This window comes from Gordonia hydrophobica NBRC 16057, from assembly GCF_001592365.1.
Lineage (GTDB): Bacteria > Actinomycetota > Actinomycetes > Mycobacteriales > Mycobacteriaceae > Gordonia > Gordonia hydrophobica.
The window spans coordinates 115,344-157,190 of the sequence record NZ_BCWU01000011.1 but is presented as its reverse complement, the minus strand read 5'-3'; the positions used below and the strand labels follow the sequence as shown (position 1 = coordinate 157,190).

Here is a 41,847-nt window from a genome sequence, read left to right as displayed (position 1 = left end):
ACGTGTCGGGGCGACGGGGCGACCTAAGCGGGGGCGTGCGGGGTCGGGGAACGGGATCGCGTCCACCAGGGTTCGGGTGTAGTCCGTGGCTGGCTGGATGAAGATCCGCGTCGCACTTCCGGACTCCACGACTCGGCCGGCTTTGAGCACGGTCACGCGGTCGGAGACCTGGCGTACGACGGCCAGATCGTGACTGATGAACAGTGCGGCGAAGCCGATGTCGGCCTGCAGTTGAGCGAACAGGTCGAGGACGCGGGCCTGAACAGAGACGTCGAGCGCACTCGTCGGCTCATCGGCGATGAGAAGCTCTGGGTCAGTCGACAATGCACGCGCGAGCGCGACTCGTTGACGTTGCCCACCGGAGAGCTCATGCGGAAGTCGGGCCGCGAACGACGTCGGAAGCTGAACTGCGGTCAGCAGTTCGGCGACGCGAGTGGCGCGCGAACGTCGATCACCAATGCCCTGGATCTCCAACGGCTCCCGGATCGATTCGGCAACCGTGAATCGGGGATCGAGCGACGCCGTCGGGTCCTGCGGCACAAAGGCGATGCGGCGTCGAGCGGCGCGCAGTTCCTTTCCTGACAACTTGGCGAAGTCTTGGCCGTCGACCAGGATGCGGCCGGACGAGAGCGGAAGAGGACCTCCGATGGCACGACCCAATGTCGTCTTGCCCGACCCGGACTCACCGACCACGCCGACGACCTGCCCCGGTTGAACCACCAGCGAGACCTCCGACAACGCGACATGGGACTTGGAGCCGAACGATCCCGGATGCTCGACGGTCACCCGCTCGACGGCGACCACCGGCTTCGGGGCAGTCCGGTCTCCGGTGTCGGTTCGCTGTGTACGGTCCGCAGCGTCCAATCGAGGCACGGACGCGAGAAGCTGCCGGGTGTACGAGTCGGTGGGACGCGCGAAGATCTGCTGGACCTCGCCGGTTTCGACGGTCTCGCCCAACTGCACGACGACCACCCGGTCGGCGATCTCGGCGACCACGCCGAGGTTGTGCGTGATCAGCAGAATGCCCGCGTGCGTGCGGTCGCGGAGACGGACCAGCAGATCGAGGATCTCGCGCTGCACGGAGACGTCGAGCGCCGTCGTCGGTTCGTCAGCGAGGAGCAGCGCTGGATCGCCGGCAAGGGCCAACGCGATCACGATTCGTTGCTTCTGGCCGCCAGACAGCTGGTGAGGGTAGTACGCGATACGCTTCTCCGGATCGGGTATCTCGACGAGGCGGAGCAGTTCTACGGCGCGCTCACGTGTTTGCGACCGCGACAGCTTCTGATGGCGGGTGAGCGCTTGTCGCACCTGCCAGCCAATCGTCTGCACCGGGTTGAGAGCAGTCTGCGGTTCTTGGAAGACCATCGCCACGCGATTGCCGCGAATCTCCGTGAGCTCCCGCTCCGACAGACCGAGCACCTCCTGGCCGTCGACCTGCACGGAACCGGTGGCGGTAGCCCCGGCAGGGAGCAACCCGATGGCGGCTTTGGCGGTCATCGTCTTTCCCGAACCCGACTCGCCGACCAGCGCGACGATCTCGCCGCGGTCGACGTGCAGGCTGATTCCTGCGACCGCGGGGCGCGGGTAATCGAAGGTCACGTGGAGGTCGGTGACTTCGAGGGCGGGCACGTCGGTGTCGATGGCGGTCATCGGAGGTTCCTTCGGTCGTTCGAGATCGACTGCGCGATCAGATAGAGGCCCAAGACGAGGGCGGAGATGACGATCAGCGGCCCCAGCGAGAACCACGGATTGGTCTCGAGGTAGCTGTTTCCGGCGGCGATGAGGCCACCGAGAGACGGTGTCGGTGGGACGACGCCGACGCCGAGGTAGCCGAGCGCGCCTTCGATGAACACGCCGAGCGAAAGGGAGAGGGCGAACTGAACGCCCAGTGCCTCAACCGAATTGGGCAACACGTGCCGCAACAGCACACGGCCGGTGCCAGCCCCGCTGACGCGTGCGGCTTCGACGTACGGCTGCTCGCGAACCCGCAGCACCGCGGTCCGGACCAGGCGTCCGTAGATCGGGATCTCGGCGACGGCGATAACGATGCCGACGGTGACCGCGCCCGGACCGAGCAACGCCGCGAGGGCGATGCCGAGGATCAGAGCGGGGAAGGCGAGGATCACATCGAAGGCCCGCTGCGCGACGCTGTCGGCGAGCGGTACGGACACGGCGACGAGCCCGATGAGAGTGCCGATCGCGGCACCGACCGGCACTGCGATCGCGATGATGGCGAGATCGACCCGGATACCGATGAGCGTGCGGACGAGCACGTCACGATTGACGTCGTCGGTTCCGAACCAGTGGTCGCTGCTGGGAGACAGCAGATAGGCGCCGTCGATCTGCTGGTCGGCGCCGTAGGAGAGGAACAGCGGCCCGATCAGTCCCGCCACGATGACGGCGAGGACCAGCACGCTGCCGACCAGTCCGGATCCGTGCACCAGGCTCCGGTACAGGGGCGTCCGGGCACGCACCCCGTCGCGGTCGGCGGGAGACTCGGGAACCAGACCCGGAGCTACGTCTCGAGGGTCGGAGACCAGGGCGGACTCCGCCGCCTCGTGGTGATCGTCGGGGACGACGGCCCGCGACGGAAGGGTGTTGGGGGAGGAGGTCATCGGGCACCTGCCAATCGGATTCGGGGGTCGAGCCAGGCATGGAGAACATCGGCGGCGAGTTGGATCAGCACGAATGCCGTCACCGACAGGAGGATCAGGACCTGGACGAGGGGATAGTCACGGGCGGAGATGCCCTCTTCGGTGAGGAGTCCCAGTCCGGGCCAGCCGAAGATCGCCTCGACGAGCACGGCGCCGCCGAGCAGCGTCCCCAGAAGCAGGCCGAACGCGGTGATCGTGGACGGCAGCGCGTTGCGGAGGGCGTGCCCCAACACCACGTCGCGGCGGCTGGCCCCGGTCGCGATCGCCGTGGTGGCGTACGGCTGTGCGAGTTCGGTACGGAGCGATTCGGTGAGGAATCGGGCGAGCATCGCGCCCGCAGGCAACCCGAGAGTGAGTGCGGGCAGCAGCAGGTATTGCACCGTGATCCAGATGTCGTCGAAGAGCCCGGCAGGTGGTGTGCCGCCGGCAGGCAGGACGCGCCACCGGATGCCGAATACGGCGATGAGGACGGTACCGACGACGAAGGTGGGGAGTGCGATCGCCAGCGCATTGATGCCGGTGAGCAGGGCGTTGACAACTCGACTTCGCCAGAGGACGGCGCTCAGGCTGAGTCCGAGTCCCAGCAGCACCGCGATCACCGCGGCGGCAGCGGTCAGAACCAGGGCGTTGGTGATCCCGAACGAGATGAGATCACCGATATCGCCGCCGACCTGGTAGCTGGTACCGAAGTCGAGCGTCAGCAGGCCTGCGATCCATGCGCCGTATTGAACGAAGAACCCGCGGTCCAGCCCGAGATCGTGGCGGATCGCGGCGAGCTGGTCGGGGCCGGCGTCAGGTCCGGCGAGGGCGGCTTCGGGGCCACCGGGAATCAAACGCAGGACCGCGAAGACGAGCAGGGATGCGGCGATCAGCACGATGATCGCCGTCGGGATTCTGCGGAGCAGGTAACCGGTCATCAGGATCTCCGATCGGCGGTGGTGAGGTTGGTCCGGCTGAAGTGGAACTGGTCGCGTCGGTCCCAATCGATGTCTCGGACGGTCGGTGCCGCGGTGGCCCGCGGAATCACCACGCCGATCTCGATCAGGAACAGATCCTCGAGCCACACCCGGTCGAGGCGGCGGTAGGCGGCGAGCGCTTCCGGCGACTCCGGGTCGGCGGTCTTCCACGCGGCTTCGGAGGCCGCGGTGTACTCGGGGTTGGTGTAGTTGGACGAGTTCTTCGCGGCATTGAACGGGTACGCGGACACCGCGAGTGTCGACGGCGTGTACTGCGCGAAGGCGTGGCGGAGGATCCACAGGCCGGAGAATCCGCCGCCGATGAGCTTCGTCGACTGAATCGTGCGGTCGTTGGGAACGAGGTTGACAGTGATGCCGATCTCGCGCAGATTCGACTGCACGATCTCGGCGACGATCCGATCGGATCCGCCGATCGTGTAGTCGAGATCGATCGGCGGCACCGAACCGACCTCGCGGAGGATGGCGCGGGCGCGGTTCACGTCGTGGCGGTACGTGCGGTTGCCTGCCTCGTCGAAGGCGGGCGACGTCCGCGGCCAGGGCAGATTCACCGCGTATCCCGATCCACGGTAGACGTCCTTGATGATCCGTTCACGGTCGACGGCGAAGGCGATCGCACGACGGACGCGACGATCGGCGAGGGCCGGGTTCGCGACGTTGACGCCGACGTAGACCTGGGTTTCGCCGCTGGTCAGAGCGATGTCGCGGAACCCGTAGCGCCGGGTGGCGATCTCGTGATCGTTGTCGGTGAGGCCGTTGGCGACGTCGAGCTGGCCGGTCCGGAGCCGCGTGTACAACGACTTCGGGTCGCGTGCCTCGACGAAGGTGATGGCGGTGAGCGGTGCGGGACCGCCCCAGTAGTCCGGGTTACGAGTGAGGCGCACCGAGGTGTTCGGTGTCCACGAGTCGAAGCGGAACGGACCGGTCCCGTTGAACGCCTTCCCCGCTTTGAGTTCGTCGATACTCGAGGCATCGAGGATTGGCGCGGAGTCCAGCAGGTCGAAGATGTTGCCGACCGGGTGCGCGAGGGTGAGGACGACTCGGTGCGGGTCGCTGACGTCGTAGTCGGTGATCGCTGCTGCGGTCCGGGTGAACTGCGGTGTCCACGGACCGGCGAGATACGCGAGCAGGGAGGCACGCACATCGGCGGAGGTGAACGGCCGACCGTTGTGGAACTTGACCCCGTCGCGCAGGGTCAGCGTCAACGACCGTCCGTCCGCGGAGGTGGTCCACGAGGTGGCCAGGGACGGATGCGGAGTGAGCGTCTCGTGGTCGTAGGTGACGAGCGTGTCGAACACGTTGGACAGGACGTGCCCGTTGACGTTCCCGGTGCCGATCTGGAGGAAGGTCTTCGGCTGCAGATCGCCGATGACACCGACGCGGAGTTCACCGCCGGCAGTCACCGGGCCGGACTCGGTGGCGGTGCTCTGCTGTGCCTCGACCGCGCTGCGGCAGCCGCCGAGGCCGAGTACGACGACGACGGTCAGGAGGATGGCCCACGGTTTTCGCGAGCGCGGATATCGGAACATTGCAGGGACTGCTTTCTGATCGGGAGGGAATGAGAGCCGGGGGATTACTCGGCTTGCAGGAGATCTTTCGTCCCGAAAGGCGGAATGTATGCGTTTGCAGTCATCCCGAATCTAATCTTTGACCCCGTCTTGCGTCCTGCGGCATTCTCGCGCAGTGCCGAATAGCCCTTTCGGTGACGCGTAAGAGAAGAGGCAAGAATGTCACGCACCGATGATTCATCGATCCCGGCTCATGCTCGCGGATACGACGGCTTCGGAGGAACAGTCGGACGCACGACGTCCCAGTCGACGCCGTGGTGGCCCGACGAGCCCTCGACCCCGGAGAGGGCGCCGAACATCGTCGTCGTCCTGGTGGACGACCTCGGCTACTCGGACATCGGCCCGTTCGGCGCCGAGATCCCGACACCCCACATCGACCGGCTCGCCGACGCCGGGTTCAGATTGAGCAACTACCACACCACGCCGGTCTGCTCACCGGCCCGCGCCGCACTGCTGACCGGCGTGAACCCACACCGTGCGGGGTACGGCAGCGTCGCGAACTCCGACCCGGGATTCCCCGGCCTGCGGTTGGAACTGGCCGACGACGTCCTGACACTTCCCGAAATCCTGCGTGAGTCCGGCTATGCGACGTTCGCAGTGGGCAAGTGGCATCTGGTGCGCGACGCGGACATGAGTCCCGGCCGCTCCCGGAAGTCGTGGCCCCTGCAGCGCGGGTTCGACAGCTATTACGGATCGCTGGAGGGGCTGAACTCGTTCTTCAACCCGAACCAGTTGATCGCCGATAACTCGGTGGTGGACGTCGACGAGTACCCCGAGGGCTACTACGTGACGGACGACCTCACCGACCGCGCGATAGACCAGGTCAAGGCGTTGCGCGCACACGATGCGGACAAGCCCTTCTTTCTCTACTTCGCGCACATCGCGATGCACGGCCCGCACCAGGTGAAGGACGACGACCTCGCGCGTCACCGCGGCCGCTACCGCGAGGGGTGGGACGAGGTACGGCGCAAGCGGTTCGCCAAACAGGTGGCCGACGGCCTGTTCGATCCCGGAACGCCGATCGCCGAACGCAACACCGAACCCGGCTACGACGCGGCACCGTGGGCCGACCTCAGCGACGAACAGAAGCGTCGGTACCAGCGCTATCAGGAGGTGTACGCGGCGCTGGTCGACAGCGTGGACCAGAGCGTGGGGCGGCTGCTCGACCTCCTCGACGACTTGGAGGAACTCGACAACACCATCATCGTCTTCACCTCCGACAACGGCGGTACCGCCGAGGGCGGCGCCACCGGAACACGGTCGTACTTCAGCCAGTTCGTTCACGGCCCGGTGCCGCACGACTGGGAACGCGACGTGCCGCACGACGAAGACCTGATCGGCTCGGCCGACCTCGGCGTTCACTATCCGCGGGGCTGGGGCCAGGCATCCAACACCCCGTTCCGGTTCTACAAGGGGCAGACGTACGCGGGCGGCGTGCGCGTGCCGTTCATCGTCTCCTGGCCACGCGGGCTGCCCCGCGACGAATCCGACGACGGCGTCCGGCGACAGTTCTCCTACGTCACCGACCTGACGCCAACGCTGCTGGACCTGGCTGGTGTGCCGAGCCCGCAGACCAGGCAGGGCGTCCCGGCCGCAGACCGCGACGGCGTCAGCATCACCCCGGTTCTCCGCGATCCGGATGCGACGTCGCCGCACACCGAGCAGTACGCCGAGTTCGGCGGTCATCGCGGCTACTACCGCGACGGCTGGAAACTCCTGTCACTGCACGACCACGATCCGGCGACCGTCGACAGCCCCCGCTGGGAGTTGTACGACGTTCGCACCGACCCCGCCGAGACGACCGACGTCGCCGCTCGCCACCCCGACATCGTCGCAGAACTGGCCGCGGCCTGGGACGATGCGGCGTGGCGCAACACGGTGTTCCCGTTGTTCGACACCCCCGGCGCCGCGCAACGTCGTCGACCGGCCGAGGACGCGCGGTTCGCGTCGCCCGTCAGGATTCTCGCGGGCACACCGACGTTGGAGCGATATCGCTCCAGCAGGCTGATTGCGTACCGCGACTTCGAGATCGATGTGGAGTTGCGCGGCTGGTCGGCAGCCGACGAGGGCGTGCTGGTGGCGCACGGCGACCAGCAGGGCGGATACCTGCTGGTGGTGGAGGACGGGGCGCTGACGTTCGTCTACAACGCCTACGGTCGCATCACCCGCGTGTCCGGCGCGTTGCCCTCGGGGACCGAGTCGGTGACGCTGCGCGCGGACGCGACCCCGCACGTGCGGTGGAATTTCGAGATCCGGGCGTCCACCAGGAGCGGGGAGGTGTCGGTGGTGAGGCTGCCCGACGCCGTCCAACTCGTGGGCATGGCGCCCTGGACCGGCATCTCGGTGGGGCTCGACGCGCGGGGCGCCGTGGATCCCGAGCTCCGGCGCCGGCGCGGCGTGTTCCGGGCCGGACCGGGGCTCGTCGCCGTCACGTATCGCCCGGGTGCGGTGCGCGTGTCCGCGCAGGTCCGCCACGAGATCGACGACCACGCCGCCGACAATGCGGATTGATGCGGCTACTTTCACTCAGGCTGAATCAATACCTTTCTGGGATATCGGATCTCCTGTTTGATGAATGGACCGACCTCGGTATTCACATCCCTATTCATTTCCGGCCGACACCGCGTTTGTCGTCCGTTCCCTATTCATGGGCGAACCCTGCCTTCACCCGAGAGGAAATCATGACTGTCACTGCCATCACCAACAGCGTCGACCGAGAAGAAGCGGCGCAGCGCATCTATTCCGACGCCGAGATCAGCGTCGATAAGCTCGGCGAGAACATCGGAGCCAAGATCAGTGGCGTCCGGTTGGGCGGCGACCTGCCCGCGGAGCAGGTGGAGGCCATCCGCCTGGCCCTCGCCGTGAACAAGGTGGTCGTGTTCGGAGACCAGCAGCACCTCGACGACGACAGCCAGTACGCGTTCGCGGAGCTGCTCGGCGATCCGACGCTGCCGCACCCGACGGTCACCTCGCGCGGATCCCAGCTGCTGACGATCGAGGGCGCCGCGAACAGTTGGCACACCGATGTCTCGTTCGTTGATCGGGTCCCGAAGGCCTCGATCCTCCGCGCCGTGACCCTGCCGTCGTGGGGCGGTGCGACCACGTGGGCGTCGACCGTCGCAGCCTACGAGCAGCTGCCCGCACCCCTGCGCGCGCTGGTGGACGGACTGTGGGCCAAGCACTCGAACCTGTACGACTACGTGACCGCCGTCCACGGAGCCGACGAGGACGAGACGCAGCGTCGCGCCGAGCACTACCGAGAGTTCACCAGCGCGGAGTACGAGACCCTGCACCCGGTGGTGCGCGTTCACCCGGAGACCGGCGAGCGCAGCCTGTTGCTCGGTCACTTCGTGAAGGAGTTCCCGGCCTTGAAGCCCGCCGAGTTCGGTCCGCTCTATCAGCTGCTGCAGAACCGAGTCACGCAGCTCGAGAACACGTTCCGGTGGAACTGGAGCCTCGGCGACGTCGCGATCTGGGACAACCGCGCCACCCAGCACTACGGCATCGCCGACTTCGGCGGCCAGAAGCGCGAGCTGCACAGGATCACCCTGGCCGGCGATGTCCCGGTCAGCATCGACGGTGAGCAGAGCCGGATCCTGAAGGGCGACGCATCGCACTACTCGGTGGTCGAGGAGGCTCGTCGACTGGGGGTGTACGCAGCCTGACCACGTCCGGGTGACCGTCGCTGACCGGCTCGTCTTACGGGCCGGTCAGCGGTGTCTGGTCGCCCCGAGTGTGAAACGGAACTCTTTCGCGATTATTTGCTAACGCTTTGCTGCGTCGCGACGACACAATAGGTAGGCAGAGAGCCTGGGGGGTCGGGCTTCAGTTGGGGAAAGGGACAGGAAATGCCAACCAGTCGTCAACGACGCAAGCCTTCGCGGATCACGATCGCGCGTGTCTTCAACGGGTGGCGACGTGCTCCGCGCGCACTGTCTGAGCAGCGCGAACGTCTTGTCACTCAGCAGGAGCTCACTGAGCTGCGACTCGCACGCTGATCCCGCCGAGCTCGACGACGTCGCCGGCACGCAGTTGACGTCCGCGGCGCGTCTCGACCTCGCCGTTGACCGACACGAGTTCGTCGGCGATCACTGCTTTGGCGTCTGCGCCTGACTCGATCAGGTTGGCCAACTTCAAGAACTGCCCCAGCCGGATGCTCTCATCCCGGATCTCTATCTCGTCCACGGCCTCATTGTGCCGCTGTGTCCAGTGCTGTCCACCGTCGGGAGCGCTATTTTTGGGGGATGACAGTACCGCAGGGCGACGCTCGCGATCTGGGGGCGACGACGTCGACCCGTGAGGCCCGGCGGCACACCACCGCCAATCGGCGGTCGACGGCGACGATCGGCCGGATCTCGCACCCTCGTGGCTTCGGTCGACGCGTTCCGCAGATCGCGGGAACCGTCGCCGGGCTGTTCGCGATGGTCTCCCTGCTCTCGAGCCTCATCCCGGCGTTTCGGCATCTCATTCGGGTGCCGCGGATGTTCGTCGACGACTATCTGTTTCCGCTGCCGAGCACCAGCCTGGCCTGGACGGTGGTCCTCGGCCTGCTCGCCGTCTCGCTGACGATGCGCAAACGCATCGCGTGGTGGATCACCGTCGCCTATCTGCTGCTGTACCTGCTGCTCAATCTGCTGGTGGTGCTGGTCGCCGCCTCCGACCCGATGTGGGTGGGCGACTGGTGGGCCTCGGTCGTCGGCCTCGCGGTGGACGTCGTCCTCCTGGTGGTGCTCATCGCGAGCTACCGGCAGTTCCACACCCGGGTCCGACGCGGCGCGCTGCTGTCGTCGTTGGCGGTCCTGCTGGGCGGGTTGGCCGCCGGCGTTCTCGCCGGGTGGGGACTGGTGACGTTGGTGCCGGGCTCGCTGCACACGCGCGAACGGTTGCCGTACGCGTTCAATCACGTCGTCGCGTTCGCGATCATCGATGCGAAGCCGTTCGCAGGCCACCATGCGCCGTGGGTGATCAGCTGGCTGCTCGGCCTGTTCGGAGCGTTGGCGCTGATCGCAGCGGCCATGGTGCTGCTGCGGTCGCAGCGGCTCGACTCGCTGATGACGGCCGACGACGAACGCGTGGTCCGGGCGCTCCTTGAGGCGTACGGCGACGACGACTCGCTCGGCTACTTCTCGACCCGCCGGGACAAAGCGGTGGTCTTCGCCCCCGACGCCCGCGCGGCGATCACGTACCGCGTCGAGATGTCGACCGCGGTGGCCGGCGGCGATCCGATCGGCGACCCCGACGCCTGGTCGGAGGCGATCGCGGAGTTCGTGGCCGTGTGTGAGACCTACGGCTGGCATCCCGCGGTCCTCGGCGCCAGCACCCGCGGCGCCGAAGCACTGGCGGCAGCGGGCTTCAAAGCCATCAACCTCGGCGATGAGGCGATCCTTGACGCGGCGGGTTTCAGCCTGTCCGGCGCGTCGATGAAGGGGGTGCGTGGTTCGGTCTCACGAGTGAAACGTCTCGGGGTCTCGGTGCGCATGCGGCGGATGAAGGAACTGTCGTGGGAGGAGACCGGAGGCGTCGTGACCCGTGCCGACGCCTGGCGCGACACCAAGGAGGAACGGGGCTTCGCCATGGCGCTCGGACGCGTCGGCGATCGGTTCGACGGCGACTGCCTGCTGGTGGAGGCGGTGGAGGACGAAGGCACCGGCGACGAGAAGGTCATCGGCATGCTGTCCTTCGTCCCCTGGGGACGCAGCGGAGTGTCGCTGGACCTGATGCGACGGGACCGCAAGGGACCGAACGGGGTGGTGGAGACGATGGTCTCGGAACTCGCGCGTGAGGCGCCGAGCGTCGGGGTCACGCGGATCTCACTGAACTTCGCGACGTTTCGCGACGTCTTCGAGCAGGGCCCGCAGGTGGGGGCGCGTCCGGTCATGCGCCTGGTGTACCGGGCGCTGACCTTCCTCTCGAAGTTCTTCCAGATGGAGTCGCTGTACAAGTCGAACGCCAAGTATCAGCCGTCATGGACGCCGCGCTACATCTGTTATGAAGACGCGGGTGTGATTCCGCGGGTGGCCCTGGCCGCGATGATCGCCGAGGGATTCGTGCAGTTGCCCGGGAAGCGGCGACGCGACAAGCACTACCGGTCGGGCGTGTCCTCGATTCCAGAGGGCGTCGACGTCGACGATGTGATCGCGGAATTGCGCGCCGTGGTGCAGGAACGAACCCGCCCGATCGCGCGGCGGCCCGAGCAGGTCCGGGTGCGGCTGGACAAACTGGACCGGCTCCGGGCCGACGGCGTCGACGCCTACCCGGTCGCCCGCCCGCCGACGCACACGATCGCGCAGGCCAGGGCCGCGGAACCGGAACAGCAGGTGCGGATCGCCGGCCGGGTGACCCGGGAACGCGACTTCGGCAGGGTGACGTTCGTCGACCTGCACGATCAGAGCTGCGCGATTCAGGTGCTGGTGGAGCGCGACGCCGTCGCCGGGCAACCGCTCGATTTCGCGAGCACCGTCGACCTCGGCGACCTCCTCGAGGTCACCGGCACGGTCGGAACCAGTCGAAACGGCGAACTCTCGATCCTGGCGACCGACTGGCGACTCAACGGGAAATGCCTGCACCCCCTCCCCGACAAATGGAGCGGTCTCACCGATCCCGAGGCGCGCGTCCGCCAGCGGTACGTGGACCTCGCGGTCAACGAGCAGAGCCGACGGCTGCTGGTGACGCGCAGCGTGGTGGTGCGCGCGCTTCGGGAGCACCTCGCCGCGCAGGGCTTCCTCGAAGTGGAGACGCCGATCCTGCAGCAGGTGCACGGCGGTGCCAACGCGACGCCGTTCCGGACGCACATCAACGCCTACAACCTCGACCTCTACCTCCGGATCGCACCCGAGCTGTATCTCAAGCGGCTCTGCGTCGGCGGCATCGAGAAGGTCTTCGAAATGGGACGCAACTTCCGCAACGAGGGCGTCGACTTCTCCCACAATCCAGAATTCACCAGTCTGGAGGCGTATGCGGCGCACCACGACTACGAGTCGATGATGGTGCTCACGCGCGAGCTGATCATCGCCGCCGCGACCGCCGCGAACGGGCGCGGCGTGATCGAAAGGACCGGGGACGACGGCGTCGTCCGGACCGTCGACATCTCCGGTGAGTGGCCGGTGAAGTCTGTGCACGACGCGGTCTCGCAGGCTGCGGGGACACCCGTGACGCCGACGTCGACGGCCGACGAACTCCGCGACGTCTGTCGCGGCCTCGGGATCGCCTACCGACCTGACTGGGACGCCGGACATCTGGTGCTGGAACTCTACGAGCACCTGGTGGAGGCCCAGACCACGGTTCCGACCTTCTACAAGGATTTCCCGACGTCGACGTCACCGCTGACCCGCGGTCACCGCAGCGTCGACGGCGTCGCCGAGCGGTGGGATCTGGTCGCGTGGGGCGTCGAACTCGGCACCGCGTACTCCGAACTGACCGATCCGGTGGAACAGCGCAGACGTCTCACCGAGCAGTCGATCCTGGCCGCGGGTGGAGATCCGGAGGCCATGGAACTCGACGACGACTTCCTCACCGCACTCGAGTACGCGATGCCGCCGACCGGCGGGCTGGGTCTCGGCGTCGACCGGATCGTCATGCTGATCACCGGCCAGTCGATCCGGGAGTCGTTGGCGTTTCCGCTCGCGAAGCCGCAGACCTGAGCGAACGCCGCAGAACCTCCTGTGACGTAACCGAGCGTTACAGCAATAGCGACATCGGCCTAGACTCGGTACCCATGAGTACGCTGAACTTCACGCCCACCGCTGACCTCGTCGACGAGATCGGCCCCGACGTCCGCAGCTGTGACACCCAGTTCACCCAGTACGGCGGGAACCGCGAGTTCGCCGGCACGGTTACGACCGTTCGCTGCTTCCAGGACAACGCACTCCTCAAATCGATCCTCGGTGAGGACAACCCGGGCGGCGTACTCGTGATCGACGGCGACGCGTCGGTGCACACCGCGCTGGTCGGAGACCTCATCGCTGAACTCGCCCGCTCGCACGGGTGGGTCGGCATCATCGCCAACGGCGCCATCCGCGACGCCAAGACCATCGGCGGCATGGCCATCGGCGTGAAGGCGCTCGGCACCAACCCCCGCAAGTCCACCAAGACCGGAGCGGGTGAGCGCGATGTCCCCGTCGAACTCGGCGGAGTCACGTTCACGCCCGGCGACACCGTCTACTCCGACGACGACGGCATCGTCCTCGTCGCGCCCACCGACTGACCGGCACGCGCCGTCTGCCGACCGAGAACCACATAGGAGCACCCATGCCGAAGCCCGCACCCGCGTACTTCCAGCGTCTCGCGGCGCTGGCCGCCATCGACAACGTGGCCGACCGCCCGACCAAGCCGGTTCTCGAAGCCTTCAGCGGCGCCGAGATGGCGACCATCCCGGTGGCGACCGCCGAGGATCTCGAGCTGGCCGTCGCGCGCAGCCGCGCTGCTCAGCCCGCATGGGGTGATCGATCTGCCGCCGACCGCGCCAAGGTGATCAACCGGTTCTCCGAACTGGTGCACGAGAACGCGGAAGCGCTCATGGACATCGCGCAGGCCGAGACCGGTAAAGCGCGCATCTACGCGCAGGAAGAGGTCATCGACGTCGCCATGACCGCGCGGTACTACGCGCAGGCGGGGCCCAAGATGCTGGCCGACCGGAAGACACAGGGGATGCTCCCCGGCGCCACCGACGTCCGGATCCGGTACCAGCCGAAGGGCGTCGTCGGCGTCATCAGCCCGTGGAACTACCCGCTCACGCTCGCCGTGTCCGACGCCGTCGCGGCTCTGATCGCGGGGAACGGCGTGGTCATCAAGCCGGACAGCAACACCCCGTACTGTTGCCTCGCTCTCGCTGAACTGCTCTACCAGGCCGGTCTCCCGCGCGAGCTCTACGCCGTTGTTCCGGGGCCCGGCTCGGTGGTCGGTCAGGCGATCGTCGCCACCACCGATTACGTCATGTTCACCGGCTCGTCGGCCACCGGCGCCGCACTCGCGGCGCAGGCGGGCCAGCGGCTGATCGGGTTCTCCGCAGAGCTCGGTGGCAAGAACCCGCTGATCATCACCCGTCACGCCGACGTCGACCGCGCCGTCTCCGGCGCCGCACGCGCCTGCTTCTCGAACTCCGGTCAGCTCTGCATCTCGATCGAGCGGATCTACGTCGACCGCGCGATCGCCGACGAGTTCACCGAGAAGTTCGCCGAGCACGTCAAGAACATGACGCTGGCGGGGACCTACGACTTCACCGCCGACATGGGGTCGCTCGCCTCGGCGCAGCAGGTCGACACCGTCGAGGCCCACGTCAACGACGCCGTCGGCAAGGGCGCGAAGGTGCTGGCCGGCGGTCGTCGCCGCGCTGACCTCGGGCCGTTCTTCTTCGAGCCCACGGTCGTCGCCGACGTCACCGAGCAGATGAGGTGCTACCGCGACGAGACCTTCGGCCCGCTGGTCGCGATCTATCCCGTCGACTCCACCGACGAGGCCGTCAAGCTCGCCAACGACACCGACTACGGGCTCAATGCCAGCGTCTTCGCGGGCAGCAACGACGAGGCCCAGAAGATCGCCGAGCAGATCCATGCGGGCACCGTGAACATCAACGAGGGTTACGCGGCAGCGTGGGGCTCGACGGCGGCGCCGATGGGCGGCATGGGGATCTCCGGCATGGGTCGACGCCACGGTGAAGAAGGCCTGCTGAAGTACACCGAACCGCAGACCATCGCGACTCAGCGTTTCATCGGGCTCGACGGCATCAAGGGCATCCCGCAGAGTCTGTACCTGAAGCTGACGCCGCAGCTCATCAAGACGTTGAAGTACCTGCCGGGACGGTAGGTCCGTTACGCGGCGAGCGCCGCCCGACCTGCCGAGAGCAGGGCCGTCGACAGCCCCATGTCGGTCAGGTCGGTCGGGAGCTCGCCGTGCACCATCAGGCCCGCGCCCGCTCGAGCCAGCGCGGGGGCCATCTGGATCCCGTAGCCGCCCTGGCCTGCGAACCAACTGAAGCCGTCGACAGTGGGGTCGGGGCCGATCACCGGCGTCCGGTCCGCGGTGAAGCTGCGGAGTCCCGCCCACGACGTCGCGACGCTGCGGATCTCCAGCAGGCTCGCCTCGTTGAGTCTGTCGATGGCTCGGGCGATCTCGAGGTCGTCGGGCTTGGCGTCGGCGGGCTCCTGCAGCGTCTCGTCGGCGGGCGAGCACAGGAAGCTCGCTCCGTCGGGTTTGAAGTAGAAGTCCTCACTGGCCGACATGGTCATCGTTCGCCGCGACCCCGAGAAGCCGACGGGCAGCTCGCGCGGCCCCGCCACCATGAAGGCGGTACGACGCAGCGGCCGGATGCCGATCGGGGCGGCGCCGAAGATCTCGGCGACCTCATCGCACCAGGCGCCGGCCGCGTTCACGACGTTCCGGGTGCGCAGTTCATTGCCCTTGGCATCGCTCAGGACCCACACCGATCGTTCGCGGCGCGCGCCGACGATGCCCGCCGACTTGAGCACGTCACCGCCGCGGCGCCGGAGCCCCCGCAGAAAACCCTGGTGCAGACCGTGGACGTCGAGTTCCAACGAGCCGAAATCGACCATCGCCAATTCGGTGTATCCGGGTCGAAGCATCGGGTTCAGACGTTCGGCCGCCTCGCCGTCGAGCAACTCGATGGTCCCGCTGCGCACCGGCCCGCCGTTCACCGCCTCATGCAGGGACCGCAGACTCTGGACCTCTGCCTTCTCGGCGACGATCACGAGCGGCAGGTCGGCGACCAGCGGCCCGTCGACGAACTCGGGTGGGGCGACGAAGAAGTCGCGGCTGGCCCGGGTGAGCATGCGGACGGTTGCGTTCCCGTAGCTCTCGAGAAAGGTTGCGGCCGAGCGACCGGTGGTGTGATAGGCGAGCGTCGACTCGCGTTCGACGACGGCGACCGACTGCTGTTCGGCCAGTTCGTACGCGATGGAGACGCCTGCGATGCCGCCGCCGATGACGATTGTGTCGTAGTCGGTGGCAGCGATCGGAGCGGTGTTGTCCATGAAAGTTCCCTTCGGCAGGTCGAAGAGGCGAGATGTGTCCTCACCTCGAGCGTAGGCACGAAGTGCGAACCGTGTCGTCGTGATCGTCAGGAATCATGGCCTGCTGATTCGTGGCGATCCGAACCTGTCAGTCCGCCTGTGGTCGGCCCGCCAACCGTTCGATCAGCGGCAGCGTCCGATACGGAATCGCCTCGTGCATCACCACCGACACGGTGGTGCGGGTGACCCCGGGGACCGCGAGGACGTGACCCGCGATGCGGTACAGGTCGTCGGCGTCCGCCGCGGCGACGAGAAGTTGGAGGTCGGCGATGCCGGAGATGCCGACCACCTCGAGGACTTCGGGGATGGTGCCGAGCGAGGCGACGACCTCCTCCAGTCGATGCTGGTCGACGACCACGGCGATGTAGGCGCGGAGCGGGAACCCGAGGTCGCGCGGGTTCACCCGACGATCGAAGGGGGCGAGCAGATCCTCGGTGTCCCAACGACCCAGCCGGGTCTGGACGGTGTTGCGCGCCATGTTGACCAGGCCTGCGAGCTGAACTCCGGTGGCGCGGGGGAATGCGCAGAGGGCTTGGAGGAGGCGGGCGTCGGTGCGGTCGATTCTGGCCATAAAGACCAGTCGTACCCGAAAGTCGCCGCTAATATTGGTCAGTCTGCTCAATTGATTTGAGGTACCTTGCGCACACTGAACGCAATTGAGACCGTTACCACAGGAGCCAAGCGTGTGCGATCCACACCGACTTCCCTGAGGAGGCTGACATGTCTGACATCGACGAAATCGTCCAGCTCGTCACCATCGCCGGCGAGCGGCACATCCACCCCGACTTCTCGACCTATGTCGACGACATCGGCATGGCCGACCTGCGGAAGCTCTATGAGGACATGGTGGTGGTGCGTCGCCTCGACGCCGAGGCCACCGCGCTGCAGCGCCAGGGCCAGCTCGGACTCTGGGCCCCGCTGCTGGGGCAGGAGGCCGCCCAGATCGGTTCCGCTCGCGCGCTCGAAGCCGATGACTTCGTCTTCCCCAGCTACCGTGAGCACGGCGTCGCGTACTGTCGCGGCGTGCCGCTCAAGGAGCTGATGCCGTTCTGGCGCGGGACGTCGCTGTCCGGCTGGGATCCGCACAAATACAACATGGCCACGCCGGCCATCATCATCGGCGCACAGACGCTGCACGCGGCGGGCTACGGCATGGGGGTCAACTTCGACGGCGCCAACAGCGCGGTCATCACCTATTTCGGCGACGGCGCGACCAGCCAGGGCGACGTCGCGGAGGCCATGGGATTCGCTGCCAGCTTTGCCGCACCGGTCGTCTTCTTCTGCCAGAACAACCAATGGGCCATCTCCGAGCCGGTCACCCTGCAGACCAAAGCACAGATCTCGCATCGCGGCCGCGGCTACGGCATGCCGACTGTGCGGGTCGACGGCAACGACGTCCTCGCCGTGCTGGCCGTGACGCGTGCAGCATTGGAACTCGCTCGTGAAGGCGGCGGCCCGACCTTTATCGAAGCCGTGACCTATCGACGCGGTCCGCACACCACGTCTGACGACCCCACGCGCTACCGCACCGCGGACGACGACGCCGAATGGATCCGGCGCGACCCGATCGAGCGCATCCGGCTGCTTCTCGAGTCGGCGGGCGCGCTCTCGGAGCAGGACGTGAAGGCCATCGGCGAGCACGCCGACGCGGCCGCCGCCGAACTGCGCCGCGGCTGCCTGGAACTGGCGGACCCGCCGGCGCTGTCGATCTTCGACGACGCCTACGCGGAGCCCCACCCGCTGATCGACGCCGAGCGCAGAGAGTACGCGGCGTACCTCGACACGCTGGAAGCCTGATGTCCGCCGCGGCGCCCACGCGAGTCCCGCTGGGAAAGGCCGTCACTGCCGGGCTCCGCAAGGCGCTCGCCGACGACGACAAGGTGATCCTCATGGGTGAGGACATCGGCAAACTCGGCGGCGTCTTCCGGATCACCGACGGTCTGCAGGCCGAGTTCGGTGACAAACGCGTGATCGACACGCCGCTCGCCGAATCGGGAATCATCGGCACCGCAGTGGGACTGGCGTTCCGCGGTTACCGACCGGTGTGCGAGATCCAGTTCGACGGATTCATCTACCCGGCGTTCGACCAGATCGTCTCGCAGGTCGCCAAGCTCCACCACCGCACCGCGGGCGCAGTGACGATGCCACTCACCATTCGCGTGCCGTTCGGCGGCGGGATCGGCGCCGTCGAACATCATTCGGAGTCGCCCGAGGGCTACTTCGCCGCCACCGCCGGTTTGCGCGTCGTGACGTGCAGCAACGCCGCCGACGCCTACACGATGATTCAGCAGGCCATCGCCTCCGACGACCCCGTCCTGTTCTTCGAGCCCAAGCGGCGCTACTGGGAGAAGAGCGACGCGGATTTCACCGCACTGGACGCGGGCGACGCCTACCCACTGCATCAGGCGCGCATCGTCCATCCGGGCACCGATGTGACCCTGCTGGTCTACGGTCCGCTGGTCACCACCGGCCTGCAGGCGGCGACCATCGCCGCCGAGGAGGGACGCTCGATCGAGGTCGTCGACCTGCGGACCATCTCGCCGCTCGACATGGACACCATCGCCGACTCCGTCCGTCGCACCGGCCGCCTGGTGATCGCGCACGAGGCGCCGGTGTTCATGGGCGTCGGCGCGGAGATCGCCGCGCGGGTCTCGACCGAGTGCTTCTATCACCTCGAGGCACCGATCCGGCGTGTCGGGGGATTCGCGATCCCGTACCCGCCGGCCAAGCTCGAGCAGCATTTCCTCCCCGACGTCGACCGCATTCTCGAGGCCGTCGACGCCACGTTCACCGACTGAATCTGCGGAAGGCTCCTCCCATGCCCGTCATCGAGACCTTCAACCTCCCCGATCTCGGCGAGGGCCTGACCGACGCCGAACTGGTCACCTGGATGGTCGCCGTCGGCGACGTGATCGAGTTGAATCAGGAGATAGCCGAGGTCGAGACGGCGAAGGCGTCCGTCGAGCTGCCGTCGCCGTTCGCGGGCACCGTCGTCAAGCTGCATGCCGCCGAGGGCGACACCGTCGACGTCGGCAGCCCCTTCATCGACATCGAGATCGCCGCTCAGAAGGATGGAGACCATCCCGAAACCCCTACCCGCACCCCGGTTCTCGTCGGATACGGCGTCGCTGAGGAGGGCACCAGTCGACGGCGCCGCAAGACTGCAGTGGCCGCGGAGGAAGCAGACGCTGCGGCCGCACCCACGAAGCCGCTCGCCGCGCCCCCGGTCCGAAAACTCGCACGCGACCGCGGCATCGACCTCGCCGACGTGCCGCCGACCGGCTCGTCGGGGCAGGTGACTCGCGCCGACCTCGAGCGATACGACGATCAGGCAGCCGATCCGACCGCCGCCGAACCGGACCCCCTCGTCGTCTCCGGCAGTGAGGAGCGTACGCCGATCCGCGGGGTGCGGCGTCGGACCGCCGACGCGATGGTGCGCAGCGCGTTCACCGCCCCGCACGTCACCGAGTTCGTCGACGTCGACGTGACGGCCATGATGGACCTCGTCGCGCAGCTTGCCGACCACAAACGGTTCGACGGGGTGCGGATCACCCCGCTCGCCCTGGTTGCGAAGGCACTGCTCGTCGCGCTGCGCGGGAATCCGTCACTCAACTCCAGCTGGGACGAGGACGCGCAGGAGATCGTCACCAAGCACTACGTGAACCTCGGGATCGCGGCCGCGACACCCCGCGGACTCATGGTCCCGAACATCAAGAACGCACAGACGCTGAGCCTGCGGGAGCTGGCCGAGCGTCTCCGCGATCTGACCGCCGTCGCGAAGTCCGGAAAGACGCCGCCGGCCGACCTGGTGGGTGGAACCATCTCGATCACCAACGTCGGCGTGTTCGGCGTCGACTCTGGAACTCCGATCATCAATCCCGGCGAGGCCGCGATCCTGTGCTTCGGCGCCGTCCGCCGTCGCCCGTGGGAGTGGCAGGGCGAGGTCGTGCTGCGGCAGGTGACCACCCTGAGCCTGTCGTTCGATCACCGCCTGGTCGACGGCGAGCAGGGCTCGATCTTCCTGGCCACGATCGCCGACGTCCTCGCCGACCCGCTGTCGTTGATCGCGTTGAGCTAGCGTCCCGGTGACGGCCGCCCAGGTTGGTCGAGTGCTGCCTGCGAGCGGAGCGAGCACGCAGTCTCTCGAGACCTCGTGCAACCGGCACTGACTGCAGCGACTTTCGCCGCCATCACGCGAGCCAGACGTCCTCGTACCCGCGATCATCGATGATGAACTTCGATCCGTGGGGAAGTCCGAGGTAGGGGACTGCCAGCGGGAGTATCTCGGAGAGCTTGGTGAGGTGCAAAGCCTGGTAGAAGTCCTCGGCGTCGGAGTATTCGCCGCAATGGATGAACCAACTCGTCGTATACCCCTCGAGCAGAACGATCCGCGTCCCATACACCGGCATGGCCCCGATCGTCGACAATGCGACGGCGACCATCGGTTCGGGCGCCACCGCGGAGTAGCCGAATCGGCGACAGACGTCCTGCTGAGCTTGCGTGACGTCGCCAGCACGCGCCGACATCAGACCCGGTCCGCTACGTAGTTCGCTGCCTGCTCCATCATGCCGTTGACGGGGTAGAGGAGGTGTAGCGCGTTGGGGCCGCCGAGCGGAGCGCCGTTGCAGATGGTGTCGCCCTGGGCGCAGTAGCGCGCGGTCTTGCCGCGGTAGGCGGCCTGCGGGGTGATGGCCGGCGCACCGGCCTCGCGGATGAAGCGCTTGGACGGCGGACCGAACTCGACGACCGCGGCGACGTGCTTCGCGATCTCGGCGGGCAGCGGCTTCGGGACGTACGAGTCGAACTCGGAGTACTTCGCCGGGATCTTGATCGACGAGCTGATCGTGTACCCGGCCAGCGCCGCGCCCTGCGAGTAGCCGCCGAGAACGATCTTCGTGTCCGGGCAGGTCGCCGCGATCGACATCATCCGACGCTGCGCGTACTCGACGCCCTTGACGAACGACTCCGCGAACTTGAGCTTCTCGGTGAAGTCGGAGCTGGCCGCGTACTGCACTGCCTCCACGCGGACCGACTTGCCGTGCAGACGGTCGCGAACGGCATTTCCGAATGCGATCCCGGTGACGCCGAGCGGCGGAGCGGTCTCGGCGGTGCCGCGGGCGAAGAGGACGTGGACGTCGACGCAGTGGGGTGCGGCGACGGCAGGCGAACTACCCGTCGACGCGCCGCCGACGGCCAGGCCGCTCGCCGCCAACGTCACGCACGACAGAAGAACGAGGATTCGGCGAAGTATCACGCGATCAGCGTACAGCGGTGGGGTTCACGTTCAACCGGGCGAGGAGGTCGTTGTCGATGGCGGTGAGCTCGTTGTCGATCGCACGCTGCGCGTTCTTCCGCTGTTGCGGCGGCATCGTGTCGGCCGCGTCGGCCGCCACCTTCAAGTTGTTCAGGCGTGCGTTCATCGCCGCGACGAACTCCTGGCCTTCCGGGGTCGTCTCGAGTTCAGCGACCTGGCCAGCGGTCTCCTGGCAGGCGGCGATCCGCGCGCGCAGCGTGGCGCTCGGTCCTCCGTACTGGGTCAACAGGGCGGGCGCGACGCCGGCGCGGTGCGCCTGCACCGCGGTCACCTGGCTGCGGGCACTGACCGCTGCACGATAGGCGATCGGGACGACGATGGGCGCCACCATCCGCCCGACAGCCAGGTATCGCTTCATCTTGGCGGGGGTGAAGAAGGCCGCGGCAGCGTCGGCCTTGGCCTGTTCCGCAATCGCCTTCGCCTCGGCGGCCGCAGTCTTCTGCTGGACCTTGCCGGAGGTCTTGATCGTCTTGCGATCCTGCTTGTGGGCGCGCTTGGCGTATTTGTGCTCGTCCTTCAACTGTCGCTTCGCTTGTTTGCGGCTCTCGTGGGATTCCGCCTCGGCCTGCACCTTCGCGCGAGTGCGGATCATCTTCTCTTCCGCTTTGCGAATCTTGGCGTCGGCCTTGCGCTGGGTCCTCTTCGAGCCCATGGATGAGAACAGTCCCATGATGACCTTTCCCGTCGGATACCCGACTCCTGCGATCAGTTGTCTCCAGCTTTGCATAGTCTCAGTGGGTAATGAACAACTCGGCCCGCCGCGGCCGTGTTGCCTGCGACAGCGAAAGTAGAGGCCGATCACGTGGGATCTGCGATTCTTGGCGCGCGGAACCTCACGGGCTGTGAACACCGACTGGCACTCGATTTCGCCCCCGCAGAGGATGCGTCGCGCACACCGGAGAGCGCCGAAGCCAACCGGCGGATCGAAGCAGCGCAGGCCCACCGTCGACAGGTGATCGATCTGCTGCGCGGATTCCAGAGCGACCGCGAGACGGGCGCCGCGGTGCTCGTCGACGACCCGGATCACCGTGGACGTGTCGGCGCGACCCGCGCCGCAATGGACGCGGGCGCCGAATGGATCCTGCAGGCGACGCTCCCGACCGATACGGAGCGCGGTCGACGCGGCCACGCCGAAGCGCTGGTCCGGCAGGGCGGCGGCTACGTCCCGATCATCATCGTCAACCACCGGGTCACGACGGTCATCGCCGAACCGCGGTTGGACGAGACCCCGGCGCTGCAGACGAGCCCGCTGTTCGGCTGGCATCCGGAGCCAGACCCGACCCGCTCGTTCCGCAGCCAGCGGCGCGACGTGATGCGCCTGGCCCAACTCGCAGCGATGCTCGACGACCTGGGACGGCTGCATGCGCCGCGAACCGAGGCGGTCGGTGGTCTCATCGGCCTCGATGCGGACTGCGTGGTGGTCGTGCCGCTCGGCGAGATCGCCGATGAGTACGACGAGAGCTTCGCCCGCCGCCGGGCCATCGCCGAGGGAACCGTCGCGACCGCACCGCGCAAGGTCAGCGAATGCCGCAGCTGCCACTGGTGGCCGCAGTGCGAGGCGCGACTGATCCAGCAGCGCGATGTGAGTTTGGTCGTCGGCGGCAACCAGGGCCGCATCCTGCGTGACGCAGGCATCGTGACGATCGACAAACTGGCCGATTACCGCGGCCGTGAGCCCGACGAGTGGGTCGGGTCGACGAAGTTCGCGGACACCGTCGTGTCCGCGAAGTCGTGGGTGCGCGGCATTCCGCTGGTCCGGCGTCGCGACCGCCCACGAGTGCACCGCGCCGACATCGAGGTGGATGTCGACATGGAGAGCTTCTCCGAACGCGGAGCCTATCTGTGGGGCACGCTCCTGACCGACAACACCGATCCAGAGCGCCCCGTCGTCTACCGTCCGTTCGTCACCTGGGATCCGTTGCCGACGCGCGACGAGGGGCGGTCGTTCGCCGCGTTCTGGGCGTGGTTGATGACTGAACGGAACGCGGCGCACGAGGCGGACAAGACGTTCGCCGCCTACTGCTACTCGCAGCACGCAGAGAATCGATGGCTCCGCGGAAGCGCCGACCGATTCGGCGACCTGCCGGGCGTCCCGTCACGGAAGACCGTCGACGCGTTCATCGCGTCGACCGAGTGGGTGGACGTCTTCGAAGCGGTCGGAGACAACTTCGTGTGCCCGAAGGGCAAGGGGCTCAAGCGGATCGCGCCGGTCGCCGGCTTCAATTGGCGGGACGACGAGGCCGGCGGCGAAGCGTCGATGGAGTGGTACGCCGCCGCCGTCGCGCTCGACGGCGCGGACCTCGACCTCACCCAACGCGACCGGCTGCTGGAGTACAACGAAGACGATGTGCGCGCGACGAAAGTCCTGCGCGAGTGGATCGCGGGCGACGATGTGCTGGTGTTGCCGCTGGCGGACGATCTGCTGGCGGAGAATTTCCGAAGCGTAGCGGAGGAGGTCGAGTGGCGCTGAGTGAGCCTGCGAGCCCAGGGGTGTACCGAGACATGGGTGAGGTGCGCTGGGTTGAGGCCCGAGTGAGGTGCGCTGGGTTCCAGCGCACCTCACTAGGTCTCGACCGATTCTCGGCTAACGCCTCGCGAATCGGCTCGACCCGCGACTCCGTCGCGCGACTCCGTCGCGCTACCTCGGGGCCATGCGCAGGGCGCCGTCCATGCGGATGGTCTCACCGTTCAGGTAGTCGTGCGAGACGATGAAGGCGGCGAGGTCGGCGTACTCGGTGGGCTCGCCGAGACGCTGCGGGAACGGGATTCCGGCCTCGAGGGTCTTCTTGAACTCGTCGGTGACGCCGGCGAGCATCGGGGTGTTGATGGTGCCGGGGGCGATGGTGCAGACACGGACGCCGGCGCGGGCGAGGTCACGCGCGGCAGAGATGGTCATCGCGTGAACGGCGCCCTTGGACGCGGTGTACGCGATCTGGCCGATCTGCCCCTCGAAGGCTGCGACGGACGCGGTGTTGATGACGACGCCGCGGGCGCCGTCATCGGTCAGCGCGGACTCGTGCTGCATGCGGTTCGCGGCCAGTCGCATCACATTGAACGTGCCGACGGTGTTGATCTCGAGGACCTTGCGGAACAAGTCCAGATCGTGCGGACCCTCCTTGCCGAGGATGCGCGACGCCCAACCCACACCGGCGCAGTTCACGGCGACGCGCAGCGGGAGGCCTGCTTCGACGACCTGGTCGATGACGCCCTGAACCTGCTCCTCGCTGGTCACATCGGCGGCGACGAGCTGCACGTTCGGGACGGACTCGGCCTTCTCGATCGAGGGCGCGAGATCGATGCCGAAGACCGTGGCACCCTGCTCGGTGAATCGCTTGGCAGTGGCTGCTCCGAGGCCGGAGGCGGCGCCGGTGACGATGACGGCGGAGCCGGTGACGTCCATGGGTGACTTCCTTTCACAACGATGAGCCCCGAGTTCGGGACCGGACAGGAAGTGACTCTAACGCAAAAATGCGCGCCGACCGAGCGATCGCTCAGGGGAGGGTGGTGGAATCCCGGTTCTCGACGGTCGGCGTGGCGGCTGCCCGTGGAACGGCCGCGGCCTCGGCACGACGGCGTCGATGCGTCGCGCGAATCCACGCGACGCCCGCGACGGCGATGATCACGGCGGCGGGCACGGTGACACCGATCGCCCAGGCGGGTGCGTGGGAAAGGCCCTCGTAGAGGAGCCACGCGGCGAAGCCGAAGAACAGCACGGCGGCGCCGATCGCGATGGACCGCTCGGGCAGGTGCTTGCCGAGCAGACGGCCGACACCGATCGCCAGCGCGTCGGCGGCCACCATGCCGATGGTGGAACCGATCCAGACGCCCAGCCAGTCGTTGTTGGTGGCGAGGGTGATGGTGGCGAGCATCGTCTTGTCGCCGAGTTCGGCGAGGGTGAACGAGCTCATCACCGCCAGGAACACCGACGCGCCGACCCGCTTGGCGCGGGCGGACTCCTCGTCGTCGAGCTCGTCACCGCGGAGCGTCCACAGGCCGAATGCGAGCATCGACAGGCCGGCGAGAATCGACATCAGATCGGTCGGAATCGACACGCCGAGGAAGTGACCGAAGAACACGGACACCGCGTGCACCAGCGTGGTTGCCGTCAGAATGGCGCTCAGCACCACCCACCAGCGGTATCGCAGAGCGTAGGTCATGGCCATGAGCTGGGACTTGTCTCCCAACTCGGCGATGAAGATCACGCCGAAGCTCAAGATCAGGGCTGCGAACATACCGCCACGGTAGGGCGGCCTCGACACCGCATGCAACAGTCGGAACCGGCGCAAAAGCGCAGGTGGGGAAGCCAAATGAGGAGCTTCGGCGAGCCGAACAACCGTCGATGGGGATACCGTCGGCTCCGTGTCGGTCCGCGGCACCCGGCACAATGGGCGGGTGGTCAGGAAAACAATCGACGCTCCGGCGGCGCCGACCGGGAAGTTGCGTCCCCGTGAGTTCGCGGCCATCGCGGTCTTCAGCGGTCTGACGGTGGTTCCGGCGGTCATCGTGTCCGTGATCCCGCTCGCCGCAGCCCTCGGCTTCATGACGCCGGTACCGGTCGCGCTGTTGGCGGCCCGAACCCGGATCCGCGCGGTGATCGCCGCCATCGTCACCACGGTCGCGGTCACGTTCGTGGTCAGCGGACTCGGTCCGGCGTTCGCGGTGCTCGCCTCGGTGGTGATGGGCGGACTGGTCGGCGAGGTGCATCGACGCGGGGGTCGCGGCGTCGCGATGTTCGTGATGTCGCTCGTCGCGGCGCCGATCGTGGCGGGCATGTCGGTCCTGTTGATGTGGGCACTGGTTCCGTTGCGCAAACTCGCGCTGGAGATCCTCGACAACATCCTGACCGGCATCGCGAAGACGGCGCGTGCCGTCAGGTTCGAGGCGGGTGGGACCGCGATCGATTCCCTCAGCCGGCACATCGTCGACAACTGGTGGTTGTGGATGTGGATCCCGGGGACCATCGGCTGCCTGGTGACCCTGTGGATCGCGGCCTGGCTGTTGACCAAGGTGCTCGACCGACTCCGCGAAGTCCCGCTCGAGGACACGTTGGAAGCAGCGAGCGTCGTCGACGGCGATCGACCCGTCGACCCGCTGCCGCTGCGCATGGTCGGCGTGGGGTACACCTACCCCGGATCCAGTCGGCAGGTGCTGTCCGGCATCGACCTCTCGTTGGTGCGCGGCGAGTTCGTGGCGATCGTGGGCGCGAACGGATCGGGGAAGTCGACGCTGTCGAAGTTGCTGTCCGGCGTCGATCCGACCATCGGCATCGTCGACCGGCCGGGAGCTCCGGGCCTGGGCCGCGCGGGCGGCACCGCGCTGGTGCTGCAGCGTCCCGAGGCCCAGATGCTCGGCGCCCGCGTGGCCGACGACCTGGTGTGGGGACTTCCCGCGGGCACCGAGGTCGACGTCGACGGGCTGCTGGCGGAAGTCGGCCTGACCGGACTCGCCGACCGCGAGACCACCGATCTCTCCGGCGGGCAGCAGCAACGTCTCGCCGTCGCCGCCGCGCTGGCGCGAGATCCGCGCCTGCTCATCGCGGACGAGGTGACGTCGATGGTCGACCCCGCAGGTCGTGCCGAACTCATCGCGATCCTGGCGGAGCTCCCGCGCCGCCGCGGCATCACCGTCGTCCTCATCACCCACCGCGACGGTGAGGCACGCGCCGCCGACCGGGTGATCCACCTGCAGGCCGGGCGCGTCGTCGCCCACCACCCCGAGTGGATGCGGCCCGAGGCCATCAGCCCACCGTTGCCGCAGCGGCACGACGAGGCGGGCGACGCCCTGCTGGTCGTGAAAGATCTGCAGCACACGTACCTGATCGGATCACCGTGGGAGGTCACCGCCCTGCGATCAGTGAACCTGCGGGTCAATGCCGGCGACGGCGTGCTGATCGTCGGCGGCAACGGCTCCGGAAAATCGACCCTGGCCTGGATTCTCGCCGGTCTGATCAAACCCACGACCGGGACGGTGATGCTCGGCGACGATCCGACCTACGAACGGGTCGGCGACGTCGGACTCGGTTTCCAGCACGCCCGACTGCAGTTGCAGAAGGCGACGGTGGCCGACGAGATCATGGCGGTCGGCGGCCTGGACGTCGGAACGGCGGAGGTCGGACACGTGCTCGATCTCGTCACCCTCCCTCGGGAGATCGCTGCACGTCGCGTCGACGCCCTGTCCGGAGGCCAGATGCGTCGCGTGGTGCTGGCGTCGTTGATCGCGTCGAAACCCGACCTGCTGGTCCTCGACGAGCCGCTGGCCGGACTCGATCCGCAGGCACGGGAAGAAGTGCTCGCCGTCCTGGCCGGACTGCGTCGACAGGGGGCGACGATCATCATCATCTCGCACGACCTCGAAGCGCTCGACAAGGTGTGCAACCGTCGGATCGAACTGGTCGACGGCGTGTTGGAAGGCGGTCGGTGATGCAGATTCCGATGCTTCGGCAGATTCCCGGAGACTCGCCGGTCCACCGGCTGTGGGCGGGCAGCAAGCTCATCATCATCTTCACGCTCGGTCTGATGACCTGGGTGCTGCCGTCCTGGCCCAGCCTGGGGTTCATCACCGTCTGCCTGATCGTGTTCGTCCTCATCGCCAGGATCCCGATCGGCGCGCTGCCGAAACCGCCGTGGTGGTTCTGGGGGTTGATGGCGGTCTCGGTGGTGTGGTCGTGGATCGCACGCGGCATGGACGGCGGCATCACGACGCTGCGCGGTGTGGTGCTGGGACTGGTGGTCCTCGCGATGTCGGTGCTGGTGATCTGGACGACGCCGATGGCCGACCTGGCTCCGGCGTTGGCCAGGCTGATGTCGCCGCTGCGGATTCTGCGACTGCCGGTCGACGAGTGGGCGGTCACCATCGCCCTCGCCCTGCGGGCGCTTCCGCTGCTGGTCGGGGAGATCCGCCTGCTGTGGGCCGCGCACCGGTTGCGCCCGCGGTCGAGAGCCGACTCGGGGCATCCATCGGCGGAGTTGTCCGTGCTCGACATCGTGGTGGCGGCGATGTCGTCGGCCATGCGGCGCAGCTCGGAGATGGCGGAGGCGATCACCGCGCGCGGCGGCGCCGGGCGGCTCACCGCCTATCCGTCCCGTCCAGGGCGAATCGACGCGGTGGTGCTCGGCGTGTTCTTCGCGGCGTGTGCCGCGGCGATCACGGTCAGCGTCATCTACCTGTAGACGCCCCGCCACGCTCGGGACTTCTCGCCCATGCGCGGTGGTGGTCGGAGGCGAACGGAGCAAGAACGGTCAAGCGGTTGTGGCGGCGGCGCGGGATACTCGGAGGATGCCTGACCCCGATCCCCTGCGCCGCTTGCTCGACGCGGTCCTCGACGATGCGAACGACAGGCTGGACGCGATGGCGGAGGGTACGTTCACCTCGCGGTTCCACTTCGCTCGACAGGTTCGCGATGGCAGCGGTGAATCGCCGATGGCGTTGCGGCGCAGAGTGATCCTGGAACGTGCCGCGTGGCAGCTGCAGCGTGGCGGATCCGTCACCGAGACGGCCTTCGGCAATGGTTATGCGTCGGTCGAAGGCTTCAGTCGCGCGTTCACGCGGGCTTATGGACATCCGCCGACAGCGCTTCCGCCCGCGGACCGAGCCGGGCACTGGTTGCCTGCGCCGAACGGCATCCACTTCCATGCGCCGACCGTGCTGTACGTGGACTCGACTGCGGCACGCCGTGGTTCGACGATGCCGGAGCCGGCCGGTGACGTCACCGCCATCATGGTCCGCCATGACCTCGCGGACATCGACGTCCTGCTCCGGGTGGTCGCCGATCTACCGAAGGACGAATACACCCGAGCCCGGTTGCCGGGCAGCAGGCCGCGCTCGTTCGATGGGCCCAGTGAATCCCTCGCACAGGTGATGTGGCAGCTCGCGACCAGCAAAGAGCCGTGGCTGGCGGCGATCGAAGGCGTCGAGATGCCGGACCTGAAGCCCGACAACGAACGGATCGCACTGCGGGCACGACACCGCCGAACCGCTGCACGATGGCTCTCGGCGGTCCGCGACATCGAGCGGCGAAACGCGTGGTCGGACCGCGTCGTCGACGCCCTGTGCGATCCACCGGAATCGTTTCTGCTGGGGCAGATCGTGGCGCACGAGTTGACCTTCTCGGCGCATCGTCGCTTGCTGGCGCGCTGGATGCTGGCCGACGCCGGCGTCGACGTCGAGGCCGGCGAACTCGACCCCGACCCGATCATCTGGCATCGCCGCCATACCGGAGGAGGCACCCCGTGACCAGCTACATCTATTACACCGCAACCACTCTCGACGGCTTCTTGGCCGATCCGAACGACTCCCTGGACTGGCTGTTGACACAGCCCATCGACGACGACGGCCCGTTCTCGATCGCCGACCTGATGGCGACGACCGGCGTGGTCGTGATGGGGCGGACCACCTACGACTGGGTGCTGGATCACCTCGGCGACGAGCCGTGGCCGTACGCCGACCAGCAGACATTCGTGTTCACTCATCGGGAACTGACATCCGTGCATCCGACCATCACCGCGATCGACGGGGAACCCGCCGAGCATCGTGCACGGTTGGACACCGCCGCCGGGAGCAGGTCCGTGTGGGTGGTGGGCGGGGGAGACCTGGCGGCGCAGTTCGCGTCGGCCGGGATGCTCGACGAGATGGTGGTCTCGTACGCGCCGGTGACACTCGGCGCGGGTCGGCCGCTGTTCACCGGACCATTCGATTTCGAGCTTCTGGAGACCGCGCGGAACAAGGCGTTCCTGATCGGCCGCTACCGAGTGGTGGGACCGCGGCAGTAACGCCACTTCATCACTGATGGTATCGCGTCACGCACATCCGCCGATGCTGCGTGAGACTGCCCGAACTACGGCCTTCCACTCGTCATCGCCTTGCCCGCCGAATTCTCCGGAGGTGCTGAACTGAATCGTATGGGCGAGTCGCACTGCGGTGACGCACTGTTCCGGGACGACAGTTGTGAACTGGCCTTGAAATCCGTTGGCCTGAAACCCCTTCGGTGTTGCTCCTGACCACCACTGAAATCCATAGGCACTGGGCCGCAGATCTCCTGCATCCTGCGCCGGAAGCATACCAGTGGTCGCTTGATGTACCCAGTTGCTGGAAACAATTTGACGGCCATTCGCAGCCAGCCCGCCGTTCCTCATCATTTCGCCGAACCGGACGTAGTCGATGGGCAATGCCTGCAAGGACATCGATCCCAATACATCGCCTTTTCGGTCGGTCATCAGGTCTGCGTGCGCTTGCATACCCAATGGTTTCCACAGCTTCATCGACAGGACCTTGTTGAGAGGGCGCTTGTATATCGATTCGAGAACCCAGCCAAGAACCTGGGTGTTTGCGCTGTTGTAGTTAAATTCCTTCCCCTGGAGGCCGACGCGCGGCATATCACGCAGGTATTCATTACGTGTCCGTCCCATTGAACCGTTCGAATAGTAGTCGAGCGCCATGTCTATCCATTGGAGGAACTGATCGTTCTGGTTGATCTTCTCGGTGTGTTCGTCCCATCTCATCCCTGATCTCATGAGCAGGAGGTTGCGGATGGACGTTCCCTTCCAAGCTGTGTTTGCCAGTTCTGGTATGTAGCGCTGCACTGGATCGTCGAGGGATGCGATTCTGCCTTCATCTTGGGCGATCCCGATCAAGGTTGAGACATAGGATTTGGTCATCGACCATGCGTGATGCGTTTGCGACGCCGAGTATCCGTTTGCGAATGCTTGCGCGACCAGACTTCCGTTACGTGCGACGAGAATCGCGTCCGTGTTGGTGTCACGAAGGAAGTCTCCTACGCTTCGAGTTCTCCCTGCCCATTGATAGGTAATCCTCCGGAAGTTCGTTCGCGGAGTCGCGGTTGGCAATGGGTTGGTTGCACCGTTCTCCACTCGCACGTGCGGTAGGACGACATCAGGCTTGATCACATCAGTGGGCAACGGCAGAAGGACGCGATTGTTCTGCAGAACATCGTGAGTCCAGTTGGCCCAGAAATCCGGCGAGGTCAGCGTCGCGCCAGCACCGGTGACTAGCGCAGGTAGCGGAGGAGTCCCAAGGAGTTCGCCTCCCTGTACGGCCGCCAGCAGTGATCGCGCCTCGACGTGTTGGGACAGTCGGTTCGGCTTGATCAATGGCGCCGCCTGAGAGGGCGCCACCAGAACTGGCAAAGCAAGGGCAAGCGACAACAGAATCGAAGCGCCGACTATCGCGCGACGGGCTGGACGAGTGTGATTCTTCAATTGAGATCCTAGGGATGGTGAGTACGCGACGCGTTTCGTACTGGTGGTAATGCGCTGTCTCAGAGCATCCGAGCGGCAGCCCGCCCCGCCTGACGTCCGCTGAACAGGCACCCGCCCAGGAATGTTCCCTCGAGGGCACGGTAGCCGTGGACACCTCCGCCGCCAAAGCCGGAGGCCTCTCCGACGGCAAGGAGTCCGGGCACGGGGTTGCCGTTGGAACCAATGACGCGCCCCGATAGGTCCGTTTGGAGCCCACCGAGAGTCTTCCGAGTGCAAATGTTCATCTTGATTGCGATGAGAGGGCCGGCCGAGGGGTCAATAATCTTGTGCATCGGCGTCGTGCGGAAAAGGTTGTCACCCATGTAGGCATGTGACCGTCTAATCGCGGCGATTCCATCATCCGATGACCTCGGGTTCATGGACTCGACGTCGCGATGGCGGATCTGGCGGGCTAGAGCGCCTGAATCAAGGATGTCCCTGCCTGCCAGGCCGTTCATCTTCTTTACCAGATCGTCGATGTTTCGTCCCATGACGAAGTCCGCCCCCCGGTCGATGAACTTCTGGACAGGGGCGGGGGTCCCCTTCGTTCGATTCGCCAGGTAGAGCGGCAGGTTCTTCGCGGTCAGTTCGGGGTTCTGCTCGGACCCCGACAGCACGAACTCCTTCTCAATGATCTTCTTGTTCAATACGAACCAGGAGTAGTCGAAGCCCGACTTCTGAATCAACTCAAGGGTGCCCAACGTGTCCATGCTGGGAATCCCCGGCGTGGGGAACCGTCGTCCAGCGGCGTCGAACCACATCGATGACGGTGCCGCGAGCACGCGGATGCCATGGCCGGGCCAGATCGGCGAGTAATTCCGGAGGCCTTCGGTGTAGTGCCACATCCTGTCCCGATTCACCAGTCGCCCACCGGCGCGTTCAGTGATACCCAGCATCCGACCGTCGACGTGTGCAGGCACTCCTGTGACCATGAAATCTGGTGCCGTTCCCAATCGTGATGGCCAGTTCTCACGGACGAGACCTTGGTTTCCGCCGATGCCGCCCGAGGCGACGATGACGAGGGGTGCGTGAAGTTCGAAATCTCCGACGGTTTGTCTTGTGGTGGCGTGTCCTCTAGCAGCGTTGGTGGGCGCCAACACCGCACCGCGGACCCCGGTGACTGCACCGCCAGTGGTGATCAGTTCGTCGACGCGACGGCGCCATGCGAAACGCACCTTCCCAGTGCGCATGAAGTCGCGGATCTTCCGCTCGAACGGCTCAACGACGCCTGGTCCTGTGCCCAGCGTCAGATGAAAGCGGGGCACTGAGTTTCCGGGCCGGTGCACGTCGCCGTTGCCGCGCTCGGCCCACCCAACGACCGGAACCCAGTTGACGCCCATTCCCGCAAGCCATGCGCGCTTCTCGCCTGCAGCGAACTCGAGGTACTTCTCGGCCCACTTATGCGCCCAGTAGTCCTCGCTTCCTGGCTGGTTCGGCGCACGATCGAAGCCCGCGGTGGTCATCCAGTCCCGGCGCGCTCGGTCGAACGAGTCGCGCACTCCCATCAGCCGCTGTTCCGGCGAGTCGATGAAGAAGAGCCCGCCGAGGCTCCAGTGAGCCTGGCCACCCAGGTTTCGCTCGGATTCTTGGTCAACGATCAGGACCTTCTTGCCGGCCGCGGCAAGCTCACATGCGGCCACGAGGCCGGACAGACCATGCCCGACGACGATCGCGTCGGCAGTTCGGCTCGGGCCTGCCGAGGCTGGCCCCGCTCGACCGGCAAGCCAGGCAGCAGTGAGCGCGGCGGCGCTGCCGGCGAGAACCTGTCGGCGACTAAAAGAGGTTGGGGCTGGTTCGGACACGACGGGATTGCCTTTCGACGGAAGGATGTGTCAGTGCCGTGACCCGCGCCGAGATGGCGCCGAGCTATGGCTTGTCGCACACCATAGCGGACCGTCGTTGAGAAGAAAAGCAACTCAATACGAAGTGTACTGAAATTGCACCGTGGTCTGTTACTCCTGGTCAGCGACCGTGTAGGCCCGAACAACGTGCTCAAAGAGGGTTGCTCGACGCTGCCGAACCGCCACGTCGTCTGGCTCCAGCAGCACCTGCTGAGTCGTGCCGTCGTACACCGCTACCAAGGCTTGCATCAGCGCATTCGGGTCCGGTATTTGACGGTTGATTCGCTCAAGTTGGCTGGTGAAAATCGGTAGGAGCGCCTCGCTGATCGCGGCCTCCCGAAGGGCGACGGCTTGACGTAGGTCAGGATCACGGAGTGCATGTGCGGTGACTTCGATCGTGATCGCATACCAACGAGCGTCGACGGGGAGCACTTCGACGATCCCTTGGATCGCTTCTGACAGATCAACGACGTCGTCGGCCGCCAACTGCTCCAGCGCGACTTCGAGGTCTGCGATCATCTGCGTTGATCGCTCGAGCCACATGGCTAGGAAGAGAGCCTCGCGAGAGTCGAAGTTTGAGTAGAACGCCCCGCGCGTGAACCCTGCGCGCTCGACGACCTTTTCGACAGTCGTGCGCCCGAAGCCCACTTCGGAGTAGACCGCGAAAGCGGCGTCCAACAGCCGCCGACGAGTGTTGGATCGCCGCCGTTTGGTCGTGTCCGCTGTTTGACTGGTGTCCGGTGTCACGTACGTGAATGTAAGCCTCGACGGCCTCGCTCTCCAGACGGCGAAAGCAACGAAACTCTCCCGATCACCTTGTTCGTTCGAGCGAACGTCCATGGTATGATGCTTAGTTGATTGGTACGTTGCTGGGGTGGCCTGCCGCCTCGCGAGCGTCCTGACCAGGGGCGACTGTCTTGTTATCGGTGTCCGCATCTCGGAGGTCGTGTTGGCGAGCGTGGTGAAAGTCCTGGTCTGGCGCGATGGGGAGTGGTGATTCGGATGGTCACGACAGATCTCCGACCTTCAGTCGGTAGGAGCTATCTCACAAGGTGGTGCCTGTCTGGGCCTCGATAGCCGGAGCGCCGCAGTCAAGACCTTCGCTCGTTGTCCCTGGGCGTGTTGACCACCGAGCTGCTCAGCTGAGCGACGACGGCATTGAGTGCGGCCATCGTCTCCGCGACCGCGGTCGATTCCGGGTGCCGAAGGCGATACAGCAAGATCTCGCGACCTGCAGCGTGCAGGACTTGTGCGGCGAGGTCCGGACTTGGAACTATCGACGGCCCCAGATCTGTGAGGGCTTTGTGTAGTCGATTTCGAACCACGGTCTGTGCTGCTTCCAGGTTCCGGTGGTACGCGGGTGGCGCACCTTCGGGCGGTATGAGAAAAAGCCTCCATGTCGCCGGTCGGGAGTCGACTGCTCGGACGGCTCCCGCTAGTGCCGCAGTCAACCGTTCGCCGCCCCGCTTGCCTGCGACCTCGGGCAGGATGCAGACTGCCAGCGATCTCGCGGCACGGCGTCGCTCGCGTTCGATGAGCGCAACGAACAGTCCGGACATATCCCCGAACTGGTGGTAAATGAGCGATCGGTGGATATCGGCCTCGCGGGCAATCCGCGCTGGTGTGGCCGCATTGAAGCTCTCGTCGCCGACGATCTGCAGTGTGACATCGAGGATCTGCTGCCGCCGCTTCGACACCCCTAGCCGTCGCTTCGGCGCTCGATTACTCACGGTTGACAGGGTAGTGGCTGCCCCTGTACTCATCAATTAACAAAATGTTATTTAGTGTCGGAGGATGCCATGTCAACAGAGTTCTTCCCCGAGCTCGCCGAGCGAGTCCACCGCCAGTGTGCGGACATCCCCGAGCTCTACAGCGACATCGACCGCGATACCTGTCCCGAGCGCTTCACCATCGACCCGAACGTCCAGTCCGCCCTTCCCTCAGACAGAGGCGACCGTGTTAGGTACCTGGAGGACGCGCGCCTAGTCGAGTTGTGCCGCATCGCAACGTTCTTGGGTGACGTCCGCGCCGATCGCGTGGCTCTCCTGTCATCGGAGCTTCGAGTGTCTGAGCTGATCGAAATGGTTCGGACGGCCTGTCGGTGTGGAGTCGATGCCGTACCCGACGCGCCGCAGCCGCTGCGCGAGTTGATTGAGCACATGGAGAGTACGCCCGAGTGGATCGACACGTCGCTCGTCGCTCAGGGCGCCGCACATGCCCGAGTCAGTGCGGGCCTGATCGCGCCGTTCGTCACGCGTGGAGCGTTCATTGCGACATTCACCAACCGCTACGCAGCGCTGCCGATGACCATCACAGGCGCGCTATCCGGCACCCGGGCGGCGCACCGGGTCAACGAGACCACAGCCTTCTTCGCTGTCACGACTCTGCCGGGTGCCCTCGATAGATTCGGTGCCGGATTCGAAGCCGCGGCGATGGTGCGGCTGATGCACTCCATGGTGCGCTTCAATGCGCTCTGCCGTTCAACCAGATGGAGCGTCGATGTCTACGGTGTCCCTGTACCGCAGATCGATCAGTTGCCTGCCGGCATGATCGCCCCATATCTCGCTGCCCTCCGCGTTCTGCGCTCTGGACGCACCGAGTTCGATCGCAGTGATCGTGCGATGGTCGAGTTCTGTCGCTATCGCTGCTATCTCCTGGGGTTGCCCGAAGAGCTCCTGCCGGTCACTCCACAAGGAATCGTCGACATGTTCTACGCCCGTGCAGCGACGCTGCGCGCAGGTTTCGACGACGACTGTCGCAGACTCGTCGAGTCGACGATGGATGCGTATCTGCGTCCCAGCGAGACCTTGCTCGACCGCGCAGCGGATGCAGTCGAGAAGAGCTACAGCAAGTTAGCGTTCTGTCGGGCATTCAGCAATGGTCAAAGTCGGAAAGCTCGACACATGGGCGTTGCCGTCGGCGTCGCCGACTACGCCAGGATCGCACTCACTGCGCCCTTCATCGCTGGACGTGTGCTCGTGGTGATGGTGGCCCTCCGGGTCCCGGTGCTTCGCGGTTCGCTGAATCGGTATCTGGTCAGGAGCGTCGAGCGTCGGCTCGACACCTACGGTGTACCTGCGTACACGACTGACCTACGCGACTATTCAGATAGGTGACGGCGCATCATCGCCGGGCAGCGTGGTGCATCGGCAACCACTCGGCAGCACATGCACGACAGAGCCGGATGGCGACGGTCCGTGAGATGGTCGCGGTCGAATGCAGGCTGCACCTGCTACCTGTCTGCTGAAGTCAAGCCGGCGACACCCGCTGCGACGACTCAGCTCTGATCCCGGCGAGAAGGACGCGAAGGGCCAGCCTCAAATCAGGCCCCCCGTCACTGACAGCGAGCCTCCGCAATTCGACTCCATCGATCACTGATGAAATCAGGGGTGCGTACTTGCCCGCCTCCGCTATTCCATTCGCCTCGAGAAATCGGACCGCGAGCTCGTCGTATGCGGCGTAGCAACGAGCGGCACTCGATCGCACCGCCACATCTCGCGACGCATGAAGATACAGTTCAAGCTGCGCGACCTGTTCCGCACTCCTCTGGTTGGCCTCGACGACGTCGACCGTGCGCGCGATTGCGGAGTCGGCCCCCGAGCTCGTGACAGGATCGCCGGCGATTGCGGTCAGTCTGGCCACCTCTTCGTCGACGAACATGCTCAACGCGGCAGCAAGAAGGTCATCCTGACTCGCAAAGTGATACGTCAGCGATCCCAGTGAGACGCCCGCCTCAGCCGCAATAGCGCGATTGCTCACGCCACGTATTCCCTCGGAACCGATAACGGCAAGGGTGGCGCGGAGGAGCCGCCTGCGAACTGCCGTGTCTCGACGTGGACCAGGTTCCTTGTCAACCGCTTCCATCTGTCAGACGCTACCTGGAATCTCCAGACTTGGGCGCTGCCGGGTCGTAGGCCGTGAGTTGTTAAGGGTTTGCAATTCGTTCGTTCGAGCGAACGATTATCTGGTAGCGTTGCGCACGACACATTGTGAAGTTCCTGGCTCTCAGCACACAGGTCGCGCCGCGGCGCACTCGACACTGCCGCTTCGGACAGGACTCCAGGAGCGACGGTGTGCCGTCGCCTACGAGAGGTTGATAGAAATGCGTTGTCTCGTCACGGGCGCAACAGGCTTCGTTGGTAGCAATCTCGTCCGAACGCTCATTGATGCAGGCCACGAGGTCGTCGCAAGCGGAGCCCCCGGTTCGACGACGGCATACCTGGACGACCTGGACATCGAGGTTCGCTTGGCGGACCTGCTCGACCCCGACGCCGTCAACGACTTGGTGACCGGTTGCGATTGGGTCTTCCACGTAGCCGGCGACACCTCGACGTGGTCCGGACTGACTGCCCGACGCCACGCCGTCAACCTCGTCGCCGCAGACCGGCTCGCCGCTGCATCACTCAACGCCGGCGTCCGACGTTTCATTCACACCAGCACAGTGGACGTCCACGGGTACAACGCCGACGGGTCCCCATTGGCCGAGACCTACGGTGACAAGAGTTTCTGCAACATCGGATACGACTATGCCGACACGAAGGCCGCGGGCGAGATGGCGGTGCTCCGCTACATCGCGCGTGGCCTCGACGTCGTCATCGTCTACCCCGGGTTCATGATCGGACCGTTTGACCACACGCTGCAGCTCGGCAGGGTTATCAGGGACCTTCAGGCTGGCAAACCCACCTTCGCGCCACCCGGCACGGGATCGTTTTGCGATGTGCGCGCGGTGGCTGCGGGCATGCTCGCAGCTGCCGAAAAGGGCCGCACGGGTGAGGGTTACAACCTCACGGGGTTCAACCGCACTTACTACGACGTCTTCACCCGCATCGGTGAAATCGTCGGCGCCAAACACCGACCGGTCAGGCTCCCCGCGCCCGCGCTTCGCGCGGTGGGCCTTCTAGATGAAGCGGTCTCGCGGGTAACAGGCCGGGTCCCGGACATGGATACCGGCATGGCCAAGTATCTGTCATCGCCGCAAGCCTCGGATTGGTCGAAGGCCCACGACGAGCTCGACTACGACCCTGGCGATGTCGATACAGCGATCCGGGATGCTGCAGGCTGGTACGACCAGTTCATGCCTGTCGAATCGGTCAGCTAGATTTCACGATCGACACGCGGGATTCTAGACCGCACGGCCGCTTCTGCTGTGACAGCGAGATCCTCGATAAAGAGCCAATCATCGACTCGATAGACAGCCTTTCAATCGCCTCGCCGAGGCCCATTTGAGGCCCACCAGAAACCAACCTGCATCAAAAATTTCCAACCAGGAGGATGAATTCATGAGTCTCAGCACAAAATCCGTGAACACAAGGGAGGACGTCGTCGATCGTTCTGGCGCCGTGGCGGTTGTTGGAGCAGGACCTGCTGGTCTGAGTGCGGCTCGAATGTTCCAAGTTTACGACGTCGAATACGACCATTTTGAACGACATTCCGGGGTGGGAGGATTATGGGATATCGACAATCCCGGTACGCCTATGTATGAGTCGGCACACTTCATTTCTTCGCGTGACATGTCCGGATTCTTTGACTACCCGATGCCCGACTCCTTTGGCGACTATCCGACGCGCCGACAGATACTGGACTACACTCGCAAGTTCGCCGCCGAGTTCGGCCTTGATGAACGGATTGAGTTCAATAACGGCGTCGTGTCCGTCGTCGAAGACGGCGACTTCTGGCTAGTGACCCCTGAGAACGGACCGACTCGAAGGTACCGCGGGGTAGTCTGCGCATCCGGGACAAACTGGCATCCTCGCTTGCCAAAGCATCCCGGACAGTTCAACGGCGAAGTTCGACATGCCGTCACTCACCACAGTGCAAGGGATTTTGTCGGAAAGCGCGTTCTCGTCGTCGGCCTCGGCAACTCTGGTGCCGATATCAGCTGCGATGCAGCTCAGATGGCCGACGCTGCATTCATCAGTACACGCCGCGGCTACCACATCATCCCGAAGCATTTGTTCGGAGTCCCCGCAGATCAGCTTGACGACGGCCAGTTCTCCCTGCCGCGGTGGCTCGAACGTCCTCTGATGACTGGCCTGCTGCGACTGATTGTCGGTGACGTCCGCCGCTGGGGGCTCCCGAAACCTGACCACCGACTGTTCGACTCTCATCCCCTCCTCAACAGCCAACTGCTACACCATTTGCAACACGGCGACATCTCGGTCCGACCTGAGATCCTTCGTTTCGAAGGACCGGATGTCGTGTTTGTCGACGGTTCTCGCGAACAGATCGACCTCGTCCTGTACGCGACAGGATACGAGATGAAGATTCCCTACGTGGAGTCGACCATGTTCGAGTGGAATGGCGATCGACCTGCCCAGTACCTGACGGCATTCAACCGCGATCATAAGAATCTCTTCACAATCGGATTCATCGAGATCAATTCGAGCGCGTACACACTCTTTGACAATATCTCCAACATGGTCGCCCAGTATGTGTCTGCACAAGACAGAGATCCTTCTCGCGTGGTGAAGCTCGGAAAGCTCATCGCGGAGGACAATCCAGACCTCGCGGGCGGGCTCTCGTTGATCAAATCCGCCAGGCACGCCGGGTACGTGGATGCAAAAGCCTATAAACAAACCGTTGCACGAGTGCTGACGGAGACGGGCTTTTCGCCACTCGTCCCGGGATTTGCCGACCGGTTGCGCAAAGGAAGGACAGTGTCGGAATCCGTGTGATCGGAGATCGCCACTCTAGTCTCGCACAGCACGCGTTCCACACATACCGTCGAAGCCTGTACGTCCAGAGCCCGCGTACCTGCGGAGCTATCGGTCGCTTATGCCGTTGAGTCTGATTAGATAACCTCCTCTCATGAAATGAGAAAAGCCATGACTTCATCGTCCAATAGACCGCAAGAGTCCGGTAGCGTCGCAGTTGCCGACGCGAGTCGGCTGGCTCAATCCCGTATCGCCGAGGGACGGGCGTTCAACGCGACCGCCACGTCCTATGCGATGCAGGGGTTTGGCTATGCGATCGTGGCAGCATCGCTTCCCACGTTCAAAGATCGGGTCGGTCTCACCGAAACCCTTCTGTCTCTGATCTTGCTGTGTGTTTGCATCGCGGCAGCGTTTGGTTCGGCGTTCGCCGATGCAGTGGCTACCCGGAAAGGGAGTCGAATCGCTCTTGCCGTCGGGTTCCTCTGCGAGGCCGCGTCCCTGACGGCCGTCACGATGACCGATTCGCTGCCGACCTTCGTTGCGGCCATCGTGATCTACGGCATCGGGTTGGGTGCAGTGGATGCGGCCTCCAATATGCAAGGCGCGCTGGCTGAGTCTCAGTCGTCCAGCCCCGTGTTCGGGAAACTCTATGCCGGCTACACCCTCGCCGCAGCGGTCGGTGTCCTCGCGACCTCCTGCGTGCATGCCGCACACCTTCCGAGCATCTCGCCGATCGGGATCGCTGCCGTCGGAACGCTTCTCACTGCAGTGGTGGTTATCCGCTACAGCAACCCGTACGTCTCGCTCAAGACCAGGGCCACCGTGCGCTCCGACGTGATGCCACGGAAGGCAATCTGGTGCGTGGGAATGATTGTCTTCGCTGCCTTCGTGGTGGATTCCGCCGTCGCCACGTGGAGCACCCTGTACATGCGTGACGGCCTCGGGTCTTCAGCGGTTGCAGCGCCGCTTGCCTACGCGGTCTACCTGGTCGCGGTACTCGCCGCTCGCCTCGTTGCCGATCCGTTCGTGCGTTCACGCGGCCGCCGACTGACCAGCACTGTTGGTGCATTCATCGCGTTGGTGGGTTGCCTGATGGTCGTTGCCGTCCATTCGCCGACTGCGGCGATCATCGGGTTCGGCCTGACCGGTGCCGCCGCCGGATTCCTTGTCCCAGTTGCGTTCAGCTGGGCCGGTGAGCTTGTTCCGTCGCGCAGCGACGAGGTGATCGCACGTGTCAACATTTTCAACTATGCCGGTGCCGTTGTCGGCGCGGCAGCACTCGGAGCGATTGCAGGTAATGCCTCGATGCTCTCCATCGGGTTCCTCCTTCCCGCAGCAGCGCTTGCGCTGACTCTGCCCCTTCTTCGTGGCCGCTGGCAGACCCAACTCTCAGCGTGACGCTCGACCCACTCACTGCTGGGTCCGAATCAATTCGACCAAACAATTGCGCCGGGGCGACGTCGCTCTTCTTGGCACACCTCAGAGAACAGGAAATGGTATGCCTGGCGATATAGACTCCCTCGCCGGATCGGCTGAGGCCATCGCGGCAGGATCTGTGAGCTCTGT

General features: G+C 65.6%; 35 protein-coding genes (1 of these 35 cut by a window edge). 18 read left to right on the top strand and 17 right to left on the bottom strand.

Going from position 1 to position 41,847, the window contains the following annotated elements:
- The 4 genes from GH2_RS17405 to GH2_RS17390 all read right to left on the bottom strand — a co-directional run.
- Positions 1-1,650, bottom strand: a 1,650-nt coding sequence (locus GH2_RS17405; protein ID WP_066170932.1) for a dipeptide ABC transporter ATP-binding protein, incomplete at its 3' end; no start/stop codon positions are given.
- Positions 1,647-2,615, bottom strand: coding sequence for an ABC transporter permease (locus GH2_RS17400; protein WP_084247591.1), 969 nt, complete (start codon positions 2,613-2,615; stop codon positions 1,647-1,649). The genes GH2_RS17405 and GH2_RS17400, both read right to left, overlap by 4 nt.
- A complete protein-coding gene (locus tag GH2_RS17395) occupies positions 2,612-3,571 on the bottom strand; it encodes an ABC transporter permease (RefSeq protein WP_066170928.1) in 960 nt (319 codons plus the stop codon). Before GH2_RS17395 ends, GH2_RS17400 begins: the two co-directional genes overlap by 4 nt.
- Positions 3,571-5,157, bottom strand: coding sequence for an ABC transporter substrate-binding protein (locus GH2_RS17390; protein WP_066170926.1), 1,587 nt, complete (start codon positions 5,155-5,157; stop codon positions 3,571-3,573). Before GH2_RS17390 ends, GH2_RS17395 begins: the two co-directional genes overlap by 1 nt.
- A gap of 198 nt (positions 5,158-5,355) precedes the next feature.
- Between GH2_RS17390 and GH2_RS17385 the strand changes: the two genes are divergently transcribed.
- Both GH2_RS17385 and GH2_RS17380 read left to right on the top strand, forming a co-directional pair.
- Positions 5,356-7,707, top strand: coding sequence for an arylsulfatase (locus GH2_RS17385; RefSeq protein WP_066170923.1), 2,352 nt, complete (start codon positions 5,356-5,358; stop codon positions 7,705-7,707).
- 170 nt (positions 7,708-7,877) lie between these two features.
- Positions 7,878-8,861 carry a TauD/TfdA dioxygenase family protein gene (locus GH2_RS17380; RefSeq protein ID WP_066170920.1) on the top strand — a complete coding sequence of 328 codons (984 nt, stop codon included), beginning with the start codon at positions 7,878-7,880 and terminating at the stop codon, positions 8,859-8,861.
- A gap of 307 nt (positions 8,862-9,168) precedes the next feature.
- On the opposite strand, the gene GH2_RS17375 is transcribed toward GH2_RS17380, so the two are convergent.
- Positions 9,169-9,381 carry an RNA-binding S4 domain-containing protein gene (locus tag GH2_RS17375; RefSeq protein ID WP_066170917.1) on the bottom strand — a complete coding sequence of 71 codons (213 nt, stop codon included), beginning with the start codon at positions 9,379-9,381 and terminating at the stop codon, positions 9,169-9,171.
- Between the two features lie 59 nt (positions 9,382-9,440).
- On the opposite strand from GH2_RS17375, the gene lysX reads away from it, so the two are divergent.
- The 3 genes from lysX to GH2_RS17360 all read left to right on the top strand — a co-directional run bounded on the left by lysX (position 9,441) and on the right by GH2_RS17360 (position 14,997).
- The gene (gene lysX / locus GH2_RS17370; RefSeq protein ID WP_066170914.1) at positions 9,441-12,836 is read left to right on the top strand and encodes a bifunctional lysylphosphatidylglycerol synthetase/lysine--tRNA ligase LysX; all 3,396 of its coding nucleotides are present in this window, start codon (positions 9,441-9,443) and stop codon (positions 12,834-12,836) included.
- Between the two features lie 74 nt (positions 12,837-12,910).
- Entirely contained in the window at positions 12,911-13,399 is a 489-nt protein-coding gene (rraA, locus tag GH2_RS17365; protein WP_066170911.1) for a ribonuclease E activity regulator RraA, read from the top strand.
- Positions 13,400-13,443: 44 nt separating this feature from the next.
- Entirely contained in the window at positions 13,444-14,997 is a 1,554-nt protein-coding gene (locus tag GH2_RS17360) for a succinic semialdehyde dehydrogenase (RefSeq protein ID WP_066170908.1), read from the top strand.
- Between the two features lie 5 nt (positions 14,998-15,002).
- On the opposite strand, the gene GH2_RS17355 is transcribed toward GH2_RS17360, so the two are convergent.
- Together GH2_RS17355 and GH2_RS17350 are read right to left on the bottom strand one after the other, a co-directional pair.
- Complete coding sequence (locus tag GH2_RS17355; RefSeq protein WP_066170905.1) at positions 15,003-16,181, bottom strand: NAD(P)/FAD-dependent oxidoreductase; 1,179 nt, start codon at positions 16,179-16,181, stop codon at positions 15,003-15,005.
- A 127-nt stretch (positions 16,182-16,308) separates the two neighbouring features.
- Complete coding sequence (locus GH2_RS17350; protein WP_066170903.1) at positions 16,309-16,791, bottom strand: Lrp/AsnC family transcriptional regulator; 483 nt, start codon at positions 16,789-16,791, stop codon at positions 16,309-16,311.
- 149 nt (positions 16,792-16,940) lie between these two features.
- On the opposite strand from GH2_RS17350, the gene pdhA reads away from it, so the two are divergent.
- The 3 genes from pdhA to GH2_RS17335 are packed head-to-tail and all read left to right on the top strand — an operon-like array spanning position 16,941 to position 20,298.
- The gene (gene pdhA, locus GH2_RS17345; RefSeq protein ID WP_066170900.1) at positions 16,941-18,017 is read left to right on the top strand and encodes a pyruvate dehydrogenase (acetyl-transferring) E1 component subunit alpha; all 1,077 of its coding nucleotides are present in this window, start codon (positions 16,941-16,943) and stop codon (positions 18,015-18,017) included.
- Entirely contained in the window at positions 18,017-19,018 is a 1,002-nt protein-coding gene (locus GH2_RS17340; RefSeq protein ID WP_066170899.1) for an alpha-ketoacid dehydrogenase subunit beta, read from the top strand. Before pdhA ends, GH2_RS17340 begins: the two co-directional genes overlap by 1 nt.
- Positions 19,019-19,038: 20 nt before the next feature.
- Positions 19,039-20,298: a dihydrolipoamide acetyltransferase family protein gene (locus GH2_RS17335; RefSeq protein WP_066170897.1), complete on the top strand. Its 1,260-nt coding sequence runs from the start codon at positions 19,039-19,041 to the stop codon at positions 20,296-20,298.
- Positions 20,299-20,410: 112 nt separating this feature from the next.
- Here GH2_RS17335 and GH2_RS17330 read toward each other — a convergent pair whose 3' ends face one another.
- From GH2_RS17330 to GH2_RS17320, 3 genes are read right to left on the bottom strand one after another with little or no spacing between them, the layout of a single operon-like run.
- Entirely contained in the window at positions 20,411-20,746 is a 336-nt protein-coding gene (locus tag GH2_RS17330) for an immunity protein Imm33 domain-containing protein (RefSeq protein ID WP_066170895.1), read from the bottom strand.
- Positions 20,746-21,474, bottom strand: a complete 729-nt coding sequence (locus GH2_RS17325) for a cutinase family protein (RefSeq protein ID WP_307825426.1) — start codon at positions 21,472-21,474, stop codon at positions 20,746-20,748. The genes GH2_RS17330 and GH2_RS17325 overlap by 1 nt, the downstream gene beginning before the upstream one ends.
- Positions 21,475-21,478: 4 nt before the next feature.
- Positions 21,479-22,204: a DUF6474 family protein gene (locus GH2_RS17320; RefSeq protein WP_066170892.1), complete on the bottom strand. Its 726-nt coding sequence runs from the start codon at positions 22,202-22,204 to the stop codon at positions 21,479-21,481.
- Positions 22,205-22,336: 132 nt separating this feature from the next.
- Here GH2_RS17320 and GH2_RS17315 point away from each other — a divergent pair, with 132 nt between their 5' ends.
- Positions 22,337-24,004, top strand: a complete 1,668-nt coding sequence (locus tag GH2_RS17315; protein ID WP_066170889.1) for a TM0106 family RecB-like putative nuclease — start codon at positions 22,337-22,339, stop codon at positions 24,002-24,004.
- A gap of 168 nt (positions 24,005-24,172) precedes the next feature.
- On the opposite strand, the gene GH2_RS17310 is transcribed toward GH2_RS17315, so the two are convergent.
- The gene (locus GH2_RS17310; protein ID WP_066170886.1) at positions 24,173-24,934 is read right to left on the bottom strand and encodes an SDR family oxidoreductase; all 762 of its coding nucleotides are present in this window, start codon (positions 24,932-24,934) and stop codon (positions 24,173-24,175) included.
- Positions 24,935-25,025: 91 nt separating this feature from the next.
- Entirely contained in the window at positions 25,026-25,766 is a 741-nt protein-coding gene (locus GH2_RS17305) for a TMEM165/GDT1 family protein (RefSeq protein ID WP_066170883.1), read from the bottom strand.
- Positions 25,767-25,926: 160 nt separating this feature from the next.
- On the opposite strand from GH2_RS17305, the gene GH2_RS17300 reads away from it, so the two are divergent.
- The 4 genes from GH2_RS17300 to GH2_RS17285 all read left to right on the top strand — a co-directional run bounded on the left by GH2_RS17300 (position 25,927) and on the right by GH2_RS17285 (position 30,302).
- The gene (locus GH2_RS17300) at positions 25,927-27,954 is read left to right on the top strand and encodes an ABC transporter ATP-binding protein (protein WP_066170987.1); all 2,028 of its coding nucleotides are present in this window, start codon (positions 25,927-25,929) and stop codon (positions 27,952-27,954) included.
- On the top strand, positions 27,954-28,703 hold the full coding sequence (locus GH2_RS17295) for an energy-coupling factor transporter transmembrane component T family protein (RefSeq protein ID WP_066170880.1): 750 nt from the start codon (positions 27,954-27,956) through the stop codon (positions 28,701-28,703). Before GH2_RS17300 ends, GH2_RS17295 begins: the two co-directional genes overlap by 1 nt.
- 106 nt (positions 28,704-28,809) lie before the next feature.
- Positions 28,810-29,766 carry a helix-turn-helix domain-containing protein gene (locus GH2_RS17290; protein WP_066170877.1) on the top strand — a complete coding sequence of 319 codons (957 nt, stop codon included), beginning with the start codon at positions 28,810-28,812 and terminating at the stop codon, positions 29,764-29,766.
- Positions 29,763-30,302: a dihydrofolate reductase family protein gene (locus GH2_RS17285; RefSeq protein ID WP_066170875.1), complete on the top strand. Its 540-nt coding sequence runs from the start codon at positions 29,763-29,765 to the stop codon at positions 30,300-30,302. Before GH2_RS17290 ends, GH2_RS17285 begins: the two co-directional genes overlap by 4 nt.
- Positions 30,303-30,329: 27 nt before the next feature.
- Here GH2_RS17285 and GH2_RS21410 read toward each other — a convergent pair whose 3' ends face one another.
- The 4 genes from GH2_RS21410 to GH2_RS17265 all read right to left on the bottom strand — a co-directional run bounded on the left by GH2_RS21410 (position 30,330) and on the right by GH2_RS17265 (position 35,358).
- Complete coding sequence (locus tag GH2_RS21410) at positions 30,330-31,748, bottom strand: serine hydrolase domain-containing protein (RefSeq protein ID WP_169802478.1); 1,419 nt, start codon at positions 31,746-31,748, stop codon at positions 30,330-30,332.
- Between the two features lie 59 nt (positions 31,749-31,807).
- Positions 31,808-33,457: an FAD-binding dehydrogenase gene (locus tag GH2_RS17275; RefSeq protein ID WP_244885421.1), complete on the bottom strand. Its 1,650-nt coding sequence runs from the start codon at positions 33,455-33,457 to the stop codon at positions 31,808-31,810.
- Between the two features lie 282 nt (positions 33,458-33,739).
- Positions 33,740-34,375: a TetR/AcrR family transcriptional regulator gene (locus GH2_RS17270; protein ID WP_066170984.1), complete on the bottom strand. Its 636-nt coding sequence runs from the start codon at positions 34,373-34,375 to the stop codon at positions 33,740-33,742.
- A 344-nt stretch (positions 34,376-34,719) separates the two neighbouring features.
- The gene (locus tag GH2_RS17265) at positions 34,720-35,358 is read right to left on the bottom strand and encodes a TetR/AcrR family transcriptional regulator (RefSeq protein WP_169802477.1); all 639 of its coding nucleotides are present in this window, start codon (positions 35,356-35,358) and stop codon (positions 34,720-34,722) included.
- Between the two features lie 429 nt (positions 35,359-35,787).
- Between GH2_RS17265 and GH2_RS17260 the strand changes: the two genes are divergently transcribed.
- Positions 35,788-36,744 carry an oxygenase MpaB family protein gene (locus tag GH2_RS17260; RefSeq protein ID WP_307825427.1) on the top strand — a complete coding sequence of 319 codons (957 nt, stop codon included), beginning with the start codon at positions 35,788-35,790 and terminating at the stop codon, positions 36,742-36,744.
- 133 nt (positions 36,745-36,877) lie between these two features.
- Here GH2_RS17260 and GH2_RS17255 read toward each other — a convergent pair whose 3' ends face one another.
- Entirely contained in the window at positions 36,878-37,492 is a 615-nt protein-coding gene (locus tag GH2_RS17255; RefSeq protein WP_084247586.1) for a TetR/AcrR family transcriptional regulator, read from the bottom strand.
- 238 nt (positions 37,493-37,730) lie between these two features.
- Between GH2_RS17255 and GH2_RS17250 the strand changes: the two genes are divergently transcribed.
- The 4 genes from GH2_RS17250 to GH2_RS17235 form a co-directional block, all read left to right on the top strand.
- Positions 37,731-38,726, top strand: coding sequence for an NAD-dependent epimerase/dehydratase family protein (locus tag GH2_RS17250; RefSeq protein WP_066170859.1), 996 nt, complete (start codon positions 37,731-37,733; stop codon positions 38,724-38,726).
- Between the two features lie 181 nt (positions 38,727-38,907).
- Positions 38,908-40,302, top strand: a complete 1,395-nt coding sequence (locus GH2_RS17245; RefSeq protein WP_066170856.1) for a flavin-containing monooxygenase — start codon at positions 38,908-38,910, stop codon at positions 40,300-40,302.
- Between the two features lie 150 nt (positions 40,303-40,452).
- Entirely contained in the window at positions 40,453-41,679 is a 1,227-nt protein-coding gene (locus tag GH2_RS17240) for an MFS transporter (RefSeq protein ID WP_169802476.1), read from the top strand.
- Between the two features lie 100 nt (positions 41,680-41,779).
- Positions 41,780-41,847 carry the start of an amidase gene (locus GH2_RS17235; protein WP_066170850.1) on the top strand. 1,324 nt of this gene lie beyond the right edge of the window, so the window shows 68 of its 1,392 coding nt (coding positions 1-68); it begins with the start codon at positions 41,780-41,782; its stop codon lies beyond the right edge, outside the window.

Excerpts from the sequence above, each read along its gene's own strand:
- GH2_RS17255 (WP_084247586.1), bottom strand. The coding sequence starts at position 37,492 with ATGGAAGCGGTTGACAAGGAACCTGGTCCACGTCGAGACACGGCAGTT.
- GH2_RS17355 (WP_066170905.1), bottom strand. The coding sequence starts at position 16,181 with ATGGACAACACCGCTCCGATCGCTGCCACCGACTACGACACAATCGTC.
- lysX (WP_066170914.1), top strand. The coding sequence starts at position 9,441 with ATGACAGTACCGCAGGGCGACGCTCGCGATCTGGGGGCGACGACGTCG.
- GH2_RS17335 (WP_066170897.1), top strand. The coding sequence starts at position 19,039 with ATGCCCGTCATCGAGACCTTCAACCTCCCCGATCTCGGCGAGGGCCTG.
- GH2_RS17320 (WP_066170892.1), bottom strand. The coding sequence starts at position 22,204 with ATGGGACTGTTCTCATCCATGGGCTCGAAGAGGACCCAGCGCAAGGCC.
- rraA (WP_066170911.1), top strand. The coding sequence starts at position 12,911 with ATGAGTACGCTGAACTTCACGCCCACCGCTGACCTCGTCGACGAGATC.
- GH2_RS17340 (WP_066170899.1), top strand. The coding sequence starts at position 18,017 with ATGTCCGCCGCGGCGCCCACGCGAGTCCCGCTGGGAAAGGCCGTCACT.
- GH2_RS17305 (WP_066170883.1), bottom strand. The coding sequence starts at position 25,766 with ATGTTCGCAGCCCTGATCTTGAGCTTCGGCGTGATCTTCATCGCCGAG.
- GH2_RS17295 (WP_066170880.1), top strand. The coding sequence starts at position 27,954 with ATGCAGATTCCGATGCTTCGGCAGATTCCCGGAGACTCGCCGGTCCAC.
- GH2_RS17380 (WP_066170920.1), top strand. The coding sequence starts at position 7,878 with ATGACTGTCACTGCCATCACCAACAGCGTCGACCGAGAAGAAGCGGCG.
- GH2_RS17240 (WP_169802476.1), top strand. The coding sequence starts at position 40,453 with ATGACTTCATCGTCCAATAGACCGCAAGAGTCCGGTAGCGTCGCAGTT.
- GH2_RS17330 (WP_066170895.1), bottom strand. The coding sequence starts at position 20,746 with ATGTCGGCGCGTGCTGGCGACGTCACGCAAGCTCAGCAGGACGTCTGT.
- GH2_RS17260 (WP_307825427.1), top strand. The coding sequence starts at position 35,788 with ATGGAGAGTACGCCCGAGTGGATCGACACGTCGCTCGTCGCTCAGGGC.
- GH2_RS17310 (WP_066170886.1), bottom strand. The coding sequence starts at position 24,934 with ATGGACGTCACCGGCTCCGCCGTCATCGTCACCGGCGCCGCCTCCGGC.
- GH2_RS17350 (WP_066170903.1), bottom strand. The coding sequence starts at position 16,791 with ATGGCCAGAATCGACCGCACCGACGCCCGCCTCCTCCAAGCCCTCTGC.
- pdhA (WP_066170900.1), top strand. The coding sequence starts at position 16,941 with ATGTCTGACATCGACGAAATCGTCCAGCTCGTCACCATCGCCGGCGAG.
- GH2_RS17395 (WP_066170928.1), bottom strand. The coding sequence starts at position 3,571 with ATGACCGGTTACCTGCTCCGCAGAATCCCGACGGCGATCATCGTGCTG.
- GH2_RS17400 (WP_084247591.1), bottom strand. The coding sequence starts at position 2,615 with ATGACCTCCTCCCCCAACACCCTTCCGTCGCGGGCCGTCGTCCCCGAC.
- GH2_RS17385 (WP_066170923.1), top strand. The coding sequence starts at position 5,356 with ATGTCACGCACCGATGATTCATCGATCCCGGCTCATGCTCGCGGATAC.
- GH2_RS17390 (WP_066170926.1), bottom strand. The coding sequence starts at position 5,157 with ATGTTCCGATATCCGCGCTCGCGAAAACCGTGGGCCATCCTCCTGACC.
- GH2_RS17250 (WP_066170859.1), top strand. The coding sequence starts at position 37,731 with ATGCGTTGTCTCGTCACGGGCGCAACAGGCTTCGTTGGTAGCAATCTC.
- GH2_RS17360 (WP_066170908.1), top strand. The coding sequence starts at position 13,444 with ATGCCGAAGCCCGCACCCGCGTACTTCCAGCGTCTCGCGGCGCTGGCC.
- GH2_RS17245 (WP_066170856.1), top strand. The coding sequence starts at position 38,908 with ATGAGTCTCAGCACAAAATCCGTGAACACAAGGGAGGACGTCGTCGAT.
- GH2_RS17290 (WP_066170877.1), top strand. The coding sequence starts at position 28,810 with ATGCCTGACCCCGATCCCCTGCGCCGCTTGCTCGACGCGGTCCTCGAC.